This window comes from Mesotoga sp. Brook.08.YT.4.2.5.2., assembly GCF_003351125.1.
Lineage (GTDB): Bacteria > Thermotogota > Thermotogae > Petrotogales > Kosmotogaceae > Mesotoga.
The window spans coordinates 1-57,671 of sequence record NZ_JPGZ01000051.1 but is presented as its reverse complement, the minus strand read 5'-3'; the positions used below and the strand labels follow the sequence as shown (position 1 = coordinate 57,671).

Below are 57,671 nucleotides of genomic sequence, written 5' to 3'. Positions count from 1 at the left end.
TGGATGTATCTAGGACGCTATCATCATCTACAACGAATAACTTTGAGTTTGAAAGTGATTTTGAGAAAGACATCGTTGAGAACTCTCTACCGGCTCTTTCAATGAAAATAATGTCTGGCGGAAGTTCCAGGCTTTCCGGGAAGCTCAGACTCAGCAAAGAATTGAAGAAAGAAGTCATCTTCAAGAAGATGTTATCGGAAAGACCCGTGAAGGACTTCTCACCTGTCAAAAACACTCCGCTGCTGAATGAAAGGGAGCTGGGGGATCTCAAGACTCTCATGATACCCACGATCTATGGGGACTTTCCTGGAGCCGGTCTTCCCTGGTACGCGACCGTCTTCGGAAGGGACAGCCTCATCTTTGGCCTTCAGACAGTTGATCTCCTTCCCGAAATAGCAAGAAATATTCTTACGGTACATGCTCACCTTCAAAGTAAAGTGGAAGATCACAAGACCGAAGCGCAGCCGGGAAAGATCGTTCACGAGACACGCCTGAACGAGCTTTCTCTGTCAGGGAAACTCCCCTTCGAAAGATACTACGGCACGATCGATGCTACCCTTCTCTTCATAATGCTAGCTCACAGGTATTACGTTCAGACAGATGACAGTAACTTCGTGAAATCCATCGAGAAGAACATCGTGGCAGCTGCAAAATGGATCGACGATTATGCCGACCCAGATAACGACGGATATATCGAGTTTGCTCCTTCGGGCAGCGGCCTCGTAAATCAGGGCTGGAAGGATTCCTCAGATTCGGTGAGCTTCGCAGACGGAAGGCTTGCAGAACCGCCCCTTGCCCTCGTAGAGGTTCAGGGATATCTGTACGACGCTTTCAAATGCCTCGAAAAGCTCATGGTTCTCTTTGACAAAAGAGAGATGGCCTCGCTCTATGCCTCTAGAGCGGCAACTCTAAAGATCAATTTCAATCGTGATTTCTGGCTCGAGAGCGAGAGCTACTTCGCTACGGCTCTCGACAAAGACAAGAACCCGGTCGATTCGATAACTTCAAACCCAGGCCACTGCCTCATGACAGGGATAGTGGACGAAGACAAAGCAGAGGCGCTAGTGGAACGGCTCTTTTCCGAAGAAATGTACACCGGCTGGGGAATAAGAACGCTCTCGAGCAGAATGAAGCGCTACAATCCCTTCTCCTACCACAACGGTAGCGTCTGGCCGCACGACAACTCGCTTATTCTGCTTGGGCTTATGAATTACGGCTTTTCGGAAAAGGCCAAGGAGCTCGCTCTAGACCTCTTGAAGGCGAAGGAAAGGCATCATGACAATCGCCTCCCCGAACTCTTCAGCGGTCTGTCAAAAATCGAGACGTCAGGAAAGTTAATAGAGTATCCCGCAAGTTGTTCCCCTCAGCTCTGGTCGATAGGAACGCTCTCTGTAATATCTAGGGTACTGGACGCCTGAATAAGAGAATCTATCCTGGAAACTGCTTTTGGTAAGCCTTCTGGGCTTAACGGTTTTCGAAGCACGTTCAGCCTCCGGACCCTTACATCGAGAAAGATGGCGATATCGACATCGACCTGTTCTTCCAATCTCACCGATGCCTTCAAATACGAGAATTGGGTCTACGGAATTCTGGAAGGAGATATGTGAGAACTTTTAGGTAGTCATCCTCTCTGTAGGAGTTCTTGGGGTAAGAACGACTTATTGACACTCCCCATGTCTAAAGGCAGGGGATTCTTGGGTGATTAAACCGAAGTCCATTTCTGGTATCGGAGTATGACCCCAAGTTCAGGGCTGTGCCATCATCAGCCCGTCCCTAGGCAGAGCATATTAGCTCCTAGGGCTGGCAGACTATCGCTTACGCTACACCATCTGCACAGACTTATTAGTCCACTAATTTGTTTTTACGTCTTGTACATGACGACATATAGAGTTTTACCTGATAGATGATTAGCTATCAGAACCCCATACTCTATCCAATTTTCAAAAAACGTCTTTGCGACTTCTGCTTGTCGCCATCAACTGATGGATTATTTATAATATGCCATGAATGTGCCTTATATCCCCATAGCTGAAGCTAGGGGCTTTACGGCACTTTCGGTAAATATCGGCCCTCTATAAAGAATGAGCAATACCAATCAGCTGCTCATTTCAAATTCTAGCGTAACGATCTTCTTCGGTCCACACGCAACTGAGACGAGATTGTTCTGAATAGGTATCTCTTCTTCTCTTTTCTCAGCGGCTGTACACAAGCAGGCTTTGCTAAACAGACCTTCTCTCAGTCGAATCTTGACGTTATCGGACTCTTCTGAGAAATTGACTAATCTGAGGATAATACTCTCCCCATTCTCAGCCTTTTTTATTGCAGTTACTTCCGTCGTCAAACTATCTACGGTCAGTGGTGTCTCAGGCCGCCTACCTGCGAAGCCTATCGACAGAGGCTTCTTCAGATAGCTACAACTTCTCTTTACGATGTCTTCAAGGGAATCTATGAAGAAGACGGCGTATTCAAAGGTGAGACTCCCTTTCATTTGTGCCCCGGGTGTTTCTATCTTCGGCCCTGCAGGCCGTTTCATACTCGATAGAGGATAGGGAGAAGCTATGTGGCCCACTGCCCTGAACAGGGTTAACTTAAGACCTTGCTCGAAACTTTCAAACTCGTTTATTCCTCTGGTGCTTACTGCGAAACCGCTGTATCTGTCAGTGTTCTCGATTTCTCCGAAGACACCGTTATTGGGTCTGGCAAGAGGTTCATCCTCGATCCAATTCGGGTTGATTTTTGAGGGCTGGCTCTTTGGTGTTGTTACGATGTCGAACGGAGTTTTGTAGAAGAGAGCGTTCCCTGGTTTTTCCCTCCAGAAATTGACCTGAAATCTGTGATTCTCGCAACTGTTAGCAATCTCAGTCTCGATTTCTAAAATACTGCTCGATTCCATCAGTTTCAGAGTGCAGTGAACTGGCATTTCAGTTCTTGAAAGAGAGCGCTTGCGTCCGTTCTCAACAAGACCGACTGGCACCGAAAGTGTGTAACTAAGTCTTATAGCCCTTGCTAGTGGCCCGTTTTCTATTACTTCTACTGTCTCTAGGGAGCCGGAACTCGTAACAATGGTATCGGTAAGCGGTCTTGAATAAACGTAACCATCTCCACAATCGCCACCGTCTTCGAAGAGGTTCGTGAAGAGCTTTTCACCGGTGGCTTTGCTCATTATCTCAACTCTTCCATCGGGCATTGCGGTGACCATCAAAAACTTGTTCTCAAGACATCGACTGTTATTTGCTTTGTACAGGTCATGATTGATCGGTCTGCTCGAACTGCATATCTGGAACTTGTCGAAGGAAAGCCCGTCAATTTGCGACCCAAGATAACCCTTCACAGAGACAACTTTCTTTATAGGCGCCGAACCGCCAAGATAGTTCAGAGACTTCTCGGTTTCGCGTAAAGAAGAAATCTGGAAGTCCACTTCTTCACCTTTCTCGTTCTTCACAACAGGTCTCTTTGAGAGGTTGTCGAATGCAATATGAGGAAGATCAATCTCTATCTCCACAGGACTAGTCGGACATTGTGATGGATTGAAGACAACAAAGAAGTCATTTTCTCCTTCGGAAGCGGCTCCGCTCAAGCTTGAAAGCGAATCCATTGCTATATTTCTGCTTATCTCAATACTGTGGGAGTATCTGCGCGATACGTCTAAATGGACTTCATCCACACTGCAGCCACCTATGCTGTCATGGGCAAGGTTCTGAAGAACCAGCTTCCAAGCCTTCTGCAGGAAGCCTCCCGGATGCCGCTTTCCTAAGAGTAGAGCGAACGACGCAAGTGGCTCAGCATAACTCTCTAGCCAGTTTAGCGCGTCAAAGTTTTCGCGCTTGTTTTTGCACCTGGAGGAGAGGACGTTGGGTAGAATGAAATTGAAGTATCCCCTCTTGGAGATGTTAACGTTTTTCAGCTGCCCGTGAAGAACTCTTATTCCTTCGGTGGCAGGTATCCTTTTCTTCAGCTCCGCCGCCAAGTCATTGAAAAGCGCCTGTTTGCAGGAAAGACAGTTGTCGGTCTCTTTTAGCTGATCTATGAACGGAAGAATCGACTCGCTTGGCTGAACATGGTCGCAGCCATCCATCAGCACCACCATGCCGGTTGCGGAGTTTTCCATGAACCCCTTTGCAGAGCCTATAAAGAATGCCGAATCGACAGGTTGACCCTCAGGTGTGAATGCCATGTTGCAGTAACCCAGTCTTTCCGGGAGTCTGTAAGTGTACAGACTGCTCCCATCGGCTCCCTCCCAGATGAATTCCCATGGCAAGTCATCGCCAGACACTCCGCGCCAAATTAGTGACGAAGTGATCCCGAAATGTCTAGCTATTTGCGGAATTTGAGAATTGTGTCCGAAAGTGTCGGGAAGATAGGCCAGCTTCTGTGGATCTCCAAACTCGTGTGCTATCTGGGAACCAAGCAGAAGGTTGCGGATCAACGACTCGCCATCGGAGAGAAACTCATCGGCCTGAACGTACCAGGGACCAACGCCAATCCTGCCTGATGTCACAAGTTCCTCGAGAACTCGGCGCATCTCCGGCCTGATCTCCAGATAGTCTTCCAGTATCACTAGCTGTCCATCAAGGTTGAAGCAACGGTATTCTGTACTACTCTGTAGGATTTCTATTAGCTTATCCATTGCCTTTACAAGTCTATACCTGAAGGATTCAAACGACTCGTACCACTCCCTGTCCCAGTGGGTGTGGGAGAGGACGAGCACGATTCTATCCTTTCCTGCCACAGTACACACCTCTTCCATAATTATAAGCCGTGTCAAATAGTCGAAAAACCTTCTCCGGAGCTATTTCCATTTGAATGTTGTGAATCGAAGCGAAGACAAAACCACCTCCGGGAGAGAGTATGTCTATACGCCTCTTTACATCATCTCTAACGTCATCCAATGTTCCGAAGGGCAGCACATGCTGAGTGTCACATCCGCCTCCCCAGAATACGATATCCTTTCCGAACTCCCGTTTGAGCATCGCAGGTTCCATGTTTTTTGCACTCGTCTGGACGGGATTGAGGACCTGGACGCCGGCCTCTATGAAATCACCGATGAAGGGATAAACAGAACCACAGGAGTGTAGGAATATAAACAGCCCGGGTTTCTTCGAATGAATATAATCGCACAGCGCCTGCAAACGTGGTTTGAATAGCGCTCTGAAAAGCCGAGACGAAATCTGCGTATTCTCCTGTGTTCCGTAATCATCTCCAATCTGTATAAGGTCGATTTCGTCACCGAATTCATGAAGGTACCTTTCGAGCTCAACGGTGTACTTCTCGAGAAGCTTGTCAAGGAAGTATTCGACTAACGGTCGATCCGTTATGATTCTCTCCATGAACTCCTGATAACCAAAGTAGGTGTGTCCTGCCTCGAGAAAGTTGCCTCCAAACGTTCCCATTATCGCACAGTCAGCGGAGTTCCTAATTTCCATAAGCTGGCCTTTCAGAAAAGCGATCTCCCTCTCTGAAAGACCGGAACGGACGAGTCCGTCTATTGCCTTTTTGTCTTCTGTGCCAGCCAAGGGAAAGTATTTCCCGTCGAAGTAGAATCCGCCTTTTGGCATGCTGGCTACGATCCGGCCGTCATTCATAATGACTCTAGAACCGTCGGCTAACGTGACTGGATCGAAACCCGCAGGCAAAAGATACCTTCCGCCGTCTTCGAACAAGTCGAACTCTATCCATTCATCTATTCTTGTATCAAAGCCGCCGTCGAGTCTCTTGAGTTCTACGACGTCAGAATGCATGCTCTTTCTTACTTCTTCTTCGACCAGGGCCAGTTGCTGGAAAACGTCGTAGATTTTCACCGATGTGTCTGATAGTCCAAGGTACTCCTTAAGCTTCCTGTATGCTATTGCATGGATTCCAGTCGATCTCATTCCAGCAAAATCTATAGGGACCCGATCCGGTTCCCTGTGGTTCAGGGCTTCTATTATTCTCTCTTTTGAAGTTATTTCGATCACCCCACTTGAACATCTGTGCGAAGGAATTCATATGCCTTCAGGTCATATCTTCTCCCATCACCTGCGATGAGATAGCCTTTCTCTCCAGCAACTTCCTTAGCAAGAAGGACCGGCTTCATTGATCTATCCTGAGCGAGAAACAGTTCGACATTGTCGCTCGCCTTCAGTCCTGCGAGGATAGGAGCAGCCTTTCGGCCACTCTTGAATACTGAGATTGGATTTCTCATGGTAACGGAATACTTGGGCAATCCGGTCGATCCAGTCGACAGCCTAACAGCGAAATCCATGGGTTCGCCGTTGAGAAAGGGGCTGGCAAAGCGGTTCTGAAGGTTGCCGTTAAAAAGTCTGAAGAACAATCTCCCACTTGCCGGAAGGTCCCGTCTGAATCGTAAAGGTGAAGGAGAGGCGAAGTCAACCAGGTTTATGCCTTCGAGGCCTATATTCACCGAAAATCCACTGCCAGTATCATCGATTCTAAGCCCCCCGAGTACTGTCAGAGTATCCGTCCCGCTTCCGCTGATTAGATCACCTTGCGGGGCGATTCTTCCGGGAGTGGAGTAGCTGATCTCCGGCCGCTCAACATTGAGCGGAACTTCGAGAAACAGAAAGTCAGACGGACCGACGTCGTAGATGTAGTGGATTCTTACAGACAAGATTATCTCCGCAGATTCTGCTGGCAATATGAAGGATTTTCTGAAGGGCCTGCAGAATCTATCTATGGGCTGGAATTCAATCACCTTACCCCACCGTGATTCGAAGACCCTAAAGCCACACTTGACTGGCAGATAATCCTCTTCTCTATTTGGAGAAGCTTTTCCTGTGTACAACTCGTCGTGTTCTATAGCGTCTGCCAAATTTTCTGTCGGGTTGACAGCGGTACGCACTATTTTGAGCTTTCCTGCCGTCAGAGATGAAGAAAGGAGTTCTCGCCCGTTCTCCTTGGCCACGATTGATTCAATTTCTCCCCGATCGTTGAAGGATAGATCGAAGTGATCGGTCGAAACCTCTAAGTTACCTGTCGAGCTTTCAGAAACTGAATTTCTTCCAGCTTTCTTCCGTGGCAGAAAACGCCTGTGCTCGAAGCCCTTGAGTTCGCCAGGGTCGAAAAAGAGCTTCCCGCTGTAGAATAATGAAGAGACCTCAGTTCCATCGGGAGCTTCCAAAGAAAGTTCCGGATCGTCACAGTTCATAACACAGAAATCATTGCGCGTCAGCCCTGTTGGGTTGAACGCCGTAATGTAGTTGCCAGAACCAAAGACTCTCTCTCGTAGACTATTGATTGTCTCGCAGGCCAGGCGGTTAGCCCGAAATACCCAGCCGAAACCCTGAGTTACCGCATCAAGGATTGCCTCGGGGTCTTTAGAGAGATACAGACCTCCACCTCCCGAATGCTCGTCGAATCCCCCGATCAATTCAAAAGCTTCCTCGATCTCTTTATGGTTCTCCCCATTTGAAAGCCCGTTTAGAATCGAAGCTTCATGCAGAATGGAGAAGGTATGCGAAGAAAGTGAGTTCTCCCTGGGATAAGCCAGAATATTAGAAGTCCACCATCCGTTGAATTCACCTTCTACCTCTTGAATTAAGGAACACCAGGGTCTAAGTCTATCGAAAAAACTATCGATCGTTGCTGTGGAGATATGCGGGTTTCTCCACGAGGCGTTCCAATCTTTTATCAGTTCGACCGGCGTGAATATAGGTTCTCTGTTGTCGATTGCCATTGGAATTGCATAGACCGGGAATTCATATTCTCTGACATCGAGTGAAGCGAGTTTGTCTATAACCTCGCCTTTCAAGGTTTCAATATCGCTTCCGAAGAATCTATGTCCTTCAATGTAGGCCCATTTAGGATCATCCGTGAACCAGGCGAGTATCTTTGCTCCACTCGGAAGCTTCCACCAGAAAGGCGACTTCAGGTTCGTGTATTCCTTGAAAGGGGCCACGAAATTGTTTATCGACATGAATAGATTTTCCACACCTGTATCGAAGAGCAGCTCCAGGAGTCCGGTACTCACCCCTGGTACATCGCTGAGAAAGGCGCTCTTGATTCTCATACCCGATGCTCTTAGCGACCTGGTTCTCTCCAGAGAATGGAAGAGTTCCTCGAACTCTGTCCTGTCTGCATAATGGTGAAGAAACAGAGCTCCAATTCCAAATTCTCCCCTTTTCAGCAGATCGCGGGCCGTCTCATAATCGGCTTGACCGTATCTCTTTTTGAAACACGAAAAGGCCCAAGTCGTTTCAATATTCCACCTGAATCGCGATTCTTCCGGCAAGGGCAAGCTGTCATTGTAGAACTGAATCGCCTTTGCGGTGTAATGAGCCTGGAGTCTCTCGACTTCCTTTATGGGGGCCGTGTAACCAAGGTCAACGTGAGAAAACATTAGTAGATTGAAATCAATTATCCTTGGCCGGTCAAGCTCTATACTCTCCTCCAACCTCTCCTGACAAGATGCAACGATGATCTTGACCGGGCCACTCTCAACTGTGAACAACTCTTCCGACTCACCCGGAGCGACAGATGTTGAGCTCTCTTGTTCTCTCTGTGAGATAGTTATATTGCATCTCTTCTCTGACGAATTGGCAATTATCACCAAGCGAGGCCGAAGCTCGGATCTCTTCAGAAGGTCTGTGAACTGAATATCTATTCTTATTGAATCTCCTTTGACCAAAACAGATTTCACGTTACTGCCCCACAGTCTTACCGCTCCACAAGCACCGTTTCAAGGAAGACTCTTCTTTGCCCTGTTGGATCTCCATACAGCCTCTCCAGGAGAATCGTGGCTGCCTGTCGGCCCATCTCACCTGTCTTCTGTGCAACCGTGGTCACGGGGATCTTGAGAAAAGAGAGGAAGTCGAAGTCATCGAATCCGCTTACGGTTATCTTTCCCTCAAGTTCAGGATGTTCGATCAGGTATTTGACAACTCCAAGAGTGACGTCGCCGGTGCATCCAACTATTGCCTGCGGTGGATCATCGAGGTTCATGAGTCTTCTTGTACACTCGTAACCGTTCTCCATCTTTGGCATTGTTTCACACGCGAGGTATTCGGGATGTAGTCTTGTCCGGCACTTTAGCACTCCGTCAAGGAAGCCGTCCATCCGTTCCTTGATGGCAGTCGCGTCTTCTTTCTGTGTTATGAATGCTATCTTTTCTTTGCCCTTTGAAACGAGGTGTTCAACAAGTATCCGCGAGCCATTGCGGTTGTCACTCACGACGAAGTCGAATCTTGATCGGGGTATGTACCTGTCTAGAAGTACAATCGGTACACTTACATTGTTAAGGAATCTTATAGATGCCTGGTTAAAGATACCACCGACGTAGAAAAGAATGAGGCCGTCCACTCGTTTCTCAAGCAGTAGTTTCAGTTCTCGTAATTCCTTCGCCGGATCGTTGTCGGAGACTCCTAGCAGGATGTTATAACCAGCTGGTGAGCATACACTCTCGAGCCCATCGAATATATCATGCATGAAAGACCTTAGGTTTGGGAGAACCAGACCTATAGTCATTGTTCTCTTCGTTATCAAGCTTTTTGCTGCCTGGTTTGGCAGGTAGTTCATATTTCTGGCTATTGAGACGATCCTTTCTTTTGTCTTTCTATTGACCCTGGGATCATCTCTAAGGGCTCTTGAAACAGTAGAGACCGAGACTCCAACAAGTTCAGCTATCTCCTTGAGACCAACGCTCATTGCAACCACCTTTCTTCGCTTGCCAGATCTGTTTCAACGGCTATCACGAATGGGAGATTCACGAATGCGACGGCTTTTTCAAATCCACCGTTTTCGACCGTATCTATATAGAACGAAAAGACCAGATAATCAGGGGTACCTGGTTCATTTTCGCCAAGAGGTACAATTCCAAGGTTCGAAGTGGCACTGTAAGAATAATGCCTTAGAAGCTGGAACCTCAACCTTTCATCCAGACTGAAAGAAAAACTCTGGCGGCTGGCCACGACGGTCTTCCCATCTGATCTATCCAGCAGCATGTAGCTTTGGAAAGGTAAGAAAGGCGGTCTCGACCCAGCTAACTCGCTTTCCATAGTAGAGAAGGATCTGGCCCCTCTGTACTCAACATTTGCGACTCCTTCAATTCCCAGTGAAAGAACATAGTTTATCGAATGGTCTTTGTATGATACGGTCGGCAATTCCTTTCTATCAATAACAACGCTTATTTCAATACCGCCCAGCAAACCTGCAGCCAGCGTTATCTGAGAAATGGGTAGAGAACAGTAGTTCAGCGTTATGATCTCCTTCAGCGCGTTTACAGATCTATTATATGAGGACATTGTAGCATCTATTTGTGAAAAGGTTTTGGGACTCCCAGTCAAATATGACTCCAGGCGCAAATCGAAATGCAAATAGCTTCCGTCGCTGCATGGAGCAATGACTTCGATTGAACCTTTCTCACTCTCTTTCCATTCGAGAAGCGTATGCTTGTCGACATCGAATTCTTCTTCGGTGTTCGTTCCATAACCTGCAACTTCAACAACATTTACTCCTCTATTCAGCGGTAGAAGAAAGCAATAGCCCTCACTGTAAGTGTTCCAGTGATCCGTGAACTCTCGAAGGAAAGGAGTTCCCGCGAATAACTCACCCCCGATCTTTAGGCAGAGGTCTTCGCCCTTACGGATATCAGCCGGTATCTCGACGTAATACTGACCTTCGCCCGGAGCAATAACGCAAATCTCCTGTGGCAAAAGCTCGTCAGCCATCTCACGCAAAAGCATCTCAAGCTGGGAATAAGCTTTGGTGGATAATTCCACAACACTCGCATTAGATGTTATGTTTTGTTCAAGGGTTAGCTTGCCAGGCCATCCGGCAGTTACGGCCGAAGTGTGTTCGCCGTAGAAGATCAGGTTGATATCGAGTGAAGACTTTAGTCGGGCATCGGTCCTTTCCAGATCCTCGTCGAGTTCTTTGGCGAATTCCTGGACACGCCGAAATGCACCTGCCGAGAACGGCCCTCCGGTCTTGACCACTTCCCACCATCCTGACCAATCCCCTTTATATACCCTGGCAGTTTCTCCGTATTTCTCTTCCATAATCCTCATGAATTCTGAAGGTGTTGAGACGATCAGCTCGACTTCTTGATCGTTCCAGTTCGAGTAGAGGTCGAGATATGCAACGGCGCCCGGGAAGTATCCTGCGTTATCGAAGGCGACCATTATGGCTACCTCGGAGTAAGGGTAGCCCGATAACTCGAGGTTATTCAGGTAGTTCTGAAGAAGAGAGGGGCTCTTGATCCAATACCCTTCCGCGTAACTGCCTTTGCTGACCCAGCAAAGGACACGATTCCCCAGCGGGCCCTCCCAGTAGAAGAGGTTATGGCTTCCTTCAAGACCCAGCGCCTCCGCATAGGCATCGTTAATCCCGCTGACGAAATAGTCTATTTCTTTCTCCGCCAGTATATCGGGAAGATCGGCCGTGTAGCCGGGAACATCGTTCATAAGGCAGGTTGAAATCTCCAGACCATTTTCTTCAGCGAAACTCAATGCGATTTCCAGGCTTTTCGAGATCACATAATCGTTTGTGAACCCCGTATGCATTGACCCGTATGCAGCCCCGAAGTCCAGTCTGCCTTCCCTGGCATAAGCACTGTACCGTTCAACCAGATCGCTTTCGGGATTAGATCTCAGCCAGCAATCAAATTGCCAGAAGGTCTCGACGGTGAATCTAAAGTCAGGGAAACTATCCATGAAGTCCAGAAGGTCGTTGTACATCTCAATGTAGTATCTTTCTACCTCGAGCTGCGTTCCCGTGAAGCCGATATCTTGATGACTGAAGGGAATCAGGTACACTTTTTCAATCTTACCAAGAGATATTACTGCCAGCAAGGAGACTCCCAATATGGCTGCAATCCTTTTGAAGGGATCCATTCCGGTGCTCTTCATCTTATTCCTGCCCTCAGCGTGAAGCCGCGCATCATTTTGTCCTGTGCGACGAAGTAGAGAATTATCAACGGAAGGGCCGTGAGTGTAGAGGCGGCCATCAAAAGATTCCAGTTTGTCGAATACTGCTGCTGAAAGCCTCGCAACCCGATTGCAAGAGTCCACATGGACGGATCATGGAGATAAATCAGTGGACCGAAGAAATCGTTCCAGGTGAAAACGATGGTGAAAAGGGCCACCGTAAAGAGAGCCGGTGTCGAGAGTGGCAGTATTATCTTTCTGAAGATCTTGAACTCCGAAGCTCCGTCTATCCTGGCCGATTCCATTAACTCGTCTGGAATGGAGATAAAAAACTGCCGCAAGAGGAAGATGTTGAAAGCGCCTCCCCCGCAAAAGGCCGGTACTATAAGGGGAAGATAGGTGTTCACCCAACCGAGTTGAGTGAAGAGTATATAGACCGGTATTATGAGAACTTGGCCGGGTATGAACATAGTGGCAATAGTGATGTAGAAGATCAAATTCCTGCCTTTCCACTGCAACTTGGAGAAACTGTATGCGACCAGTGAGGCCGTGAGGGTATTGCCCAGAACATTCATTGAGGTTAGGAACAGTGTGTTGAAGAAATATCTGAAAAAGGGAAAACTATCCACTGCCTTTGCGTAGTTGCTCCACTGGGGAGGATCGGGAAACCAACGCATCGGTATAGACATGATCTGTGCGTCCGGTTTGAGTGAAGTCGACACCATCCAGAAGAGCGGTATCAAGTAGACCACACTAAAAAAACCGAGGACCCCATATATCGTAAAACTTCTTATTGATTTCGCTCTGCATAAACCTCTCATGACAATCACTCCCTCAGTAGTCCATCCATTTTCTGGAGATTCTGAAAAGAAGGATCGTCATCGGGACCAGTATCATGAACATCACCCATGACATTGCCGAAGCATATCCCATCCTAACGTCTTTGAAGGCTAGCAGGTATATCTTAAGGTTCACGAAGGTAGTCGATTCCAATGGGCCACCTGCAGTCATTATGTAGGACTCTGCAAAGACCTGGGAAGCGGCTATGAGACCAGTGACGGTATTGAAGAAGATGACTGGCATGATCATGGGGACAGTGATACGCCAGAACATCTGAAGCTTGTTAGCCCCGTCAAGTTCTGCGGCTTCGTAGAGATACTCGGGAACGTCCTGAAGACCAGCCAGAAAGATGACGATAATACCGCCTATCCCCCAAAGGCTCATAAGGATCATAGCCGGTTTAGACCACTGAGGCGAGTTCAGCCAGAGGGGACCTTTAATACCTATGAATCCAAGCAACTGGTTTATTAGACCGCTCCTGGGATTGAACATCATCATCCATAAGAACATCACCGGAATCGAGGGAAGGACAACAGGGAGGAAATAGATGGTTCTGAAAATCCGCATCCCTTTCAGGGCACTACTTAGAAGCAGAGCAAAGATAAGGCCGGTGAAGACCTTGAGAAAAACCGACCCGAACATGTAGTAAAAAGTATTTCCCAGCGCTTTCCAGAATCCGGGGTCGAGCGTGAAGAGTATTTTGTAGTTGGTCAGCCCTATCCAGCGCGGGGCATTGATCATGTCGTAACTTGTGAAACTGAGAAAGAGTGTTGCCAGTATCGGAGCGAGGACGAAGGCCGACAGCCCGATCAGCCAGGGTGTCGCGAAGAGGTAGCCGGCGAGGTTCTTCCTTCTGAAATACTTGCTTCGTTTTCTTCCCATCCTTCAGGCTCTCCCTTCACAGAGCGATTACGGACAGCAGGACACCGAAGAGATTTCCGGGTCCTGCTATCCGTCGTTACTTTCAGTGAGTCATCTTGTATTTCTGAATCTCGGCTTCTATTAGTTTCTGTGCATCATTTAGAGCTCGATCGGGAGTTTTTGTACCGTAAATGGCTTCTTCAGTGGCAACCTGCAAAGTCTCATACCACAGCGGTGCCTCAAGAATGAAAGGCCTGAACTTCGTGAACTCCAGAGCCTCGATCTGCATCTTCCACTGAGGATCCTCGATTAGATCGGACTGGTATGCCGCCCTCCTGTTACCTATGAGAGAAGAGATGCCTTCGGCAAGTTTCAGCTGAACCTCGTCGCTCAAGAGATATAGGGCGAATTCGACGGCAGCGAAGATATTCTTGGATCTCGATGATAGTTCAAGGGAGAATCCGTTGGACCAGGTAGCATTTTGCACGGGGTAAGGTATCTGTACGATTCCATAATCTAGATCCGGTGCGTATGTTGCCAGATCGGCTATGAAATTACCAACCTGTATTCCCATTGCAACCTTGCCCGCAATGAAGGCATCGGCCGCACCCCAGCCGAAATTGGCGCCGAAAGAGAGAAGCTTCTCCAGACCGAGTTCGTTTATCAGGGCAACCCATTCCTCTAACGCCTGTATTATACCCGGACTGTTTACAACAATATCGCCATCTTCAGTGATAAAGTCTTCTCCCTTACCCCAGACATACATCCAGAAGTAAGATTGACCGTAAAGCGGGTTGAACCCAACAACCTCGTAATCACCGTTCTTGTCAAGAACGTTCAGTTTCTCGGCGTAGTAGAGTAACTCCTCCCAGGTAGTGGGCGGTTTCTCGGGATCCAGGCCGGCCTGTCTGAATAGGTCTTTGTTGTAGAAAAGCAGCCTAACGTCTGTCTCAAGGGGAAGAGCGTAGATCCCATCTTCGTAGGAACACATCTTCAAAGGTCCCTCAAAGAAGACTTCTTCAGGATCAAAGCCAGCTGCCAACAAATAGGGCTTCAGATCAAGAAGAATGCCCGTCGAAGCTCTCATTCCTACGTTACCCAGATCATGCAGGAAGACATCAGGCTCTTGTTTAGCAGCCATAGAGACCCTGATCTTGTCCCAGTAGTCCCAGAAGGAAATTGCGAGGTCCTCGACCTCGATAGCTCCCTTGTTAGTCTCGTTGAACTCGGCTATGATCTCGTCCATTATTTCCTTCGACGGACCTGAAAGATACATGTGCCAGAACTTCACTTTCGCAGCCGCACCAAAACTAACGGCTACCATCAACGTGATCAAAAAAAGAATCAGTAACGATTTCTTCACTTTTAATCCCTCCCCGGAATACGTTCGGTGCCAGTGGTGCATGAAAACTCTATCATTTTGGAACCCTTGTATTCGAATCCGTTCATGCGGTCTTACGGTTCGCGGTGGCAGATAATTGACGATTATCATCAATAAATACAAACGCTTGCATTTTTTCAAGCCATAACTATGTTCTTTTAAATATTACTTCTGTTGTATAGTATAGACGTATGAATTTTTTGCGGGCATATATAGACTCTCTTTGAATACAAATGATTGTATGTATTGAAGTCCAGAGGAGGTATCTATGAAAAGTCCCCATCTCATTTTCTATTACAGTCATGAAAGCTGTCCGGCGAGGGTTGCTTCCCTTCCCGTAATTGCCTGGTTGTGTAAGGACAAGAATATCGATTATGACGCCTACTTCTCTGTCAGACCAAGCCTCGCAGGTATTGGCGACCACCTCCCTTTCGCCGGAAACAGACATGAAGAGCAGCTGTATTTCTTGACCAATTTCTACGAAGAGATACTCTTTGTTTCCATGAGCGAGGGTAGGGAGGTGCCTTTTGAAAGGTTTTTCAGTGCGAGAGGATGTCCTTCTCTCAACCATTCTTCAGAGGAACTGATTGAACTGTATATAGAGCTCTTCAACTTATTCGAAGAAACTCTCCCGAAAGATGCAGTCGTATATCCTTCATGTGAGCTTGACTTTCCGCTTGAGATGGTCGAACTGGGTTCTTTCAAGTTACCAGGCCGTTCGAGGATAGACAGTTTTCTGTATCCTGAGATCTTCTACCGAAAATCTCTGGCAATTCATCTCGAGGCGGGAGATAGTCAATTTGAAAAGCTTCGTGATTTGGGGGTGGAGAAGCTTCATCTCGCGTGTTGCTCAGATGAAGAAGCAGAGAGATTCGAAAGAATGGGATACGAAGTCGATACGATAGAGCAAATTGGTGACGGAGAAACACTGCTGAGTCTTACCGGTAGAATGGCCAGAAGATGGGTTGACAGAGGGAAGGGAGTTGCGCTGGGAAACGATCCTATTACTCTTCGCTGGATTGCCAAGTATATGAGAGAGGATATACTTCCGATTGCAGCTCTAGGCACACTGAGAGAAAGTGTGCCCGTAATTGGCGAACTGGCGAAAAGTACAGGCAACAACATAGTCTGGGGAAGTCAGATATACGATGATGGAGTCATATCTGAACTATCCAGGCGGGGAATTGTCTTTGTCTTGGCCCATGATGTTGAGGTTGGAGTGACCATTAAGAATGAGGTGAAGTTGCCGGCGCTGTGGCTAAAGGAAGCGAAGGCTCCGTGGAAGGAGGAGGTTTCGGACGACTTCCTTCTAGAGAGGATTGAGAATGGCGATATTCCCATTGTGTTCGTGAACTACGCCGCTGATCTCGGTCATCTTCCTGTGCTGCCAAGATATCTGGACTTGCATTCAATTGACGGAATAAAGGATGGAATAGCCTTCCCGTCAAACTGGTGGGATTACGCTCCCGAGACCCTTGAACAGTTCTTCATTCCGCGCGAAAGGGGAGGCATCTTTCCTACGGGTGAGATCCTCCTGAGCAGCGCCGGTTTGGGTGTAGCGACCGAGGCAAAAGGCTATTTGCCGCGAAACGTCTACTTTGAATCTCTTCTGATGGCCAGAAGTATCATAGCTGAACATTGTGGAGAAGCAAATGTTCCGATCGGGCATTACTCGTTCCAGGATGCCTGCCCGGAATACAGACATGGAACCGCGGAGCCAGATTTCATAGTGCTGAAGGAGGCAGGCTTTCAATATGCCATAAGTTACAAAGACGAAGCAAAGTGGCCCAGAACGCTCTACGATGACGGGGAGTTCATTGTGCTGAATCAGCAGACCGAACACTGGAGTTTCGATCCCATGAGCGACGTGAGAAGATGGGAGAGAAAGCTAAGCGAAAGCCTGTCCAGCGCATGGGCCGTGATTGGTTTGGATTCACCTTTCTGGGGAATGACGCCGTGCTACTTTGGAGAGGCCTCGAAAGGGCTGGATCTGACTACCCTCACAAAAACAATGAAGTATGTGATATCTGGCGGTGAGAGCGGGAGGCTCTTCCTTCTAAAACCCCATGAACTTGTCAGGTTTGTCAGATTGCTTTCACAAAGCGAAAATAGCCGAAGGGAATGATAGAGATGATTCCTTCTCACGAACAGTCCAACCCGACAAACGTCTCCGAGAAGATGAACGCCCATACCATAGAGGGTCTAGAAGAGATACTGGACTTCCTCATATCCGAACGGAGAAGGCCGGGTGGAACGGTTCCTGTTATTGCAATCGACGGATTCCCCGGGAACGACTGGAGAGAGATCATACAGACTGCTAAAAAAATCGTTGACCGCAAATCTCTGACCATTGAAGTGTACGATTTCGACACATGTAGGAGAAACGATGAAGAACTTGAAAACCTCTTAACTCGTTATCTTGGTCAGGATGAGGTTTTTGGCAGGGTTTTCAGAAGAAGCATAGCAACGTTCTTCTCAAAAGAAAAGATCTCAACTCTGAAAAGGGAAATCAGTCGAGGGAGGAACTCGAAGCGGCAGGATGCAATACTGGTAATTGGTTGGGGATGTATGCTTAGCCCTATGAGAAACTCGTATGACCTGAAAGTGTATTTCGACCTCACGAGAGAAGAGACCATGAAGCGTTACAAGAAGACAGGAGCTTCTTTCGGAACCCAGAGTATTGGGCCCAAGAGACTGTACTACATCGATTTTCCCGTCTCGGAAAGGCATAGGAGGAATCTATTCGATTCACTTGACTACTATGTTGATGCAAACTCGGAAGATTCGAAGGCACTAATTGCTGCAGGGGATCTAAGAGAGATTTCCAGGGAAATCGCATCCAAACCTTTCAGATTGAAACCTATCTATGAACCGGGTCCGTGGGGAGGTCAATGGCTCAAGAGGGTACGTCATCTTCCTGAAGAATGGCCAAATTGCGCCTGGAGTTATGAGGTGATTGCGCCGGAGATGTCTATACTCGTGAAGAACCGAAATACTACTCTGGAACTACCGTGGAATCTCTTTTTCGATCTCGCGTATGAAAAAATCATGGGTGTAGTGAGCGGAGGAAAGTTTGGCGGCGAATTTCCGATCAGGTTTGATTATTTAGATACGATGGATGGCGGGGATCTTTCGGTGCAGGTGCATCCGCAGACTACCTACATAAAGGAGAATTTCAATGAGAATTACCACCAGGGAGAGATGTACTATATTGTCGATTGCAAAGAAAGTAGGCGGGTCAATCTCGGTTTGAGAAGCGACGCAAGCGTTGAAGAGTTTAGGGCAGCTGCAGAAAATGCCGAAAAGGAAGGTATGGCCTTTGACTACACCAACTACGTCCACAGCGTTCCCGTAGACAAGCATGATATTCTAATGATACCTCCCGGCACGGTGCATGGGTCTAGAGAAGGACTGGTCGTTCTTGAGATCAGCTCGACCACGTACAGGTACACATTCAAGATATACGACCATCTGAGGCCTGACTTACAGGGTGTTATGAGACCGATTCACATTGAGCACGCCTTCAAAGTCTTGAATAAGAAGCGACGGGGGAACTGGGTAGACAGACATTTGAAACCGAAGCCTTCTTTTGTGGCCTCGGGTAATGGTTGGACCGAATACCTTATCGCGACAAGCAGAGACTTCTTCCATGAGGTCTTTCGGGTTGAAGTAGAGGGCGAGGTGAAATTCGAAACCGAAGGTAGATTCCATATATTGACGCTCGTTGACGGAGAGAGTGTGATCCTTATCTCGGGGAAGAGCAGGCGAAAGATGAACTACTCCGAGACTGTAATAGTGCCTGCTTGCGCAGGTAGTTACACAATCGAGACCGGGAGTGGGGAGAAGTGCATAATTGTGAAGGCCCGCTTGAAGTGAATTCACACATCATACTTGCTCTAGATGTCGGAGGAACAACAGTAAAATCCGCTCTCTGTGATTTGCATGGTCAACTGGTCTCAGGCGTTAACATAACCTCTGTTGATTTGAGAGGTTCCAGATCAGTTATTCTTAAGCGGTTTTCCGAGATCTTAACTGGTTTGGTCGCGCAGTCAAACAAGATGAACCTTGAGCCTGTCGGCCTCGCAGTTGCCTTTCCCGGGCCATTCGATTATGAAAAAGGAATTTGCCTCATAAAAGGTGTTAACAAATACGAGGCGCTTTACGGAATGGATCTATCCGGTTTCTTCCGTAATGAAGTCACCGTAACCGAGTTGTTTCCCGTGATATTCGATGCCGATTCTTGGGCCTTTACTCGTGGCCAGTATCTCAAAGGTGCAGCTATTGGTGCGAGGAGGATCATTGGAATTACAATAGGTACAGGACTGGGTTCAGCTTTTATGGAGGAAGGGAGGATAGTCCAGAATGAAAGAGGAATACCTCCTTACGGCTGGATTGGAAACCTTCCTTTTGGCAAAGGAATACTTGACGACAGAATCTCCCGGAGGGGAATACTTGCAAGGTACCGGGAGATTTCAGACTCACTTCAGGTAGATCTAGATGTGAAGGATCTCTATAACTTGGCCGTCAAGGGCGACACTGTCTGCATGAAGCTATTCTGTGAAACGGGAAGCCTTCTCGCAGAAGCCCTCATACCCTTTATCAAGATCTTCTATCCGGATGTGATTGTTCTTGGAGGCAAGATCTCGGGAGCCTATGAGTTTATTGGTCCAGCTCTGAGGAAAGAACTTGAAGCGAATTTAGGGAGCATCAACCTGCCGAAAATCTTGAAGGCGATCGATCCCGATAGCTCAACACTGTCAGGATTGGCTCTTCATTTAGCTGAGATATGCTTTGGAGGAGGGAGTATATGATACCAGGTTGCCAAATAAACTGTGGACCCCAAGATTGGCAAATTCTTCAACATAAGGAAGGAATAGCTTCTGTAACACTCTCAGGCAGCTACATTCCTTCTATAGAGATCTCCGATCGTCAAGCGGTATTTGTGAGGGTGGTCTGTGAAGCAAGCTCAGAGCCGCTACTGCCATGGCTCCCGGCTACAATGCTTGAAGGCGAAAGATGGGAGATATCTTTCGAGCTCCCCGTGGGGGGACTCTACAGGATAGAGACCTCCCTGAAACCAGATAGTTCTGGTATAGAATACGCTTTCAGGGGTGACGCCATACATCATCTCGGTGTGGGTGAGGTTTTTGTCATTACCGGTCAAAGCAACTCAGCAGGTTATGGCAAAGATCCGATATACGATCCTCCGGAGATCGGAGTTCATGTGCTGAGAAACAAAGGCAAATGGGATCTGGCCTCGCACCCTCTTAACGACTCGACAGGAACGATTCACCCTGTAAACATGGAGACAATAAACCCTGGGCATTCACCTTATCTGAGCTTTGCCAGATATGTTAAGAGAGAATTGAATAGACCAATTGGTCTTATCCAGGCATCTCTCGGAGGCTCCTGTCTCAGTCAATGGAATCCGGCCGAAAGTGGAGAGCTCTATACTAATCTACTTGAAATTACTACGGGATGTGGAGGAGATCTCGCAGGTGTCCTGTGGTATCAGGGATGCTCCGATACTTCTGATGATCTCAGCATCACGTATGGCAAGAGATTTGCGAACTTCGTCAACAGCTTGAGAGAAGATCTCAATGATCCTTGCTTAGCTTTCTTTACGGTACAGCTCAACCGTTTTGTAGCAGATCAGGAACCTTGGGGAATGAGCGATGACAATTGGTCCAGGGTGCGGGAGGCCCAAAGAAAGGCGAGGAGAGAGCTCAAAGGAGTCTTCGTAATTCCAGCAATTGACATACCTCTTTCAGACAATATCCACAACAGTTCTTACGGGAATGTAATGCTCGGAGAAAGACTTGCAAAAAGCGCCCTTAAACATCTCTTCGGAAGAGACATTCAGGCCGATGCACCGGACATCAATGAAGCTGTTCTAACAGGTGACAAAGAAGTACGTCTTTCTTTTGAAAACGTTTCTTCCAGGCTTTATGCCTTTGATCTCAAGGCAGAAGATTTACCCATCTCCATTTATGATGAAGAGGGAAAGATTGAAATAGTGAGATATTCAATTAGGGACAGCATGATAGATCTGGAGCTCTCTAGAGAACTCATAGGGGAGGGTGTTGTCCACAATCAGCATGGTACGAATCCAAAGTCTCTTTCGATTATTGACGCAGTTAGTCATCTTCCGGCTTTGGCATTCTACGGATTCAAGATCTCGAAGGAAGGATTCTAGGACGCGCCTCGAGAACGACTCCTTTAGAGGCATCTTTTCATTCTCTTGAATATGAAACGCCGAGCCAGAAATGAAGAAAAGTTCTCTTCTGGTTATTATATGGTATTCGTGCAGTTGAACGACAAGACGTCAGAGTGCGGAGGACTCCTCGGGGAGCCTGGAATTAGTGACCGCGCACGCAAGGCATTTGTCAGCGAAAGCTCTCGGAACAACAAACAGAGTCAAGAATGAAGAAATCTCTCGACGTTTCCAAAGCAAGTCGTTGAGAGGATTCGTTCATGACTTATACCGACATTCACTGGCGAGGCGCTCTTTCGACAGGTTTCTACTCAGTGGCTCAATTCAATGCTATTCTCGGTGAATTTAGCCGGCAACCACTTGCACTCTTGCTCCATAATCTGAGGAGGTAATTCTCTAGTCATGAAGTTCATTTTGCCGTCAAATTGTCTGATGTATGAATTCACGAAGTAGTGGTTATCAGCTCCTATTAGATTCCGTAAAACGGACTTCGTTGGTTACCTGTGGTCTTGTCTGGAATTCTACTGAGTTCCTGCTGAATTCTCCGCGAAGAAGCCTGTCATTAGGATGAAAACATGAAGATCAACCAAGAAACCAGAACGCTTCAATTTCAGATGCAAAGGCTTCTGGTCCTGACATAAAGTCAGGCGTAAGTCTTCACTTGTTTCCCTAAGCATGAACTGTTGATCAAGAGCTGTATTTCTCTGATTGCCATCAAGCTGTTCACTCAAATGAAGAGAACCTCTAGTCTTGCTTGTCAGGTATATTGCTGTCGTCTGCTTTCAATGAACTGTCGCCAGACTTCTCGCTCTCTTTCCTCAGCCGCTTTGCCTTCGCCTTTGCTTTCTTTGCGCTCTTTTCTTTCACCTTTTCGTACATGTCTCTTATCCAGACATCGACAGGCGCCTTCCACTTCTCCGCTTTGTTGGGTATATTCTTTATCATCGTCTTTGGACTTATTCCCAGTTCCTTCGCCATGCGTATCGTTTCATCACCGACTTTGCATCTCTTCTTGACTTCTTTCCATTCTTCCTCTCTTTTCTTGTTAGCCATAATAACCTCCCGAAAACTTCCTTGGTGTTCTGAACATTAACCGGCGCTATCACAAGCCTTAAACCATGAAGCTCATCTTGCAGTGCAAAACAGTAAACACGCCGGTTATTAAGAAAGAGACTTCTAACCCGGAGTTGTGAAGAAGTACTTCTTGTTTACAAATGAAAGTTTAGCATACCTCATCTTCAGAAGGAGAAATCACTGAAGAATTTGTGCCATAAACTTTACAAACAAGTCATCGTATTTCGATTATGAGACTCACTTCCGCTTCTATAACTGAAGTCATGGATTGAGTGAGCATAATTATACCAGTGGCTCAAATAGTATGATTTGCTGGAGAAGAAAGCCTCTCAAGACCATTGAAGAGTCTAGAGCGGGATCCTCCATCGAGAAGCTTCGATCGGTTTCAGAGTCAACGAAATGCAAGAAAGCGAGTCTGTCACTGAAGAGGAGACTTGAGACTCACTTCCGCTTATATAAATGAAGTCATGGATTGAGTGAGCATAATTATACCAGTGGCTCAAATAGTATGATTTGCTGGAGAAGAAAGCCTCTCAAGACCATTGAAGAGTCTAGAGCGGGATCCTCCATCGAGAAGCTTCGATCGGTTTCAGAGTCGACGAAATGCAAGAAAGCGGGTCTGTCACTGAAGAGGAGACTACTGAAGAGGAGACTAATAAACGTGAGAGGGATTCCGCTTGACCTTGATGTGATCTCCAGGGAGCCCGACATATTTGGACTGTGTTGTCAGCATGCCCGAAATAAATAGCAAGACGGAGCCGTTCTGAGACCAAAATGCAAGCAGTCTCCGTTGTGGTTCTGAGGGGGCAGTGCTCTCTGCATGCCCGATTGCTCACGAATACTCTGCCCGTATTGCGGCAATATCAATCTTCCTGCCGTCTTAGTATCCCCTGGATGAACTCGGCCTTGCCATTTGTATAGGCTTCTCTGTTGTCTCTGAATTTTCCTGCAAGCTCTTCTTTGAGATCGGCGTATTGTTCTGCGGCCTCTGGGTTTTCGCGCAAGTAGTCCCTGAAGAAGATGTGGTCTCTCCAAAACTTGCTTTCAAAAACGACCATGTGTACGTGATAATCAATCTCGCTGCCGGATCTCTCAAAGTATCTTCTCTCCGGCATTGAATCCTCGTGTTCGGGTCTGTAAAGATAGCCCGTTCTTTCAATGAGCGGTACACAGGAGTCGGCCTGTTCAAGTGATGATACGCCAATCATTATGTCGATAACCGGCTTTGCCCTAAGCCCCGGGACGGCCGTACTCCCTATATGTTCTATCGTCTTCTGTAGCTCATTTAGTGAGGCAGAAATCCGCTCGGCTTCCTCCTTGAACAACCTTGGCCAAGCAGCACTGTACTCATCCACTATTACTTGCTTTGCTCTCATTCAAATCACCGTTTTAGATTGAGTTGCTAAAAGTACCTTACAAAGCATTATGAGTGACGATTTTGGGAAAGATCGATTCGAGAATGCAAACCTTTTCTGGAATCTCAGAGATTCCCCATGGGACGTTCTTCCAGGAGCCTTTCCGAAGCCTCCCATGTCGCCACAGACTTATCGGCGAAAGCCTTCCCGTCAGGAGAGGAACAAGATCCGAAATCTCTATCTCGAAATCCTCTGTGGCTTCCGTTATCTTCGCTACACCGTCTCCGATTTCGATCTTCACATTGTTCTCGGGAAGCAGCCCGTCATGTATCTTCAGAACAACGCTTCCGGAGACAGAAGTATCCATGAGTCTTGAGATAACCTGAAGCGGGTCGAGAATTCTAACCATCCGCGATGAGGCATCTATCATCTTGAGCTCTTTTCCAGCCTGCCATCTCGAATGGAAGAAGAGTTCTATTGGAAAATCTGGCGGCATGGTCCTCATTTCGAAAGTTGCAATCTGGTCCCTATGATTCAGCAAGAATCTCTTCAGTGAATAAAGGCCGGCAAGATCGGTGAAGTTGAATTTCTCGATCACCATCTTCCTTTCTTTCTTGGAATAAATCATCATTCCATGGGGTGTGCCCTTACCATCTGTGGCAACGGCTCCGAAGAGATCTTTCTTGTGGAATATCTCCTGGCTGCAAGCGGCAATTTCCAGCGCCTCGGTGTAACGAGAGGTTTCCCACATGACTTTCCGGGCCTCTTCAATTAACGTTTTCATCTCTTCGTTGTTTAGAAGTTTACCGGAAACTAGCTTGAGACTGTCGTCTTTTAGTTCATCTGAAAGGAGAGAATAATCGAAAGTCAACTCAAGGCTCTCGAAGCCAAGCCCGAATCCCAGCCTTACGTAAAAGTCATGCTTGAAGGGATCGAGCATAATAAAAGTGACCCCGTTCTCAATAGCCTCCTGTATGTCTTTAAGGAGGATCGCCTTTGTAATACTTTTGTTGCGATATTCGGGCAGTGTAGCCACCGCCTCGACGTACCTGCATTCAAAAGGTTTGGTGCGGATCTTCGCTAGATACTTGTAGCTTATGTATGCGGCCACTAGCTTTTCCTCATCGAATGCACCCCATACATATTCCCATAGCGAGGGATCAGAAAAGAAGAATTCGCTCTCTTCCGGTTCGAAGTATTCGAACGACATCAGGAAGATCTCTACGATTCTGTCTTTATAAGAGCTGTCGATTCTCCTTATCTCCATCAAGCACCTCTTTTCCCAACAATGATACCAGATCATCATTCTATGCTCTCATTGGTATTTGCCATACTGTTAGCTCCCCCGCTTGAGAATCAGAACCGAGAGGTTATCTTATCTTTGTAAACCATTTGCTTGGAATACATTTGATTCTATCTAGAGAATGAGGAACCTCTTACAGAATCTTTGAGTATACTGATTAAATCCCGATAGCATCTTCGCTTACTGAGCCTTCCGAACTAGAGGACGAGATTTTCAGTTCATACTAGTGCGAGGGTATTCAAAAGATACACAGTTTGTAGGTTATTAGGCTATAATAAATATATGAGTGAGTTGTTAAGGAAGCTGTTAGTGTTTTGACCAACAAAACATTCATGCAAAGACAATACAGCTCGACAATTGCCTGATGGCAATGTTGGAGGGGATCGTATGGGTGTAGTTAAGATTATTGGAATTGTGCTTGTTGTAGCCGGCGTCCTGGGTTTGGTGTATGGAGCGTTCACATACACTAAAGATAGTCACACTGTCGATCTTGGCATAGCAGAGATTGAGGTGAAGGAGAAAGAAACTGTACAGATTCCGATTTGGGCAGGTGTTATCTCAATAGCGGTTGGCTGTGTACTTCTGTTCCTGCCGCTTAAGAAAGGCTAGTCAGCTTTACCTGACGGCTGACGAAAACCTCCTCGAAATCGATCTCCATATCCTACCACCACTCTATCAAATACTTATAGTCATCTCTTAAGCTGATTTTCTTGTGGTGCATTACGGATGTGCGCAGAGATCCTTGGACCGGGCAGATGTGTCGAAAGTGGAAATCTAGAGTATTTCAAGCATGTCTTGCCAGTTCAAGACTTCGTACTTTCGTCCAACAATATCCGAAGACGGTTCTAGGCAAATCGTCTTTGCTTTGGGCCACAATGTCTCGAAAGAGTTATCCTAAGTCTTGAAGAACCGGCAGTCAAGTAGTAGCAACATCCTAATTAGACTTTCAATCTCTAGTTCTTGCCACTGACACTAACCAACGTACAGCGATGTTAGGTAATCAAAAAAAGGACTTCTGTGGCCAGGATCTTATTTTCAAAGATCCTGGCCAACTCTTTGAAAGGCCCTTTTAGGCTGTATAGACGGTGAACGGCCTTTCCTTATCTAAGGTTCCTCAAAAGTAGTACTGAAGAGAAGGATCGGATGAGAAGAACTCGCTCCCTTCGGGTTCGAGGTATTAGTAATGAAATCAGGATAACTCGACTATCCTATCTTTGTAGGATATGTCGATTCTCCCTAGTCTGTCAAAAACCTACAGCGAGATCCCACAAAAATGATGGCAGATTTCACTACTCTCCCCGTTTAGCAAGTGGAAGCGAGGGTCACTTCTTTGCCGAAAATGGAAGTCTCTTTCGCTAGATGTGGGACGTAAAAATGATCGAATAGGGCATTTCCGGGGGGGGGGATCAAGGTGGTGCAAGAAACACGTGATTGGCTTTTAGAAGAGGAGAATCCTTCTGTAAGGTATTTGACGTTGACTTCTCTTCTGGGTCATGCAGAAGATTCGGGCGAAGTCAGAAGAACGAGAGATGAAATAATGAAGCGTGGGGTGGTGCCTGCTTTGCTCGACCTCCAGAACGATGACGGCTCGTGGGGAAAACCAGAGAGGTTCTACACAGATAAGTATCGCGGTACAGTATGGAATCTTATCGTTCTGGCAGAGATGAGGGCAGATCCAGGCAATCCTGGGGTAAAGAAAGCCTGTGAATTCATATTGAGCAATTCGCAAGAGACAGAGCTAGGAGGCTTTTCGTATTCTCGAAGCGCCAAGAGACTGTCAGGTCTCCCGAGCGGAGTAATCCCCTGTCCTACGGGAAACATGGTTTATTCGCTCATAAGGCTCGGCTACCTTGAGGATGAGAGAGTTCAGAAGGCGATCGGCTGGATATGTGCCTTTCAGCGGGCCGATGACGCTGTAGACAGACCACCCGAAGGAGAGGTCTACATGAGATACGAATCCTGCTGGGGACGCCACTCATGCCACATGGGCGCAGCTAAGGCTTTGAAGGCTCTAGCTGCGATTTCGGAGGAGAAAAGGAACAGGAAGATAGACGAGAAGATAGCTGAGCTCGCAGAGTACTTCCTGAAACACCGTTTCTACATGAAGAGTCATGATCCGGAGAAAGTCGCAAAGCCGGGCTGGTTAAGACTTGGTTTTCCCATGATGTACCAGACAGATGTTCTGGAATTGCTTGAGATATTCGCCGAGCTCAGAATCAAAGATCCCAAGCTTCAGGATGCAATCGGAATCGTTTCGGGTAAGAGAAACAAAGAAGGACTCTAGAAGATGCAGAACTCATTCAATGACAAGATGCTTGTTCCCGTCGAGGAAAAAGGGAAGCCTTCGAAATGGCTCACACTAAAGGCACTTAAGATCCTCAAGTTTTATGCCGAGCTATAGAGGTTTTGTGCCTTTGGCGCGGTGCTCAGAGCAATCGTAATAACTCTGCTTACAGTGGAGGGTTTTTCAATTTGCCTCTCTTGAACCGAGATCTGCACAAAGCGCGTCGGTCGTAAAAATCAATCAAATGGAACGATTATACAAGTGATTCATACGGATCGAAGTTCTTCCTCAAAACATTTCGAGGTTTTCTGAAAGAAGTTGACGCTAGAACCCTATGAAAACCTTACAGAATAACAGTTACAAGCCCTTCAGGCATCTCTTTTAAGTGTAGAGACACATAGTCACACACTTATCTGAAGTGATCTCTGTGACTCCCCAGAGCAAAAGAGTAGGAGAATTCACCTGTTTGCGAAGTGTCGGACTGTAAAAATCCCTTAACAGATGCTAGAACACCTCTTCCTCAGTCTGTGGCAAAGTACTCCACCTTCACCGGAAGACGCTTCTCGGCAGACTCGAGGATAGAAAGAACGACAAGCGAGGTGTTGATGGCGTCATCGAGATTTATAAGGAACTCATCCCCAGTCGCCAGACAGTCTATGAAATGGCGGATACTCTCATATGCAAATCCCTTTGCCTTGCCATGAACGAAATGATTTACAAGCACATCGGGATGTTTGCACTCTTTCTGAGTGAAGCTCTCGATAATCTGGTTGTTGCTGAGGTCAAGATTAACCATGCCCTTGCTGCCCGTGAAGTTGAACTTGATGTCGTTTACGCACGGATTCGTGTTGGGCGTTATCCAGCTGTTCTCCATTGTTGCTATCCCGCCGTTCTTGAAGGTTAGGATAGTCTGATAAATGTCGGTTGTATCATGCCCCAAATTTTTCAGAACACAGGAAGAACTGACAGAGTAAACAGAATCCACCTCATCGCCGAAGAACCATCTCAAAGTATCTACCGAATGACTGCCCAAAAACCATAGAATAGACGATTTGCTTGACCAGGGCAGCATGTCTGTCGCAACCCAGAGAACGTCATTCAATCTGAAATAGGCGCTTACCGGGTCTCCGAGTTCCCCATCATCAAGCATCTGTTTGGCGACTGCAAAGGGAGGACTCCATCTATTGTGAAGATCGGTCATTACCCGTATGTTGTTGACCTTTACCGCCTTTGATATCCTGATCAGGTCCTCTCTGGTTGTTGCAATCGGCTTCTCTACGAGGATATCCTTTCCGGCATTTGCGCAATCGACAACTATCTCACCATGAGCGAAATCCGGTGTGACTACAGATACGGCATCAAAGCCAAGCTCATCTAGCATAAGGCGATGATCTTCAAATATTTCTGGAATTTCAAACTCTTCGGCAAATCTCTTTGCTCTTTCTCTGTCATGATCACAGATGCCAACTAGCTCAACTTCTGGATGCTCTCTATACAAGAATGCGTGCGTTCTTCCCCATACACCTGCGCCTACAATAGCTACTCTTTTCTTCACTAAGAGCTCCCCCTTTTTTTCTCGTTGAGAAGAGATTTGCTTCAGTTAATCTTGACTTCTATTTCACATTCAAATGTCCTATCCCATGGAAGACTGAACTTCTCAATCGAGATCCGATTCTTTGAAGAGGAGAAATCATAGATGTCCAGTTTCCTCCCACGAATGAATCTCTCAAGGAACTCTTCTGCTTTCGGTACGAAAACATCGTCTCTGAAGCTTTCAAAGAGTCCTTTGGACTTGCTAACCTTGTATACGTCGCCACCGGATTCATCGATCGTTCTCTCCAGGGTGTTTCTGAGAACCCCCTGGTAAAGATGGTCGTCAAGAAGCCGTGATATGTAAAACTCGGCAAGAGCCTTCTTCTCCACTTCACAGGAACCGGAAGTAAAAGCCAGAGAAAGAAGCGTCCCCAGGCTGTTTGAAGCCGTATTCCAGGCAGAATATCCCCAGACGTTCTTCAGCCCCAGCCCCAGATAAGCTTCAACAAAGGAAGGATTGGACCCGTTTGGATAGAAAACGTCTAGTATGAAGACCCTCTGCTTCCTCTTGCTCAGGTTCTTCAGAGCCTCAATCGAATCGGTTGTAGATGTCCCGGCGATCAGAATGCCGGTTGTAGAATCTAAAGACTGCCTCATCTCTAGAAGCTTCATATGGGACTCTACGTTCTTGCCGAATTCCCGGTCCTCGAAATCCATTACCTTGTCCCTTGTTGCTGGAGAGTCATAAATGACATCGACAGGATATTCCCGATCTCGTCTGTAACAAATCATCTCCTGAAGTACTTCATCGGCGCCGTTATGTATGAAGACTCTATCTTCGATGTCAAAGTCTTTTGCGATTCCTTCAAGTATGTCTAGTTCTCTCTCCTGAGGGCCATGCTGGAAGGTATCTTCCTGGGCAAGCACAAGAAGATCTGCACAGCCGTCTTTGACGAGCCTGAGACATTCCTTGTTCACCCGGTGGTTTCTCAAACGGAGTTCACGATATCTGCTGATAAATCCTCTGGGTAGTTCATCTTCTACGGTCTCAGCCTCTTCCGCCTTTCCATGGCCCGAGAGCCACAGATACTTGTTAAGCATAGTCCACAGTTCTTTCGAGCCAGCCGATGAAACTGAGACCGACGCTCTCCTGACAATTGAAGAAAGGAAAATCTCGGCATTTGGGAATCTTCTCCTCAGCTCTCTCACCGACCTCAGCCTTTCGAGAGCTGTCTCCGCGCTTATTCCCTCCTCCCTTGAGGCTATGAGACCGCCGTAAGATAGCATATCGACAGAGATTATGAATCTGTCTGCCTCCCTTGAAAGCATCCATCCAATCAATTCCTCGCATTCTCCCGGCTTCATGTATCTTCCCAGCAGACTCTTTTTCGGGAGCTCGATCTCAATACCATTGAGATCTGCAATCATGGAAACCAGCTGGTAGTTTGGAGGTCTTTCATCCATTGGAACAACTACTGTCTTCAAAGAATTCCTCCCATCTCGACGATCTCTCTCTGTATCAGGTCAATGTTCACATCTCTGACAAGCTTTCTATGTTTCACGGCAAGTGCCGCAGAAATCCCTGCCGCCATGCCGGTTGCAGTTGCCAGCGGGCTGGTCCTTACTGCGGAGAAGGCCGTGTGATCGGCACTTATTGCTCTTCCGGCAAGGATAACGTTCGCCAGACCCTTTGGTATGAGAGAACTCATGGGAATATGGTACTCGCCCGGGTAAGGAATTGAGATCGTCTTCAGTTGTGCCGAACCGGGCAGATGAATATCAATCGGATACGATCCTACTGCAATGGCGTCATCAAATGTTTTTCTATCAATCAAGTCACTAGTTCTCAAAACGTAATCTCCCACTATGTGGGTGGTCTCTCTCACCCCTATGTGACAGCCAGTCTGAATTAGAAATGAGTTTTTAAATCCGGGAATCTCTTTCCTGAGGAAGTCCATGAATCTCCAGACATCGGTGCTCCCGTTGGTCTGGGCTTCAGTTAGTTCTTTGCTTTTGTTGGCGTAACCGGCGTATCTGGTGGTGTTCATGAATATCTGTCCGGGATGGTAGGGGACTTCGAAAAACAAGAGCCTGTCCCTTTTGAAGTAGATTCCGTAGTCGTCAAGCCTTTTCATGAAGCTGAAGAACCCGGCAATTCCCAGATAGCTCAGGTCGGTATGCTCACTGATGACGAAATCATCTCTGTTCCTTGTAACATAAGACACTATCTCTTCTCTATCAACGCCCCCGATTCTCATCACCAAAGTCATCGGCTGGCAGCTGGAAGGGCTTCCGTCTCCGATGTTGTAATAGGCTCCGGCGCGTATGGAAAAGTTTCCCTCGCCCGTTGAATCGATGAAAACCTTTGCATTCACTCTGTTCTGCTCGCCTGTGCTGACAGTTGTTATAGAGGTGATTGAGTCTCCCTCTCTCGAAACATGCAGGACAAGTGAGTTGAACAGAAAGTCCACGCCTTCCTCTTTGAGCATCTCAATCAGCAATGATTTCATCTTTTCGGGATCGAAAGGGGTGATTGACTTTACAAATCCGATGGGGTCATCTATGTGTCCGTAACTCCCACGCATTGAAACGAGCCTGTCAATGATCTCCTGTCCGATCCCGCCTATCACCTGTCTCTCAGATGAGTGAAATGTCATCATCGGGTTTACGAGGGCAGTAGTAAGAACTCCGCCGAATGACATATCCTTCTCCAGAAGAAGCACTCTTGCTCCTGTCCTGGAGGCAGCAATAGCCGCCGATACGCCAGCCACGCCGCCGCCAACAACTACAACATCATAAACTAAATCCATTTCTTCACTTCCCAGTCTATTTGATTCCAGAACTCAAAGCGGTATCTGTGAAGTACCTTTGAAACACGAGAAATATAAAAATAACGGGCAAAATAGAAACTGTCGTGGCCGCCATAAGTGGTCCCCAGTCGGCTGTGTACCTATTCTTGAACACTTCCAATCCCAGCTGCAGAGTCCTCATAGACCTGTCGCTTGTTACTACGAGGGGCCAGAGGAAATCATCCCAGGCCTGGGTGAATGTGAAGATCGCAAGGGCCGACATCGCGGGCTTTCCAAGCGGAAGAAAGATCTTCCTGAAGATCTTCAGTTCTGAGGCCCCATCGATCCTTGCAGCCTCCGAAAGTTCTTTAGGAAACTGCATATAGAACTGCCTCATTATGAAAACTCCGAAGACAGTCATTATGTGAGGGATTACAAGACCGGCATATGTATTGAGAAGTCCGGTGCCTCCCCTTCCCAGAATATCGTTTCCGCCCACGAGCGGAAATGACTTCACCATAAGGAAAGTCGGAACCAAAGTCACCTGAACGGGTATCATCATAGTACTCAGTAGAAGGATGAACAAAACATTCTTCATAGGGAAATCAAGTCTGGCAAAAGCATAGCCTGCGAGCGAGCAAAACACGAGGTTGAAGGCCATCGAAACAAGTGAGACGATTACGCTGTTCAAGAAATAGTTGCTGAAGCCTCTTGAGGTGAGCGCCGACTGATAGTGTTCCAGAGTAATTGTCTTCGGTAGGAATGTAGGCGGCCAGGTAAATAGCTCTGCGTTTGGCTTTAGAGAGGAGATTGCCATCCAGAAGAAGGGCGACCCGAAAATGACTGCCGCGATCGAAAGAAGTAATATGGTCCTCACCTTGTTCTTCCTCATTCGAAGGCCTCCTTCTGTCTACGTGATCGGAAACTTACGACGGACAGAGTCATGATTATTATCCCAAGAACGAACGACATTGCACTTGCATAGCCCATGTCCATGTAGTCGAAAGCTGCTCTGTAAATAAGAAGTCCGACCGTCGTTGTAGATTGCAGCGGACCCCCTCCTGTCATGACATACATCTCCGTGAAGGACTGAAGAGTGCTGATCATACCGACAATCAATACATAGATATGAACCGGTCTTAGTAGAGGGAGGGTGATCCCGAAAAACCTCCGAATAGACGAGGCACCATCTATCGCTGCCGCTTCATACAGATTCTTAGATATCCCCTGAAGACCGGCCAGATAGATGAGCATGTTCCAACCTGCTCCCCTCCATATCCTCATAGCTACAATGGAGTGAAGAGCTGTGTTTGGATTCCTGAGAAAGTTCACGGGGGGTATATTGAAAAGCGAAAGGAGGAAATTCAATATACCGATTTGAGGATCATAGAGCCAGATCCAGATCATACTTGCCGCAACCATAGGAGTAATGACTGGAAGATAGTAGATCGCCCTGAAAATCCCGATTCCTTTTAACCCACTGTTGACAAGCAAGGCAAGCAGCAGAGAGATCAGCATGTTTAGAGGCAGGACTTCAATTGAGAACTGAAAAGTCACCAGAACCGCTCTCCAAAACTCTGAGTCACCGAATATTCGGGCGTAATTCGCAAGCCCAATGAACCTGGCTTCTCCGAAACCCGAGAATTTAGTTAGACTCAGAAAGAAAGAGACAAAGATGGGGACTATTTTGAAGATTATGTTGTAAATAAGCACTGGCGCAATGAATATCAAAGCCGTTACTGCTATTCGCCTCTTGAGATTGCCCGCACCGCTCACGCTTCACCTCTTAGAAATAGATGAGCCGGCCCATCCTTAGGAAGAGCCGGCTTCGGTAATTACTTCAGTTTTCTGATTTCTTCGGCCGCTCCGTCTAACGCGTTTTTCGGAGTCATGACGCCCATAATTGCACGTTCGAGATACTTTGAGATAATATCTCTTGCCTGAACCCAGAACGGAACATTCGGATTTCCATAGGCATACTTCGAGCCTTCCACGAACTTCATCAGATTTGGATCATTCGCAATGTACTCGGCCACGACGCCGGACTGTCTTGGTGGCAGACTCCCAAGAGCCGTGTTTATAGCAATAAGCGCATCCTTCGACGTCATGAAGGAAAGGGCCTTTGTTGTTGCTTCCAGGTCCTTTGTGCTGCTGGAAACCATGAAACCCGCGAATGAGTAGAAAGCGGCTCTCCCATATCTTGCAGGTGGGAAGGCTAGACGAATCTTGGAGTAAACGTCCGGGCTGTATTCCTTGATGGCCGCGAGAGATTCGTTGTTCATGAAACACATTGCCGCTGTGCCAGCCGCAATCGGCTCAAGGTTTCCGATCGGGGTAAGACCGTATTCAGAAGCGACCTTGGCCTCTCGTATCAGGCCTACGTAATACTCTAGAGCCTCCACTCCCGACTGGGAATTGAAAGTCGGATTGAAGTCGTTGTCGAAGAGAGCGCCGTTGTTTGCAATCAGGAAGCCTGTCCATACTTGCTGAAGATCAATCGCCGATACAGGAATGTCCAGGCCGGCCCTCACTAGCCTACCCGATTCATAGACTGTCAGCGCCTCGGCATAGGCCCTCACTAGCCTACCCGATTCATAGACTGTCAGCGCCTCGGCATAGGCCCTCAGCTGTTCCCAGGTTACCGGCGGTTCATCGGGATCGAGACCGCTCTCAATGAAGAAGTCTTCCCTGTAGGCGAGAAGTCTGCCCGAACCGAACACTGGAACCATGAAGTTCTTGCCCCTGTAAAGACCAACACCCAGAGTACCTCCGAAGTCTTCAGGGTCCTCTAGCTTGTCGATGAGACTGTCGATGTCCATTATCACGCCCGTTTCAGCAAATCCCGCGATCGCAGCCTGGCCGTGCATGAATATATCTGGTCCTATTCCGCCGGCAAAGGCAGTTGTAAGTTTTGTGGAAAGCTCTCCCCAAGGTATATACTCAACCGCGAGCTCAATGTCGGGATTAGCTTTCTCGAAGGCAGGAACCAGGTGATCATCTACGGCCTCCATCAAAGCTTCTGTAGTACCTGCAAACCAAACCGTAACCTTCGTCTTGCCAATTGCCGTGAAGCCTAGAGCAAGACAGATGATAAGAATCAAAATCCATTTCTTCATTACCACACCTCCCTGTTAGTCTCTGGTAATCTTGCTGAACTCCCTGACAATCCGTGAAAAACTCCCGATTTCAATTCCCGTTACGATAGGGCCGATAATCAGCCCCTTGAAGCCGAGATCTAGAATTCTATCTGCTTCGTCCACGGTAATCCTCTTCTGGGTTGGAATAAAGGAAGGCAGTCCTGAAAGCTCAAGCACTTCCAAATAATTGAGAAGGTCTTCCAGCGAAAGATCTTTCCCGTAGTCCTTGGGATCGATGATCGAGATCTCTACCGCATCTGCCCCAGCTTTCTTTAAGTATGAAGCCATCGACTTGGAATATGTATGATTAAGAGCCAGCATCTTGCAGAGATCGTTCTTCATAACATATAGAGGGGCGTAGTCGACGTATACGTCAAAGAAAGACAGGCCGAATTTGCTCATTTCCCCTAGTTCCTCTTCTGACGCCATTGTTTCCGCTCCGGGAACGATTCCCATACAGCAGCCAAGAGCAGAATGGATGTTCTTTGCGGTCTCTCTGACGTCGGTCCATGTGACATGAACCTTTCCAGTCACCCTGTGCTTCACATTTATGTGAAGCTTAACTGCGTCCGCACCGTTCTCAACTGCAGCCCTCGCGTATTCCAGACTGTTCTCGGGAAGACTGACTACCAAGAGTCTGCCTTTAGAATCCATTAGCTCTCTGAAATGCATTACTTCTCCCCCCTTAGAGTTTCACCTTCCATCAAGAACGGTTCCACAAACACAACTCCCTTTGATTCAGAGTTCCCCTCCATCAATTCCTGAAGCATTGTTACTGCGATTCTTCCAAGAAGATATGGGTTTAGTGCGACGGTAGTTATTCTTGGAGAGGTCATTTTGCAGAAATCTAGCCCACCAAATCCAATAACCCCTATCTCTGAAGGGATGGAAACCTTCCTGTCCTGTAGAGCCTCAATCACACCTTTCGCAAGCCAATCGGTCGTGCAGAAGATCACTTCTCTGTTTCCAGGTGTTCTGAGATGTCTCTCGATGGCCATTCTTCCATCTCTCTCTTCGAAGGAGTTGCATTCGATAATCTTTACCCGCTCAGTTGGGAAACTATTTTCACTAAGACACTTGAAGAAACCTTCCAGTCTATCAGCAAATGTCGAGACGTTTCTCGGCCCTGTAATGACGGTAACTGTAGAGTAGTTATACCTGATAATTTCATTGGCGGCGAGATAACCGCCTCTGACATTATCATTGTTTACAGACGCTAGGTTTTCCAGGCCCGAGTATTTGCCGATCAAGACGACCGGAATCTTCATTGCCGACAGGAAAGTCTTCAGATCGTCAGGCATTGGGATGCCTCCCACGATCAACCCTTCGACAAGATCGAGAGGGATCAGCGATTCATCGAAGCTCTTCTTGCTTCTGATCGACTGAACCAGGCAGTGAATATCCGATGACCCGGCCCCTCTCAGTATCCCCCGCTGAACTCCTGAGAAGAATTCATCGCTTTCGATTGATTTATGAGGGTTGGAAACGAAGAACATCACAACCTTACTGCCGCGGCCACTGGATATCTCGCCCGGGTATCCAAGCTTCTTCGCGACTCTCAAGACCTTCTTTTTGGTGGCTTCGCTTATGCGGCTGTCATTATTGAGTACTCTGGACACGGTTGAAATCGCCACGCCTGTGATTTCCGATATCTCTCTCAGAGTTGGCAGAAAAAGACCTCCTAACTCGTCAATTCTATGCAAATCGTGCAAACCTGAATTCTTCATGTGATTCTAGCAATTAAGAGTCGGCGAAACTAATGCCATGAGGATTGATCTACAAACTCTGCAAACGTATATCCACAATCACCTGCGATTAGAGCTATTATTCTCATTGATATGAAAGAAGGGTATTGTCCTGGGTAATGCAAACTGTGCAAAGGAGTAAGCGATCCGTTCTGCTAAATGACCCGTCATAGGTAACTCGGCTACTTGTACCGAATTCCAGTTCTTTCGACTTTCTTCCCAACAGAGATCTCTAGAAGCAAAGTTGCTTCAGTAGACTCGCGAAAGTCATTTCTTGAGAAGGATCTCTATCTAAAACAGTTCATCCGCTAAGTTATTCGGTTCTCATCGTCACTTTCTGTCCTAGATCCGACTGACTGAACAGGCAATGGTCAAACAGAATCGATTCAAGGTTGCGTATTTGTAAATCAGCTGCAATTCTATCGTGATATTGATGATGTAGTTGAGTATTGTCTCCATGAACTCCGTAGAAGTCTGTCCTATTTGAAAAGTCCGGTTAGAAGAACGTATACGTTCTAGTAATGCTGCGCTTATTCCAAGTGAAGTATCTGATATCCGGGAAACGTGCTTAGAAAGACGCTTCGCAGGTGGAAGCGTACTTGCTTGATGGTGGCTCAGAGAAGGGGGGAAGATAGAGGCAGAGGAAGTGAGCAAGAGTCGAATCTGAAGTGGTAGGAATGGAGAGGCAATCGTCCATTGTGAGAGAGGAAAGGCCGTTGGCAGAGGTAAACTGGAATACGGTCATCTTGATCTGCTGCCTGGCGCTTGAAGGAGGGAGAAAGTGATATTGGGGATCTTTCTGAAGGACAGAGAAGCCAGTTTAGAAGGTGATCGTTTTGAGATAAAGATCGACAAAATGGAATCGATTTATGCGGTCGCCGCTCTGGGTTCTGAAAAGCCCAGAGTCTCCTTTGAGGACTATATTACGACTACAGATATACTTCTCAAGAGGGATGAGGAAAACATGATAATCCTGGAGTTCGAGGACTTCGCGCCTCCGGGAAGAATAAGAGAGTTGCGGCTGATCTCCGATGAGCTTACGTTATCCGTGACGCTCGATGAGAAAGAAACCGAAGAGATCGCCGAAGGGTTCAGAGACCATCAGCCTCCCGAAGACTTTCTCTCGTACTTGAAGAGAAACATGAAGAAGAGCGAAAACCCTCTCATGATGGCCAACTTGGAGCAGGTCTCCAGTTGAGATTGCAGTTGTTTCTTGCAAGTCGAGAGCCTTATTTACGGTTGCTCAGGTGGAGAATGCGATTTTCCAACCCTTCCATGGTTACCAACCAATAATTGCCGGCAAACAGGTAGAAATTGATCTTAAAACCCGGCACGATCGGGTGGACCGATTGTGTTCGTTACGATGCGGTATTTGAAGAAAGAGGCTAGAGGTGCGAATTGATGGTTTCGAAGGTCGAGGTCTGTCACTCTTGCATATCTTCACTTCTGTCCTCTTTCGTCTGATCTTTGAAACACATCTTCCAGCTCTTCGTTTTCCTTCCTCAAGGAAGGATTTTAGAGCAATTGTGCCCATTCGTTCAGAAACGCTTTTGGGCAAAAGTAAGGTGGCCAAAGGAGATATGAGTGAACCCCTCTCTCACGGGAACGGCATTTCCTTTTAAGTGAGTACGCAGAAGAGATCCGATGAATAGTTGAGTTTCTGAGTTTTTTCAGCGAAAGTCCCTTCTGAACTGAACTCTTGAAAAGGGAGATGGATAGACCCAAATTCCTTATAATTGAAAAAACAGGTGCTTAATGTGACTAGCCAAAAATCACAAATATGAGGCTTGACGATTTTTGCTAAGGACAACCGCTGCAGTTATAGTGGGTATATTGATTCGAAGGATAGGGAGAGGCAGTTTTCTTGAGTTCAGAGTGAATTGTGAAATCTAAGAGAATATGGAGAGCCTCTGACGATACTTGATCAAGGAGGGCAACTATCTTGAATACCTATCAGAAGAGTAGAATTGTCTATCTTAGAGATCTTATGGAGATGGGTACAGAATACTCCGGGCCGGATTTTGATCGCGAGAAGCTTCTTTATGAGGCTTCTTCCGACACCATCGAGGAACTCGCGAAGCTACTGTGCGAAGTGTTCGATCTCGAGTATGAAACGGTTATAGAGAGCGAATTGTTTTTGCTTTATTATTGGAGTGTTTTCGTCTGGGACGAAAGCATTCCCTTCGAAACAAGATTTGCTGCGGCGAAGGAGATCGTCAAAATCGGCGACAAGCTCCGACGTGAGAATCTGAATAGCGCTTCCAACAGAAATTCTGCGGGTTCAGATGATGAAGAGTCAGTCTATGAAGCAATGGGGGTAAATGAATTCAGAGGACCTGAAATGGCCCGATGGTATTATCTCGCGGGTCTCAGCGCGCTTTCGTGCTTCCTTCAGCATGCCGGAACAATTGATTCGGATATTGAAGATTCTGAGGAGAAAGAACTTGACTATCAAGCAGTGAGGCTGGCGAAATACTGTCCAAGGTTCTACTTGCAGTACGTTAATCCTTATTCCGATGTCGTGTTCGGGCTTATTGAGCCTATGGTGGCACACTATGCCCTTGGTCTGAAGAAAAATGTTGAAGTGTCACTGCTGCAGTATATTCTCGAAGATACTCATGCCGGATTGATGGCAGGATATGGTACGTCTGTACTTGCCCTTATCTGTCTTCTGGTAAATAAGGATCAGCAAATAAGGAGGAAGGCCGCCACTGTCGCGGAAAATCTGCTTGAGTGGAGTGAAGACCAGGTCAGCCCTCTGTATATCATTGTGAAGAATTCGATTGTTGATGATTCTCTTCCATTGATTCTTGGTGAAATTGTACGCAATACAGATTTCTCTCATTCAGGAAGACCGATCGTGAAATTTATTAGAACGCTTCTGAAAAACAAGGAAAAGAAAGAAGCGACAGATATAGTGTGTGGAGTGTGCTCTGTTCTCCTCGATGAGGAATCCCTCGAAAAGTCGGAATCACTCGAGGAGCTGGTTTCATTTGTCACAGAGCTTAAAACCGATTCAAATACTCGATTGGCAGCAGCTCTTGTGGCAGAGAAGGCAGGCTATTCATCGAAAGCAAAGCTTCTTTATGAAATGCTTTCGAAGGCTGACCATAAGCGTTTTGATCGGTTCGTTTCTGATTCGAAAGTTCCACAGGTACTCTCGATAGATCTCTCGTTGAGCACGGAAATGGCCCGTCTTCTTGAACGAGCCTATCATTCAACAAAGTATCTCCACAAGATCATTTTTGAGGAGAGAAAGAATCTTATTCCCGGCCTAACCGTTTTGCGTTCTGGGGATTCCCCCACAATCGAGTACAACCTCCCACCAGGAAATTACAGATTGATGAGGCTTGCCTCGATACCGGATAGTTCTGAAAGAGTTGTTCGGATGGAAAACGCACTTGCGAGAGACCCATACGAGTTTCGGCTCTACTCAATGCTGGGTAATGGGTACACTGAGATAGGCTTAGACAATAAATGTCAATACATTCTGGAAGCCGGTTATTCGAAATTGGAAACTCTATTAGGGGAAATCGAATCGGAGTCTTACTCACTCGAGTATGATCGTGCGAACAACAAGCCTCTGCTGGATCTAATCGTTGACTATGCGGATTTTCTTCGAATAAGGGTCGGTGATCAGACTCGGGCAATAGAAACCTATGAAATGCTTCTCGATATAGACCGGGAAGATGGTGTGCATGCAAAGCACGGGCTTCTCAACAGCTTATTCAGGCAGAAAAACTTCATGAAAGCCGAGAAGTTGCTGGAACGCTACCTGGAAGAGGAAGATGTAGATTTTCTTATGGGGCGCGCCTTCATCAGTGCAATAAGAAACAGAAAACAAGATGCCAACATATATCTGCTTCGCGCGTTGAGAACGAATCCTCTGATTGTAGAAATGCTCTTCAGAGATATGGGATCTGTGAAGTTCGAAGAACTGAAGGAGGAGGATGACGAAAGAGAAGCTGCAATGTATGCGCTCGACTATCGTCAGGTCTGGGAATCCAGCCCCAAGGCGTACAACTGGCTCAAGACCCGCAGGATATCCGACTGAACGATACGCTGGCTCGGTTTTCTTGGCCGGTAAGAGCCTTTACTGGCTAGTCTTTGCTTTTCTTAGAGGGCACGGTCAAAGATTTCTATCGTTTGCTGCTCGGAATCAGGGAATGCATTTCTGCGTTTGTCTCATCAATGTTAAAAATGGAGTCACCGAGAAAAGAAAGAACTCCGGGACTAGAGAAGGCACCTCGCATAGTGGTCCTCGCCGATCTTCTTCATAGGGGGTATCTCGAGAGAGCAACTTTCTCCGGCGAATGGGCAACGCGGATGGAAACGGCAGCCACTAGGTGGATCGATTAGGGAGGGAATATCTCCTCCCGTTATGAGAGGCTTTCGCTTTAGACCAGTTTCTGGGGCTGGCGCCGCCGATTTAAGCAGCTTTGTGTAAGGGTGGAAAGAGCTGTTAATTATCTCTTCTGCCGGACCGATCTCCATGATCATGCCGGCATACATAACTATTATTCTGTCGCTCATATAACGGGCGCCGGCCAGATCGTGGGTTATGTATATGAAGGATACTCCATGTCGCTCTTTGAGGTTTAGCATCATGTTCATTATGCTCATCCTGTTTGAAACGTCGAGCATTGAAGTGGGTTCGTCGGCCAGAATGAGGTCGGGTTCGATCGAGAAGGCTCTGGCGATATTCACCCTCTGTCTCTGACCTCCAGAAAGCTCATGGGGAAACTTCCGTGTAAACTGTTCGGGTGGCTCAAGGCCTACCTGAATTAGTATGTTATAGACCTTTTCCGCTACTGATCTTTTGTCCTTTGCAATCTTGTGAATTATGAAGGGTCGTTCCATAATCCCGCCAACCGTTCTTGTCGGATTCAAGGCTCCGAAAGGGTCCTGAAATATCATCTGGACCCTCTTGTGGTGTTTCAGCTCTTCTTTTCGTGACATGTTGCCGCTCAACTCTCTTCCTTCAAACGCTACTCTGCCTGAAGTCTGCTTGTAGATCCTGCTTATTACGTTTGCAGTTGTAGTTTTTCCGCTGCCGGACTCTCCAACTATCGCAAGCACTTCTCCTCTTCGCAAAGAAAAAGACACGTCGTCCATTGCATGAACAACCTTTCCACGCATTCTGAAAGAGTTCAGGGGGAAGTGTTTGTTGACCGCTTCAAGAACCAGAATGTTATCGTTCACAGGGCCTCGGCTCCTTTGTGAAGAAAACACGCGACGCTGTGGCGATCGGCGATCTCCTCCAGCGAGGGGCAGGACTCTCTACAAATAGACATTACCTGCGGACAACGAGGGTGAAATCTGCAGCCGTCAGGCGGTTTCAAAAGGTCTGGAGGCTTTCCTTCGATTCCGCCCATGCGCTTTATCCTGCCCGTGAGGGACGGGAAGGAGTTCATCAGCCCTTTTGTGTACGGGTGCAAGGGCCTGTTGAATACAGATTCCGAGGATCCATACTCCACTATCTTACCTGCGTACATGATGGCCAGAGTGTCGCTGATCTCCACAAGTAATGAGAGATCGTGGGTGATGAATATTACCGAAAATCCCAGAGTCTTCCTAAGCTCCTGTATCTTCTCGATTATCGTTCGCTGCACAACAACATCCAACGCCGTTGTCGGTTCATCCATTATGATCAATTCGGGGTTCAGAATCAGCGCCATAGCAATCATAACCCTCTGTTTCATCCCTCCCGAAAGCTGATGAGGGTAAGAGTCGAACCTATCTCTAGGAATGTCTACCAGCTTCAACACTTCGATAGCCCTGTCGCGAGCGTCTGTTTGCGATGGTTCTCTGTGGGCATGTATTGCATCAATGAGCTGCTCACCGACTGAAAGAACCGGGTTGAGTGCATTCATGGCAGATTGGAACGCCATCGAAATATCGACCCATCGTATCTTCTTCATCTGCTCTTCGTTGAGTTTCACCAGATCGATGCCCTTAAAAATCAGACTGCCGCTTTCTATAGTGGCGTTATCTTTGAGAAGTCTCATGATCGCATAGGCCAGTGTTGATTTTCCGCATCCCGATTCACCGGCGATGCCCAGGAAGCCACCTCTATCGAGGTCGAATGAGACATCGTCCACAGCATGGACGAAGCCGCTCTTGATCCTGTAACCGGCCACAAGATCCTTACACTGAAGTAACGGAGTCATCTCACTTCTATCCAACTCAATCATCTCTTTCTTAGCTTGGGATTGGAGATCTCGTCGATGGCAAAGTTCATGAGCGCAAACGAAGTCCCGATCAAGGCAATGCAGATACCCGGAGGGAGGAACCACCACCACGCACCGGACAGAAGGGCTCCGCTGTTTTGAGCCCAGTATAGGATCGTTCCCCAGCTCACTATCGAGACATTGCCGAGTCCCAAGAACTCGAGAGTCGCCTCTCCCATGATCGCCGCCATTGTTGATGTAAAAAAGGATGCCATTACCAGTGAGATCATGTTGGGCAGAATCTCCCTGAAAACTATGTAGAGGGGCTTCTCACCAAGGACTCTTGACACCCTGACGAAATCCCTGTTCTTAAGACTAACAACTTGAGAGCGGAGTATCCTTGTAGGCCAGGGCCAGCTTGTGAGTCCAAGTATAAGGACGATTGGAATAACTCCCCTAACTGTTATATACGCGGCAATGACTATCATCAGTGGGAGGCTCGGGATGACAAGGAAGACGTTTGTAAACAGAGAGATGATGTCATCCACAATGCCCCCGAAGTACCCGGCCACAAGCGCAAGTGTGAGGGCAAGAACCGTTGTGAACAGTCCTGTCACAAGCCCCACAGTAAGCGTGATTCTCGTTCCATAAACCATCTGAGAAAAGAGATCCTGCCCTGCCTTCGTCGTTCCGAGCAAGTGTTCTCTTGAAGGTTTTGCATTTAGCGGGAGTTTTGTTGTGACTTTCTCATATGTGGTCGCGATCGATTGAGTGTAGACTCTTCGTTCTGTGAATTCATCGATCTTCTCCCTTTCGATAGTTGTGGTTCTGCCCATCTCTTCGTCCACTATCCTCAGAACATCCACCTTGTTCGTCTTTGGATCGTAAGGCGCGATCAATGGGGCGAAGATCGCAACTCCTGAGAAAAAAACAAGTATCATAAGCCCGAACAGAGCCTTTCGATTCTCTATGAATAGAGCAAGAGTGTCCTTTAGCATCACTTACCACCGTCCCGGACACGGGGATCGAGAATCAGAATTGCGATATCTGCGATGAAATTGGCTACGAGAACGGCAACTGAAATGAAAAGGAATATAGCCTGCATCAGAGGATAATCCTTGCTCTGAACCGCCTGATAGAGCATCAGCCCGACTCCCGGGTAGGCAAAGACCATTTCGGTCAGCAAACCGCCTCCGACGACGAATCCCAGAGACATTGCGAAACCCGTTATAGATGGCAGTATAGCGTTTTTTGCGGCGTATAGAGTCTTGATCCTACGCAGCGGGAGCCCTTTGGCTTCGGCAACGGTGATGTAGTCTTCGGCCAGCACATTGATCATGTTGTTCCTCATAGTTAGTATCCATGCCCCCATAGAAGAAATAACGATTGTCAGGGCAGGAAGTATCGCATGTTTCAGAACAGAGAGGAAGAATTCCATCGTCCCCCTCTGAAGCTGCGGTGTGTAGGCGTTTCCGAGGGGAAATATCGGCAGCCTGAAAGCCAGAAAGTATATCAGCAGCAACCCGAGCCAGAAATATGGAAAGGAACGCACGAAGATAAAGAGTCCGACAGTGAAGGAAGCGAGCTTCGTGTTACGCTTCCACGCAACGCCTATACCTATTATCGTGCCGAGAAAGAAGCTGATTATCGTAGCCGTACCCATCAGCCCAACTGTCCAGGGTACGGCGACCTGCAGTACTCTCCAGACAGGAGTCGGGAATCTTGAGATAGAGATACCCAGATCGCCCTTAAGGAGGTTAAGAAGATACTTTCCGTACTGGACAAGCAACGGATCGGACGAATCGACGCCAAAGGCAGCCCTTATTGCTTCGAGCGATTCCAGAGGAACACCTTGCATCTTGTCCATCAGATCCTGCGCAGGATCACCGGGCATCATTCTCGGAATGAAGAAATTCAGAGTGACTGCAACAAACAAGGCGAAGAGCAACAATCCGATCTTTCTAGCGAAGTAAGCCAATGCTGTTTAGAAAGCGTCTCTCTCTTGAGGAAAGCGAGCCTTCCTTACCCCCTCTCGTGAATATGAATAAGCCTCGCGGGCACTAGGGCCCGCGAGCTATATCCAGCAAATTACCTCAAGTGTATAGAAAGCAAGATGGGCATCTTGTCCATGCCTGTCGGTCTGGGTTCGGCATAGGGATTGTCGGCATTGGGCCAGCCGACGAAATTCCTTGTGCTGTACTCGAACCACACAGGATTGAAGAACATTGGTACAGAGGGAAGATCCCTCAGGAAGATGCTTATAACCTCCTCCATAATCTTATCCTGAACCTGTGGATCGGTCTGTTTCTTATAGCTGTCGAGGAGTTCGTCGATCCGATCGTCTTTGTAGCGCATTCCATAATAATTACCTGCGTTTTCTCCAATCGGCGCCCAGTGCTTTGAATGTACCCAGTTGTCGAACTGATAATAGGGACTGGTTCCTGTAACGGAGATTCCAAAAAGCATCTCGTAGTTTCCGTTGAACATCATGTCTTTGTAAGGAGAGGGCCAGGCGGCCAGAGTAACGATAGCCTCGATTCCGATCTCTTTCAGTTGTCTTGCCACCTCTTCGGCTCCCATTATCCAGTCGGTCCACCCCGTCGGGACATAGAGATTCAACGAGAGGGCCTTGCCGTCCTTTTCGTAGATCCCGTTCCTGTTAAGCTTGTAGCCTTCTTTCTCGAGCAGATAGCTTGCGTAATCGGGGTCGAATTCGATGCCGTACTCCTTGAGCCCCTCTTCTGCAAGTCTGAGATAGCTCGCTTTGACACCGGCCAGCGAAGCAGGGACGGCTCCACTCGCCATTATTCTAGTTATCTCTACCGGATCGATTGCCGCAGCTATCGCTGCTCTCACATTGTAGTTATCGAAGGGCCACTTAAGGTTGTTTAGGTTGAGGAAAACGAGGTTTCCTTCGGGAAGCCAGTACTTGAAATGTTCGGGATCGGCCTTTACGAAAACCTCATCGATATTTGCAACAAAGTAGCCTGCCCAGTCGAATTCGCCCCTGGCGAGTCTTAGGGAAACCTGCTCGTTGGTTGTGGTTAGCGTAAGGACTTCGTCTATGTAAGGAAGAGGTTTACCGTCTTCGCCTATCTGCCAGTAATTTGGATTTCTAACCACGCTGAACGACTGTTCGCTGAATGAGCCTTCCTTCAGAATAAACGGTCCGGTGCCTACGGGGATTCCTTCGCCTATCCAGGTTAGAGGATCATCGACTTTAGACCAGATGTGCTCTGGAACTATGAAGACACTTGAGAATCTCTGAATAATTGTTGTATCGACCTCCGAAAACTCGAATGTGACGGTCATCGGCTTGTCCGATCGAACTCCGGTGACTCCCGTCGACCAAAGACTTGCGACGTCTAGCGCCTTATTCTCTCTTCCCAGTTCTACAGTAAACAGAACGTCTTTCTCAGTAAAGAGCATCCCATCGTTCCACAAAACGCCCTCTCTCAGGTTGAAAGTTAGTTCTAGAAGGTCGTCGGACCACTCATAGCTCTCTGCAAGCCAGTTCATGATCCTTCCGGTCATGGGATTGAAGTAGATAAGAGTCTCGTAGAAACCTCCGATAGCCATCTCGTTGGTATTTGGCGAGAAGGGGTTGAAGTTTTCGATCAGGATACCCTGCTTAATGGAGGTGATCCTGACGGTCCCTCCCCTCTTGATTTCGGTGGCAAACAAACTTGCTGAAATCACCAGTGATGCGATGGTCAAGATAACAATAACCTTTTTCATTAGTTCCCCCCTTTTTTACAGGTTTTGATACATCATGAATATTATAGTCACTTCAATATCCAATTCCAAAGTCAGCCATTGTCTGTTAGATGCAATGGCGTACTCTTAATACGCATCCCCTGTCCACTGTTCAAGAGTCAGGAGCCTTTCACCGAAAGGATTAATCGAGAAAGAGCATTGTCGAGATGTTCGCTGCGCTCACGAGAAGGCGAGGCCGACTTCGTCGGGAAGCAATGCTGCTTCGCAGGAAGTGATGCTGGAATAAAACAATAGACGCAAGGCTGGGCAAGAACGGCCCAGGTCGCAATGCCGGCGAAGAACATGCCGGGACGCAAGGCTGGCGAAGACCACGCCAGGTCGCAATGCTGCCTTTGGCAGGAGGCCTTCTCAGGTCAACCGTCAACAAACAGTCCACCGTCCTCCGAATCGGAATTCCGGCGAAGATTGTTCAGGGATGCAAGGCCTTCTTCGCGGGGAAGCTTTTGTTGGGTTCAACGTTGTCTTTACAGCGATCAGCGGGTTCATGTTCTTAAGCGTACAGCGGATCTAGGAACGAAGAACAGATCCTCGCTCTGGAACGAACAACCTGCTCTCCTCGGCGAACGGAGAACCGCTCAACGGTCAACCAGTTTCTTTTGCTCTTACCAACCCCCTACCCGCTACCCCCTACCACGGTCAAATCGAAATCTCGCTATCGACAGTTTTTATGTTTCAGGAGGGCTTCCCATTCAAAGAAGATCGCGAGGAGTTCTTTGTCTAGATAGTGCAGTGCCTTGGTTCTTATGTCATACGGTATGCTGTAGTAAGCTTCGGCTATCGCTCCGGTTATTGCTGCGATTGTGTCGCTGTCTCCGCCAAGCGAAACCGCAGTGCGGACTGCATCTTCGAATGAATCTGATTCTAGGAAGCACTGTATGGCCTGTGGCACTGTTTCCTGACAGGTTTCATTGAAGTCATATGATGGGCGAATCTCATCGATTGTGAAATCCAGAGAGTAGTAATCTCTTGAGATCCTGACGCGAATATCCCGCTTTGAGAAGCCTTGACACGCAAGGAAAATGGCAATGGTAGTCGCCTCAGCCCCCTTTATGCCTTCCGGGTGGTCGTGAGTGACAGAGGTTATCGTTTTTGAGAGGCTTATCGCTTCCAATTCATTTCGCGCAGTGAATCCCACAGGGCCAATGCGCATAGCAGCTCCGTTGCCGAAGCTATTGTACGGCCGAGGGTTGGCGCTGAATATCCATCTTCCAAACATTCCCCCATAACCGCAGTTAGGATAATTTCGACCGATCTGCTGCATATATTTCACTGTAAGCTCTCTTAGCAGACGGTCATAGCACATACTCAGCCTGTAGTCTTCTCGCGATTTGTCAACAACCTTCTCAGTTTCCATGATCGCTTTGGCAACGGCAAGGCTCATTATACTATCGTCCGTAGCAAAGCACTCATCTGTGAATAGTTCAAAGGCCTTGCTTCGGTGATTATTGAACTCAAATCTCGACCCGACGATATCGCCGACAATTGCTCCCAGCAAAGTTCACACCACACCTCTTTCATGTTGCTTGAGATTTTCCATTCCAAGTGTAACATCATCGACCTGAACGCAGCTGGAGGTTCCCACCCTATGCCTCTTCAGATGAATCTAGCAGCTCTTATCCTTTCCTGGAGATCGCCTGTGATTGCATGGAGCACAGTATTGTTTGTCAACATAAATCCGCTCCACTTGATAGAATCGTCCTTTAAACTAACTTGCGGGAGCTGAATGAGTTATGTTGGCAATAAGCAGGTGAGTGAAGTCAGTATGCAGAATGGAGCGGATGTTGTGGATGAGAAGATCAAAGAGGCTCTAGTGATTAAGAACGAGAGGATCATCAAGGCGGTGATTGAGAAATCGAAGCGTGTCTGCCCGGACTCGGTAGCGTTGGTCGGCATCTATGGTTCATTTGCCACTGGAGACATATACGACAAGTCTGATTTAGATCTCTTCATTGAATAAACGATTCGAAAGGATACAGAATAGGTTCATGCTTCATTTTGGGAGACGTTGCTCATGATATCTACTGCACGAGCTGGCAGCAGCTTGAAGACATGGCTAAATATTCGACACCATACATCTCAAGGCTGATGGACGTGAACATCGTCTACTACCGTGACTACAAGCAACCTCAGAGGTTTATGGAGCTTCGCGGTAAAGCTATGGAACGTCTGAACAGCCCGCTGAATTAACACGATCTGAGGAATATATTGATGCATTTCGGGTAGGCTCAGAAGACTTACGCAGAGTTGGTTCTGAGTGAAGAGTCCGGAAGAGTCAAATACGAGTCGGCCAAATTGATCAACTCTATCGAAATGATCATGTATCTAATCAACAAGTCATATGTAAGTCTTGGGTCTAGACACATACCTGAAGAGATCGAAAGGATGCGGGAATTACCGATTGGATTTCCAGGTCATTACAGACGACTCATCGAGGCCGATACACTGCGTTCAATTAAAGAGAGCGCAACTTCGCTTTTGCGGTGTACGGGGGAGAAGATAGAAGAGATCAAGTACAGAGTTAAGGGCAAGAAGAAACTTGATTCGCAGGCTCTTACAGGTAGTTACGAGGAAATCTATTCGAACTGGAGAAACAAGATGGAGCTTGCCGCAAAGACCGACAACAAGTACTTGTCTCTCATGACGGCCGCAAGTTGCCAGCGATTCTACGATGAAATGAGAGAGGAGTACGAAGGCGTGTCTATCGATCTGATGAAGCACTTCGATATCAACGATTTACAGAGGTCGGCGAGGACCTTCGACGGAGCAATGGAAGAGTACAGATTGCTCTATGACGAAAACAGAGTCCAGGTGAAGAAGTATCAGACAATCGAAGAGTTCGAAGAGGACTATCTTGCGTAACTTCATAAACCGGATAGCTGGATACAACATGCTTTGGATACTATATAAAGATGTTCGCACCAGTTGCTGACTGGGAATCGGAAAGAAGAATCTCCAGGAAGAAAGATTCGGGGCTCTGAAAACCCTCTGCCCCGTATTACGTATGTAGTGGCCGCTTTTCTTCTGGAATGCTCGGTAAAGTCCTTCTTTGAGAGCTTCAAAGAGAAGGCTTCTAAGATGCGCTTTTCATAAGCTGTTTAGAGAGTCAATTGTCTTCTGAGTCTGTTTGGCTTTGATTCTTCGAGTTGGGTCGCCAGTTCTTGAAGAAGGTTTCTCTTGGCCTGGCAAGATCTCATCAGAGCTGTTTTCGAGCTGTACCGTTCCATGTCTTCTTGTCGATGAAAAGGGCCCTTTGGAGACTACTGTTATCAGCAATTTGTGTTGGAACGATAGCTCCGGTCTAGTCTTACGTCCTATTCTGCTTTCTCTAATATGTGTTCTTCAGGCGTTCATCAGGGTCGTCAAAGTGGATTTGCATCCGATCGAAGGATTCCGGGTCGTACTCTCTTCCCAGCCAGTCGATCAGATCTTCTCGATCAGGGTGCTTCTTATTCTTCATTGCCTCAACAAGATCACGATAACCCATTGTTCCTCCAACATCTTCAGGCGGGCAGGCTCGTTCACCGGCGATGCATCTAGGATACTTGACACTCAAGTCTCTACCGAGAACCTCTTCGAGAAGAATATCGTGGATCCAGTTGTCTCCGAAATCATAGAGGTATGACGCCTTTCGGTTATGAATCGAGAGATAATCGGAAATGCGCAGTTTTCTGGAATCGAGAACCTCCTTGAAATCGTCTTCAATAGGAAGCCCTATATAAACAAGCTCGTCACTCTTCGGATCAACGACCTGAAATTCGTGTAGATGGTAATCAGACCAGCCCATAGCATCCTGAATTGCGACGTGAAGATCCCAGAAAGTGTAGATGTCCGGAACCTGTATTCGTCGCCAGATTAACGGTGTGATGTCAAGAAGCATTATCTTGAACTGATAGATCAGCTTGTATCCCTTCTTCATCTTTTCACCTCGCTTATGGTTGGATAAACTATTATAGTGCTCTACCCATTCATGGGACAACACGTTTGGCTAATGGGATTCATAAAGACACATTGGAGACCGAGAGTTGTGGTTGTAGGCGATCCACCCTCGGAGAAGAGAGAGAAATCAGTTCCACCAGATGCAAGTTGCTGTGTGCCAAGAAGGCGAAGAAGGAAACTTCAAGCCATGCTTAATTGAAGATGAGGGAGGGCCCCTCGAAGCCGCCATGCAGGTGGCGTGACCCTGGTACAGGCTTCGATTAGGAACTTGGGAACCTGGATCTGGATGTTAAGGGAAAAGCCGCAAGTGGAAGACCCACGAGGGTGAAAGTACCGATGCCAGATTCAGGGGCGGAACAGTCCGTAGTAGTGATGAAGCTCCTGTAATGGGAGCGGAGCGAAGGGACTGTGTTATCCAGTTTTGTAGGTTAGTCAACCAACTCTGTGCAGACAACCGAAAGGGAGGAACTGTGAACAGAGGAGAGGGAAGTGCTAACAGACAAAATGAGGTCGTATGAAATCCCCTTTGTACACTGGACAATGGGGATATTCTATATGGCTGGATAATGGGAGCCGGATGAATCGAGAGATTCAAGTCCGGTTCTGAGAGAGCCTGGGGGTGAAATCCCCCTGGGCTACTCACCGGGATTATCGGTTCTCCGAGAAAACCTAGAGAGCGAGAAGACGTTTTGAGTTTGAGGTGAAGCCTCGCTTCTAGAAAAACCATATTCGAGAGTATCAAGAGCAAGGAGAGAAAGCAGATCATGCATAGTAAGAAAAAGCAAAAGGCCGGGATCGGGGGTTGCGGTAGGGATTGGAAAGAGCAAAGCGATATCAGTTGGCCGTTAAACGGTTCTCCTTTAGCCGAGGGAAAAACCAGTGCTTCGTTCCAGAGCGAGGATCTGTTCTTCGTTCTTGGTCAAACCAGAAAAGCTACATGAGACGAAAAAAGAAGGGTAAGACTCTGAATCAAGTTCAGATGACGCGTTGTGACATTTTTGCTTTCAGGTCTCTAGCCTGCAACTGGAACAAGCAACTCCTCACTGCTCTTCGAAGGACGGCTCTTACAGCATGACAGAATCTGAGTTTTTCGCTCTACCGCTTGCAACTTGGAACATGCAACTTGGAACTGCTTTTTCAAAGGACGTCTCCTCACAGCGTGCAGCGTCACTTAGCAAGCGACTAGTGATTCTTATGGAGCCGGTCAGTCCCCATTTTCGCCCAGACTGCAGCCATGTTTTAAAGACTAGATCCCGTACAGGAGCCCGGAACAGGATCCCCTAAACAGATGCATATTGGGGCAGGCTCCTGAACAGGGACTTATCAGGGCAGGCTATGCGGAGTGACGGTCTTTCTTACTTCAGGTCATCCTGGCACGCTTCTGGCCAGGATCTAGATCTTTGAAACAGTTGCAAGTGCAATGTTGCAAGTTGAATAAGAAAATGGTTGTCCGTTATCGGTTCACCGTTCTCCGAGCAGAGCTTCAAGACCTATGAAGCTCTTTGGATGATGATCTTAAGTCCTCCCTTGAGGGAGGAGTGCCACAAAGTGGCGGAGAATGTTTGTTTCAAAGAAGAGCATCGAGAGAACGAGATGAGGAGAGAGGACGAGAAACAGGAGAGAGTTCTCGTCTTCTCGTGAGCTCAGCGAACGTCTCGGCAATGCTCTTTCTCGATTGACCTTCTCGGTGAACGGGTTCATGATCTTGAACGGTCAACGGAGAACGGATCTTCATAGCGTTTCTAAGCCCGCGAAGCTGAACTGGCCTCGCCAAACGCGAAACTGGCCAGGCGAAGCCTGACTGGCCACCGAAGGTGACTGGCTTCTCTCCCATCTTCATGTGAGCTCAACGAACGTCTCGACAATGCTCTTTCTCCTTTGACCGGTTGATCATACGTTATTGGTGGGGAATTGGCTCAGAAGAGCTTTGCTTCATATCTCGCTTTCTTGTATGAGCTTGAGTGTCTCTCTTGTAGTTGCGACTCTGATCAATGCTCTTACTCGCTCTTCAAAGAAGTCTTTGTCGCCTGTAACAAACACATCTGGTCTAGCCTTAATAGCGGAAGCAAGAATCGGAGCATCGTACTCATCTCTGATTATCTCAATACATTGCTCCACTTCGCTTTTGTCTGGAAAGGGCAGTATTTCTGCATCAAGTGATTCGAGAATATCCTCGTAATCGTAATCTTCGATCACACCTGGGAACTTCCTTCTCAATACTCTCTCAACCTCTGAAACACTAAACTTTGCCAGCAGAAGCACATGATTGGAATGCACCATGGTATGCAAGAGGAGTCTTTCCATTCCGTCAAAAACAATGCCTGAGAGGAATGTGTTCGAATCAATCATCACTCTCATGGTAAATCTCTGTGAAGAGCTTCTTTCTGACCTTTTCCAGCTCGTTTTCCAATTCTTCCTTAGTATAGCCTCTGGCCTCCGCCTCTTTCTGAAACTCCTTGACTATCACGTCGAAAGGCGACACCAGCTGATAGATTATCTTATCTCCTTCCACAGAGACCTTGAACCTGCTGTCGGGAGTGATCTTCAGTTTATCTCTCGCTTCCTTTGGTATTGTTATTTGTCCTCTCTCCGTTGGCCTAAGTAATCTGGTCGACACGCCATCACCTCCAGCAAGTAATATGATATCATGAATTCATATTTCCTATGTATGATCAGTTTTCTTCATCAACGATGCTGTTAAACGAGATCAATTATGAAATCAACACAACTTTCATCCCAAAGCAGGTCGGTTTCATCAGAGCGGTGTTAGTTGTTGTATCGGCAAGCACAAAAGAAGGGAAGGAAACAACACGCGGGGGTTCGGGTCTGGAGTCTGGGGTTTGGCGAAAAGAGACGATTTGCTCTGCAGTCATCCCGCGATCAGTTCTTTGAACCTATCGAAGGACGGGTCCTTGATCCGGGACGAAGGACCAAGGACGTCCCCTCACAGCTTATAGCGTCACTTAGCAAGCGACCAGTGATTCTTATGGAGCCGGTCAGTCCCTATCTTCGTGCTGCCTGCAGGTACGCTTTCAAGACCAGATCCCGTGCAGGATCATCACGGGATGACCCTGAACAGGGACTTTTCAGGGCAGGCTCCTGAACAGGTGCATTTCAGGGCAGGCTACTGAACAGGGACTTTTCAGGGCAGGCTACTGAACAGGGACTTTTCAGGGCAGGCTATGCGGAATGACGGTCTTTCTTACTTCAGGTCATCCTGGCACGCTTCTGGCCAGGATCTCGATCTTTGAAACAGTTGCAAGTTTCAAGATGCAAGTTGCAAGTCGCAGGAACGGTTATCCGTTATCGGTTCACCGTTCTCCGAGCAGAGCTTCAAGACCTATGAAGCTCTTTGGATGATGATTTTAGGTCCTCCTCCCTCAAGGGAGGATTTAAGATCAAGATCAACAGGAGTCAAATACAGGGTATACTGCCAAGGTTGAAGAAGCATAATATGATTTCTTTTAGCTCCTTAACTTATGGGTAATGATAGGCCTTGCCCGAACCAATAACTATCGCGTCGAATCTTCTGCTGTCCAATACTTTGCCCTCCTCTCTAGTTTAGGTTATTTAATATTTTGGCGTTGGTCAAATCTGACTGTCCTCAATCATCTACTCTTCTCTGATTGAGAGAAAAATCCTGTCTCCAGACATTATGGAAAAGATTCAGTTGTTGCGAACACAGAGTAGCAACGCAAAAAAGTGGGCATTATCTTCGTTCTCAGATTCTTAGGCGTGGATATGGTTGGTTTCTACTCTCAGGGTTAAGAATAAGACCCCCGATTCAGAGAACTGCTTTCTCTGAATCGGGAGTTCTTTCAAGCAATTAAAAGTTTCTTAACTATTTCTTAACCGTTAGGATTTAGTGCTGAATAGAAGGTCCATATGCGGGGAATGTCAACACGGTTCGTATATTGACTTGTGTCATTCCATCAACAATCAGTGGACTGGAAAAACCTTGCGCTCTTCCTATGCCAAATTCTTCAGAGATGATTGTACAATCTATCTTGAAGCCTGGTTCATATGGATGCATCATAATGGGCGCTGCGGAATGATAATGAATAATCATTGGATCTTTCCCGGAGGGAGTCCTATCGATATTGTAATCCCCATACACTAACATTGATCCAGCCGGAACAAACTTTCCCTGTTCGCCGCCATATTCGCCATAGAGAACGGTATCTTCCATGAGCATTACCATGAATCCACCGTCTCTAACAACCCAGCCTTCGGAAGGCACTTCTTCTCCTGAGCTTACATAGGCGCGGTACTCTTCTCTGGGATCGAAAGCAAATGGCATTGCTGAGGGGAGATTGGGACCAAACTGTTTCTCGAAATATGCATCTGCTTCAGCGTGAACTTCTGCAATCTCTTCGTCGCTTCGCCCCATTACATCTTTATGATACCACATCGAAAGATCTCCTTCAACCGGCGCTACATCTGCATTGTAGCGACCCGCTGCCATATAGACTATGTACTTGTCGAAGCCTTGAGGGGTTGGAGTTACTGCAAAACCCGTAATCGAAACTGCTAGTGCTGCGATAACAGTTAATATGATACTCACGGTCAGTTTTCTGGTCATTTCTATCCACCTACCTTTATTGAGATGAATTGATTGTATCAACCAATTACAGGTGGGTTCTGTAATCTGTACTACAAAACTGACAAATACGAGATGATGAGGTGTCTCACAAATCAAATAGATAGAATGAATGATATCCATAATCTTTCTCAATTAGCGATGGTTTAGGTGGTTGTGAATGACCACAATATTGTAAGTGAGAATCTTGAGGCCGACTGGTATATCAAAGTCTCTGTTCCTTGTGTACCATATGGATTCTGAACCATCAATGATATCTTCAAGTATGAATTGGTTCTCTCTAATTCTTCTTATCTAGGTTTGTATCTTGGTCAGCAACAAAACCAGCAACTACAGTATCTTTATCTTATCGTACTCTTTGTTCCTTCTCCTCTCATTCTTTACAGTTCCCTTTACAATGAACTTGTCCATCCTTGTGATAAGATTTATTCAGGCTTCCTTAAAATTCATAATTGATTTAATGCAATCATCATTGAGTCTTTTGGATGCTCTCCTTTTTGTAGCGCCCAAATATATCAGCAGCTAGTTGCTGATGAAGTTCAAAAGAGAATAGGCAGAGTTCGCAGAAGGTGATAGATATGAAGAGTAAGAATCTTTCAAACTTGAAAACGACGACCGGATCTAAACAGTTGATGAAATTGACCCTTATTTCAAAGCTCGACATTTTTCGCGACTTGTCCGATGAAGAAGTTGAGCAAGTTGAAGCAATGGTGAGAATGACTTACTGCAAAGCAGGACACGTGTTTTTCAGTCCCGATGAAAAGGTAGAGGTCTTGTATATGTTGAAGAAAGGTAAAGTACAGATCTACACGATCAATCAAGACGGGAGACGCCTTATCATAGATACATTGGGCCCTGGAACTTTTTTCGGAGAGATGTCACTGACTGCACAAAGTATGCAAGAATCTTTTGCTGAAGCTATCGAAGATTCGCTAATATGCGTGCTCGGTCGATCCGATATCGAGGCGTTGATTATGTATAAGCCTATCGTTGCAATAAGATTGCTCGACATCGTAAGTCAGCGATTACGTTTGACCCGCCTAAGGTTAGAAGAAACGGTGCTCCAGAGTGCCACAATCAGAGTATGTAGTACTCTTTTGAGACTGTCGCAGGATAGTCTTATTATAAGAATTACCCACCAAGAACTGGCGGACACTACTGGTCTTTTTCGAGAGACTGTAACCACAATTCTTGACGAACTTCAATTATCTGGAATACTTGAATTGTCTCGTAAGAAGATTTCGATCAAGGATAGATCGGAGCTGCAAAGGATAACAGAGATGTGATTCGAATCTCGCTCTTCAGGACTTTAACATCCCTAAGATTTCTCGACTCGTATCCTGGTTATTCCTGACCGAAAGGATAATGGATGAAGATCTCGGGGTCAGACACGCCCTGATCGTTTACATCTGTGTTTCTGTCTCCATATACTAGGAAACGGGGCCCCGACTTCGACTCAATTTGCAGAAAGTGATCCGGCTGGTTCGGATAGAATACGGTTCCTATTGAAGCCGCGCTGCTGTTGCCAAAAGGCAGAACAATTATCCTGCCGCTCTTCACCAAAGCGTTTTCAACGAATATTGTCGCGGCTACGGTTCCTGCGATCTCCATTGGATGTGTACCACCCATAAGTAGAAAAGTGGGTCCGGGAACTCCGCTGTCCATGTAATAGACTGGAGTATCCATGTTCGTTCCCTTGAGAGGTTCGAAGTAATCCGAGAGCCATCCGGTGCTCGTTACACCATAACCTGCACGAATGTCAGGCCTGAAAAAAATTGCCATCGAAAATGATGCAACGAGAACCAGCATGAAGATGATAAGAGTTTTTCTCATTTGCTATTACCGCCGATCGTTTAGAGAAAAGCAAGGGGCCTAAGGCCCCTATAATCTATCTCACAAAGAATTCATTGAGAACTTCAACTAGATCCACTGTCTTTTCGAAAAGCTTGAGGGGAATGGATCTCTCCTCACTTATCTTGGTGAACAAATCGTCTTGATTAGCGTCGACTTTAGCAAATAGAGCGTCGGCATATGGCGCTAGAGCCTACAGGATTTCATCGGATGAAGAGTCTCTCCGAGACTCTCCTTGAAGGTTGTCAACGATTATTTTGGTTCCGTAATCTTTGGCCTTCCGAGCGAGAAGCAAGACTCTCTGAAGTTCCGCGTCAATCTCTATCCCTGCAGCTCCTAGACCCCTTCCACTTGCGCCAACGACTATCATTAGCGTTTTGTATCTTTCAATTTCAAACTGATCGGCGTTAAGCAGCTTTTCGAAAGTGTGTTCGATCTTCGCCATTTTGGCTACGACAGTTAACTGAAGGGCACCGGGAGACTGACCAGCGGAGGTCACTATCACCGGCTGCTCGAACCTTACTTGCTCATTTTCCTGCGCAAAGCAGGCAATACAGACGATCAGCAATCCAACTATTAGTATCGTTCTTCTCATGATCATTCTCCTCAATACTCAGGAGCTGAGGCCTCTCCTTCTCTTCTGAACCTAATTTCCCGGACAAATTATACCTATGAGTTTGGTTGAATCTTCAGACTCTGGAGTATTTCGCGTTGTGGTTTGGTAATCTCAGTAAGGATATGACCGTACTTGCCTGAATATCGTACCTGAGTTAATGTTTCCATCTCGAGAAGGAGTTCTCGGACGGTGTATTTCTCAATGAGTTTTGTATCACGCATTTTCTTTCTCAAAGCACTCATAAGGATCAAGGCAATGAACTGAACAAAGAGTCTGCCATCCATAGAAGCAGCACTGTGAATGCGCAGGCGTTTCATGTCCAGCTGATTCTTCAAGTCATCAAAAGA

At 47.1% G+C, this 57,671-nt stretch carries 42 protein-coding genes and 2 pseudogenes (1 of these 44 running past the window's edge); 12 read left to right on the top strand and 32 right to left on the bottom strand.

What is annotated here, in order from left to right; all coding sequences use genetic code 11:
- On the top strand, positions 1-1,418 hold the 3' portion of the coding sequence (locus Q502_RS12510; protein ID WP_102818868.1) for an MGH1-like glycoside hydrolase domain-containing protein. Its footprint begins 394 nt before the window's first position; only the last 1,418 of its 1,812 coding nucleotides appear in the window; the start codon falls outside the window, past its left edge; its stop codon occupies positions 1,416-1,418.
- Positions 1,419-2,095: 677 nt separating this feature from the next.
- Here Q502_RS12510 and Q502_RS12505 read toward each other — a convergent pair.
- The 8 genes from Q502_RS12505 to Q502_RS12470 form a co-directional block, all read right to left on the bottom strand.
- Positions 2,096-4,729 carry a glycosyl hydrolase-related protein gene (locus tag Q502_RS12505; protein WP_181456430.1) on the bottom strand — a complete coding sequence of 878 codons (2,634 nt, stop codon included), beginning with the start codon at positions 4,727-4,729 and terminating at the stop codon, positions 2,096-2,098.
- The gene (locus Q502_RS12500; protein WP_102818871.1) at positions 4,713-5,954 is read right to left on the bottom strand and encodes a uroporphyrinogen decarboxylase family protein; all 1,242 of its coding nucleotides are present in this window, start codon (positions 5,952-5,954) and stop codon (positions 4,713-4,715) included. Before Q502_RS12500 ends, Q502_RS12505 begins: the two co-directional genes overlap by 17 nt.
- Entirely contained in the window at positions 5,951-8,635 is a 2,685-nt protein-coding gene (locus tag Q502_RS12495; protein WP_102818872.1) for a hypothetical protein, read from the bottom strand. The genes Q502_RS12500 and Q502_RS12495 overlap by 4 nt, the downstream gene beginning before the upstream one ends.
- A 17-nt stretch (positions 8,636-8,652) precedes the next feature.
- Positions 8,653-9,639, bottom strand: coding sequence for a LacI family DNA-binding transcriptional regulator (locus Q502_RS12490; RefSeq protein WP_099830110.1), 987 nt, complete (start codon positions 9,637-9,639; stop codon positions 8,653-8,655).
- On the bottom strand, positions 9,636-11,840 hold the full coding sequence (locus Q502_RS12485; RefSeq protein WP_102818873.1) for a hypothetical protein: 2,205 nt from the start codon (positions 11,838-11,840) through the stop codon (positions 9,636-9,638). The genes Q502_RS12490 and Q502_RS12485 overlap by 4 nt, the downstream gene beginning before the upstream one ends.
- Positions 11,837-12,679, bottom strand: a complete 843-nt coding sequence (locus Q502_RS12480) for a carbohydrate ABC transporter permease (RefSeq protein ID WP_099830108.1) — start codon at positions 12,677-12,679, stop codon at positions 11,837-11,839. Before Q502_RS12480 ends, Q502_RS12485 begins: the two co-directional genes overlap by 4 nt.
- Before the next feature lie 13 nt (positions 12,680-12,692).
- Positions 12,693-13,580, bottom strand: a complete 888-nt coding sequence (locus Q502_RS12475) for a carbohydrate ABC transporter permease (RefSeq protein WP_112109538.1) — start codon at positions 13,578-13,580, stop codon at positions 12,693-12,695.
- 82 nt (positions 13,581-13,662) lie between these two features.
- Positions 13,663-14,922, bottom strand: a complete 1,260-nt coding sequence (locus tag Q502_RS12470) for an ABC transporter substrate-binding protein (protein ID WP_180977918.1) — start codon at positions 14,920-14,922, stop codon at positions 13,663-13,665.
- A 286-nt stretch (positions 14,923-15,208) separates the two neighbouring features.
- Between Q502_RS12470 and Q502_RS12465 the strand changes: the two genes are divergently transcribed.
- The 4 genes from Q502_RS12465 to Q502_RS12450 are packed head-to-tail and all read left to right on the top strand — an operon-like array spanning position 15,209 to position 21,136.
- On the top strand, positions 15,209-17,065 hold the full coding sequence (locus Q502_RS12465; protein ID WP_102818877.1) for a hypothetical protein: 1,857 nt from the start codon (positions 15,209-15,211) through the stop codon (positions 17,063-17,065).
- On the top strand, positions 17,062-18,816 hold the full coding sequence (locus Q502_RS12460) for a class I mannose-6-phosphate isomerase (RefSeq protein ID WP_112109537.1): 1,755 nt from the start codon (positions 17,062-17,064) through the stop codon (positions 18,814-18,816). The genes Q502_RS12465 and Q502_RS12460 overlap by 4 nt, the downstream gene beginning before the upstream one ends.
- Positions 18,786-19,751: an ROK family protein gene (locus Q502_RS12455; protein WP_102818880.1), complete on the top strand. Its 966-nt coding sequence runs from the start codon at positions 18,786-18,788 to the stop codon at positions 19,749-19,751. Before Q502_RS12460 ends, Q502_RS12455 begins: the two co-directional genes overlap by 31 nt.
- Positions 19,748-21,136: a sialate O-acetylesterase gene (locus Q502_RS12450; RefSeq protein WP_180977919.1), complete on the top strand. Its 1,389-nt coding sequence runs from the start codon at positions 19,748-19,750 to the stop codon at positions 21,134-21,136. Before Q502_RS12455 ends, Q502_RS12450 begins: the two co-directional genes overlap by 4 nt.
- A gap of 762 nt (positions 21,137-21,898) precedes the next feature.
- Here the strand turns inward: Q502_RS12450 and Q502_RS12440 are convergent.
- The 3 genes from Q502_RS12440 to eis all read right to left on the bottom strand — a co-directional run bounded on the left by Q502_RS12440 (position 21,899) and on the right by eis (position 24,850).
- Complete coding sequence (locus Q502_RS12440) at positions 21,899-22,207, bottom strand: hypothetical protein (RefSeq protein WP_102818883.1); 309 nt, start codon at positions 22,205-22,207, stop codon at positions 21,899-21,901.
- Positions 22,208-23,091: 884 nt separating this feature from the next.
- On the bottom strand, positions 23,092-23,604 hold the full coding sequence (locus Q502_RS12430; RefSeq protein ID WP_102818885.1) for a GrpB family protein: 513 nt from the start codon (positions 23,602-23,604) through the stop codon (positions 23,092-23,094).
- Between the two features lie 37 nt (positions 23,605-23,641).
- Positions 23,642-24,850, bottom strand: coding sequence for an enhanced intracellular survival protein Eis (gene eis / locus Q502_RS12425; protein ID WP_112109536.1), 1,209 nt, complete (start codon positions 24,848-24,850; stop codon positions 23,642-23,644).
- A gap of 423 nt (positions 24,851-25,273) precedes the next feature.
- Between eis and Q502_RS12420 the strand changes: the two genes are divergently transcribed.
- Both Q502_RS12420 and Q502_RS12415 read left to right on the top strand, forming a co-directional pair.
- Positions 25,274-25,495, top strand: a complete 222-nt coding sequence (locus Q502_RS12420; protein ID WP_099830097.1) for a hypothetical protein — start codon at positions 25,274-25,276, stop codon at positions 25,493-25,495.
- An 802-nt stretch (positions 25,496-26,297) separates the two neighbouring features.
- Positions 26,298-27,170: a hypothetical protein gene (locus Q502_RS12415; RefSeq protein ID WP_219724931.1), complete on the top strand. Its 873-nt coding sequence runs from the start codon at positions 26,298-26,300 to the stop codon at positions 27,168-27,170.
- 520 nt (positions 27,171-27,690) lie between these two features.
- Here the strand turns inward: Q502_RS12415 and Q502_RS12410 are convergent.
- The 8 genes from Q502_RS12410 to Q502_RS12375 are packed head-to-tail and all read right to left on the bottom strand — an operon-like array spanning position 27,691 to position 36,341.
- Positions 27,691-28,725 (bottom strand): Gfo/Idh/MocA family protein, encoded by a 1,035-nt coding sequence (locus Q502_RS12410; protein WP_102818886.1) that lies wholly within the window; start codon positions 28,723-28,725, stop codon positions 27,691-27,693.
- Between the two features lie 41 nt (positions 28,726-28,766).
- Positions 28,767-30,188, bottom strand: a complete 1,422-nt coding sequence (locus tag Q502_RS12405) for a DUF4127 family protein (RefSeq protein WP_102818887.1) — start codon at positions 30,186-30,188, stop codon at positions 28,767-28,769.
- Positions 30,185-31,513 carry an FAD-dependent oxidoreductase gene (locus Q502_RS12400; protein ID WP_102818888.1) on the bottom strand — a complete coding sequence of 443 codons (1,329 nt, stop codon included), beginning with the start codon at positions 31,511-31,513 and terminating at the stop codon, positions 30,185-30,187. The genes Q502_RS12405 and Q502_RS12400 overlap by 4 nt, the downstream gene beginning before the upstream one ends.
- A 16-nt stretch (positions 31,514-31,529) precedes the next feature.
- Positions 31,530-32,384, bottom strand: a complete 855-nt coding sequence (locus Q502_RS12395; RefSeq protein ID WP_112109535.1) for a carbohydrate ABC transporter permease — start codon at positions 32,382-32,384, stop codon at positions 31,530-31,532.
- Positions 32,381-33,268, bottom strand: coding sequence for a carbohydrate ABC transporter permease (locus Q502_RS12390; protein WP_102818890.1), 888 nt, complete (start codon positions 33,266-33,268; stop codon positions 32,381-32,383). The genes Q502_RS12395 and Q502_RS12390 overlap by 4 nt, the downstream gene beginning before the upstream one ends.
- A gap of 59 nt (positions 33,269-33,327) precedes the next feature.
- Positions 33,328-34,608 carry an ABC transporter substrate-binding protein gene (locus Q502_RS12385; RefSeq protein WP_102818891.1) on the bottom strand — a complete coding sequence of 427 codons (1,281 nt, stop codon included), beginning with the start codon at positions 34,606-34,608 and terminating at the stop codon, positions 33,328-33,330.
- Positions 34,609-34,623: 15 nt separating this feature from the next.
- Positions 34,624-35,301 carry a hypothetical protein gene (locus tag Q502_RS12380; RefSeq protein WP_102818892.1) on the bottom strand — a complete coding sequence of 226 codons (678 nt, stop codon included), beginning with the start codon at positions 35,299-35,301 and terminating at the stop codon, positions 34,624-34,626.
- On the bottom strand, positions 35,301-36,341 hold the full coding sequence (locus Q502_RS12375; RefSeq protein ID WP_181456429.1) for a LacI family DNA-binding transcriptional regulator: 1,041 nt from the start codon (positions 36,339-36,341) through the stop codon (positions 35,301-35,303). The genes Q502_RS12380 and Q502_RS12375 overlap by 1 nt, the downstream gene beginning before the upstream one ends.
- 814 nt (positions 36,342-37,155) lie before the next feature.
- Between Q502_RS12375 and Q502_RS12370 the strand changes: the two genes are divergently transcribed.
- Both Q502_RS12370 and Q502_RS12360 read left to right on the top strand, forming a co-directional pair.
- Complete coding sequence (locus Q502_RS12370) at positions 37,156-37,572, top strand: hypothetical protein (protein ID WP_102818894.1); 417 nt, start codon at positions 37,156-37,158, stop codon at positions 37,570-37,572.
- Between the two features lie 744 nt (positions 37,573-38,316).
- Positions 38,317-40,428, top strand: a complete 2,112-nt coding sequence (locus tag Q502_RS12360; RefSeq protein ID WP_112109534.1) for a lipopolysaccharide assembly protein LapB — start codon at positions 38,317-38,319, stop codon at positions 40,426-40,428.
- A 179-nt stretch (positions 40,429-40,607) separates the two neighbouring features.
- Here Q502_RS12360 and Q502_RS12355 read toward each other — a convergent pair whose 3' ends face one another.
- The 6 genes from Q502_RS12355 to Q502_RS12330 all read right to left on the bottom strand — a co-directional run bounded on the left by Q502_RS12355 (position 40,608) and on the right by Q502_RS12330 (position 47,816).
- Positions 40,608-41,576 carry an ABC transporter ATP-binding protein gene (locus Q502_RS12355; RefSeq protein ID WP_102818898.1) on the bottom strand — a complete coding sequence of 323 codons (969 nt, stop codon included), beginning with the start codon at positions 41,574-41,576 and terminating at the stop codon, positions 40,608-40,610.
- Positions 41,573-42,544, bottom strand: coding sequence for an ABC transporter ATP-binding protein (locus tag Q502_RS12350; protein ID WP_102818907.1), 972 nt, complete (start codon positions 42,542-42,544; stop codon positions 41,573-41,575). Before Q502_RS12350 ends, Q502_RS12355 begins: the two co-directional genes overlap by 4 nt.
- A 20-nt stretch (positions 42,545-42,564) precedes the next feature.
- A complete protein-coding gene (locus Q502_RS12345; protein ID WP_102818899.1) occupies positions 42,565-43,542 on the bottom strand; it encodes an ABC transporter permease in 978 nt (325 codons plus the stop codon).
- Entirely contained in the window at positions 43,542-44,522 is a 981-nt protein-coding gene (locus Q502_RS12340; RefSeq protein WP_099830083.1) for an ABC transporter permease, read from the bottom strand. The genes Q502_RS12345 and Q502_RS12340 overlap by 1 nt, the downstream gene beginning before the upstream one ends.
- A 110-nt stretch (positions 44,523-44,632) precedes the next feature.
- Complete coding sequence (locus Q502_RS12335) at positions 44,633-46,282, bottom strand: ABC transporter substrate-binding protein (RefSeq protein ID WP_102818901.1); 1,650 nt, start codon at positions 46,280-46,282, stop codon at positions 44,633-44,635.
- Between the two features lie 691 nt (positions 46,283-46,973).
- Positions 46,974-47,816 (bottom strand): ADP-ribosylglycohydrolase family protein, encoded by an 843-nt coding sequence (locus tag Q502_RS12330; protein ID WP_112109533.1) that lies wholly within the window; start codon positions 47,814-47,816, stop codon positions 46,974-46,976.
- Positions 47,817-48,044: 228 nt separating this feature from the next.
- Here Q502_RS12330 and Q502_RS12325 point away from each other — a divergent pair, with 228 nt between their 5' ends.
- Both Q502_RS12325 and Q502_RS12320 read left to right on the top strand, forming a co-directional pair.
- Positions 48,045-48,278, top strand: a complete 234-nt coding sequence (locus Q502_RS12325) for a nucleotidyltransferase domain-containing protein (protein WP_102818903.1) — start codon at positions 48,045-48,047, stop codon at positions 48,276-48,278.
- 287 nt (positions 48,279-48,565) lie between these two features.
- Complete coding sequence (locus Q502_RS12320) at positions 48,566-49,180, top strand: hypothetical protein (protein ID WP_102818904.1); 615 nt, start codon at positions 48,566-48,568, stop codon at positions 49,178-49,180.
- 466 nt (positions 49,181-49,646) lie between these two features.
- Here Q502_RS12320 and Q502_RS12310 read toward each other — a convergent pair whose 3' ends face one another.
- From Q502_RS12310 to Q502_RS12285, 4 genes are all read right to left on the bottom strand, one after another.
- Positions 49,647-50,237 (bottom strand): plasmid pRiA4b ORF-3 family protein, encoded by a 591-nt coding sequence (locus Q502_RS12310; RefSeq protein ID WP_102818906.1) that lies wholly within the window; start codon positions 50,235-50,237, stop codon positions 49,647-49,649.
- Between the two features lie 1,952 nt (positions 50,238-52,189).
- Positions 52,190-52,615, bottom strand: coding sequence for a putative toxin-antitoxin system toxin component, PIN family (locus Q502_RS12300; protein WP_099830075.1), 426 nt, complete (start codon positions 52,613-52,615; stop codon positions 52,190-52,192).
- Positions 52,599-52,874: an AbrB/MazE/SpoVT family DNA-binding domain-containing protein gene (locus Q502_RS12295; RefSeq protein ID WP_099830074.1), complete on the bottom strand. Its 276-nt coding sequence runs from the start codon at positions 52,872-52,874 to the stop codon at positions 52,599-52,601. The genes Q502_RS12300 and Q502_RS12295 overlap by 17 nt, the downstream gene beginning before the upstream one ends.
- Positions 52,875-54,119: 1,245 nt before the next feature.
- On the bottom strand, positions 54,120-54,839 hold the full coding sequence (locus tag Q502_RS12285) for a hypothetical protein (RefSeq protein ID WP_099830072.1): 720 nt from the start codon (positions 54,837-54,839) through the stop codon (positions 54,120-54,122).
- Between the two features lie 596 nt (positions 54,840-55,435).
- On the opposite strand from Q502_RS12285, the gene Q502_RS12280 reads away from it, so the two are divergent.
- Positions 55,436-56,143 carry a Crp/Fnr family transcriptional regulator gene (locus Q502_RS12280; RefSeq protein ID WP_099830071.1) on the top strand — a complete coding sequence of 236 codons (708 nt, stop codon included), beginning with the start codon at positions 55,436-55,438 and terminating at the stop codon, positions 56,141-56,143.
- A gap of 58 nt (positions 56,144-56,201) precedes the next feature.
- Here the strand turns inward: Q502_RS12280 and Q502_RS12275 are convergent, their stop codons facing one another.
- The 3 genes and pseudogenes from Q502_RS12275 to Q502_RS12265 all read right to left on the bottom strand — a co-directional run.
- Positions 56,202-56,690, bottom strand: a complete 489-nt coding sequence (locus Q502_RS12275; RefSeq protein ID WP_099830070.1) for a hypothetical protein — start codon at positions 56,688-56,690, stop codon at positions 56,202-56,204.
- Between the two features lie 55 nt (positions 56,691-56,745).
- Positions 56,746-57,303, bottom strand: a pseudogene (locus Q502_RS12270) (DUF6305 family protein).
- A 74-nt stretch (positions 57,304-57,377) separates the two neighbouring features.
- Positions 57,378-57,671 (bottom strand): annotated as a pseudogene (locus Q502_RS12265) (transposase); the annotation flags it as partial.

Bases quoted from the DNA above. Each gene is read 5' to 3' on its own strand.
- Q502_RS12335 (WP_102818901.1), bottom strand. From the start codon at position 46,282: ATGAAAAAGGTTATTGTTATCTTGACCATCGCATCACTGGTGATTTCA.
- Q502_RS12430 (WP_102818885.1), bottom strand. From the start codon at position 23,604: ATGAGAGCAAAGCAAGTAATAGTGGATGAGTACAGTGCTGCTTGGCCA.
- Q502_RS12420 (WP_099830097.1), top strand. From the start codon at position 25,274: ATGGGTGTAGTTAAGATTATTGGAATTGTGCTTGTTGTAGCCGGCGTC.
- Q502_RS12280 (WP_099830071.1), top strand. From the start codon at position 55,436: ATGAAGAGTAAGAATCTTTCAAACTTGAAAACGACGACCGGATCTAAA.
- Q502_RS12450 (WP_180977919.1), top strand. From the start codon at position 19,748: ATGATACCAGGTTGCCAAATAAACTGTGGACCCCAAGATTGGCAAATT.
- Q502_RS12485 (WP_102818873.1), bottom strand. From the start codon at position 11,840: ATGAAGAGCACCGGAATGGATCCCTTCAAAAGGATTGCAGCCATATTG.
- Q502_RS12275 (WP_099830070.1), bottom strand. From the start codon at position 56,690: ATGAGAAAAACTCTTATCATCTTCATGCTGGTTCTCGTTGCATCATTT.
- Q502_RS12310 (WP_102818906.1), bottom strand. From the start codon at position 50,237: ATGAAGAAGGGATACAAGCTGATCTATCAGTTCAAGATAATGCTTCTT.
- Q502_RS12480 (WP_099830108.1), bottom strand. From the start codon at position 12,679: ATGAGAGGTTTATGCAGAGCGAAATCAATAAGAAGTTTTACGATATAT.
- Q502_RS12490 (WP_099830110.1), bottom strand. From the start codon at position 9,639: ATGAGCGTTGGTCTCAAGGAGATAGCTGAACTTGTTGGAGTCTCGGTC.
- Q502_RS12475 (WP_112109538.1), bottom strand. From the start codon at position 13,580: ATGGGAAGAAAACGAAGCAAGTATTTCAGAAGGAAGAACCTCGCCGGC.
- Q502_RS12285 (WP_099830072.1), bottom strand. From the start codon at position 54,839: ATGACCAGAAAACTGACCGTGAGTATCATATTAACTGTTATCGCAGCA.
- Q502_RS12395 (WP_112109535.1), bottom strand. From the start codon at position 32,384: ATGAGGAAGAACAAGGTGAGGACCATATTACTTCTTTCGATCGCGGCA.
- Q502_RS12300 (WP_099830075.1), bottom strand. From the start codon at position 52,615: ATGAGAGTGATGATTGATTCGAACACATTCCTCTCAGGCATTGTTTTT.
- Q502_RS12380 (WP_102818892.1), bottom strand. From the start codon at position 35,301: ATGCATTTCAGAGAGCTAATGGATTCTAAAGGCAGACTCTTGGTAGTC.
- Q502_RS12460 (WP_112109537.1), top strand. From the start codon at position 17,062: ATGATAGAGATGATTCCTTCTCACGAACAGTCCAACCCGACAAACGTC.
- Q502_RS12345 (WP_102818899.1), bottom strand. From the start codon at position 43,542: ATGCTAAAGGACACTCTTGCTCTATTCATAGAGAATCGAAAGGCTCTG.
- Q502_RS12385 (WP_102818891.1), bottom strand. From the start codon at position 34,608: ATGAAGAAATGGATTTTGATTCTTATCATCTGTCTTGCTCTAGGCTTC.
- Q502_RS12465 (WP_102818877.1), top strand. From the start codon at position 15,209: ATGAAAAGTCCCCATCTCATTTTCTATTACAGTCATGAAAGCTGTCCG.
- Q502_RS12400 (WP_102818888.1), bottom strand. From the start codon at position 31,513: ATGGATTTAGTTTATGATGTTGTAGTTGTTGGCGGCGGCGTGGCTGGC.
- Q502_RS12440 (WP_102818883.1), bottom strand. From the start codon at position 22,207: ATGGCTAACAAGAAAAGAGAGGAAGAATGGAAAGAAGTCAAGAAGAGA.
- Q502_RS12325 (WP_102818903.1), top strand. From the start codon at position 48,045: ATGAGTTATGTTGGCAATAAGCAGGTGAGTGAAGTCAGTATGCAGAAT.
- eis (WP_112109536.1), bottom strand. From the start codon at position 24,850: ATGGAGATAAGGAGAATCGACAGCTCTTATAAAGACAGAATCGTAGAG.
- Q502_RS12350 (WP_102818907.1), bottom strand. From the start codon at position 42,544: ATGACTCCGTTACTTCAGTGTAAGGATCTTGTGGCCGGTTACAGGATC.